This is a genomic window from Streptomyces sp. NPDC091412, assembly GCF_044756885.1.
In the GTDB taxonomy this organism is placed as follows: Bacteria; Actinomycetota; Actinomycetes; order Streptomycetales; family Streptomycetaceae; genus Streptomyces.
In genome coordinates this window covers 19,587-75,923 of sequence record NZ_JBIVTV010000025.1, presented here as the reverse complement: position 1 = coordinate 75,923, position 56,337 = coordinate 19,587, and the positions used below count along the sequence as shown (strand labels likewise).

General features: G+C 72.9%; 52 protein-coding genes and 1 riboswitch (1 of these 53 cut by a window edge). Of the genes, 21 read left to right on the top strand and 31 right to left on the bottom strand.

The features are described from left to right. A protein-coding gene (gene ectA, locus ACIQMV_RS35260) for a diaminobutyrate acetyltransferase (RefSeq protein WP_402597215.1) crosses the window boundary here: on the bottom strand, window positions 1-291 show its 5' portion. The gene continues 249 nt to the left of window position 1, outside the view; the window shows 291 of its 540 coding nt (coding positions 1-291); the start codon lies at window positions 289-291; its stop codon lies off the left edge, out of view. 455 nt (window positions 292-746) lie between these two features. Next, window positions 747-1,850 (bottom strand): pyridoxal-phosphate-dependent aminotransferase family protein, encoded by a 1,104-nt coding sequence (locus tag ACIQMV_RS35255; RefSeq protein WP_402597214.1) that lies wholly within the window; start codon window positions 1,848-1,850, stop codon window positions 747-749. A 127-nt stretch (window positions 1,851-1,977) separates the two neighbouring features. On the opposite strand from ACIQMV_RS35255, the gene ACIQMV_RS35250 reads away from it, so the two are divergent. Further along, window positions 1,978-3,075, top strand: coding sequence for an amidohydrolase family protein (locus ACIQMV_RS35250; RefSeq protein ID WP_402597213.1), 1,098 nt, complete (start codon window positions 1,978-1,980; stop codon window positions 3,073-3,075). 395 nt (window positions 3,076-3,470) lie between these two features. Continuing rightward, the gene (locus ACIQMV_RS35245) at window positions 3,471-4,493 is read left to right on the top strand and encodes an SCO1860 family LAETG-anchored protein (protein ID WP_402597212.1); all 1,023 of its coding nucleotides are present in this window, start codon (window positions 3,471-3,473) and stop codon (window positions 4,491-4,493) included. A gap of 63 nt (window positions 4,494-4,556) precedes the next feature. Here ACIQMV_RS35245 and cobC read toward each other — a convergent pair whose 3' ends face one another. From cobC to cobM, 6 genes are read right to left on the bottom strand one after another with little or no spacing between them, the layout of a single operon-like run. Beyond that, window positions 4,557-5,630, bottom strand: coding sequence for an Rv2231c family pyridoxal phosphate-dependent protein CobC (gene cobC, locus ACIQMV_RS35240; RefSeq protein ID WP_402597211.1), 1,074 nt, complete (start codon window positions 5,628-5,630; stop codon window positions 4,557-4,559). After that, complete coding sequence (locus ACIQMV_RS35235) at window positions 5,620-6,537, bottom strand: sirohydrochlorin chelatase (RefSeq protein ID WP_402597210.1); 918 nt, start codon at window positions 6,535-6,537, stop codon at window positions 5,620-5,622. Before ACIQMV_RS35235 ends, cobC begins: the two co-directional genes overlap by 11 nt. Continuing rightward, entirely contained in the window at window positions 6,534-7,121 is a 588-nt protein-coding gene (locus tag ACIQMV_RS35230) for a precorrin-8X methylmutase (RefSeq protein WP_402597209.1), read from the bottom strand. Before ACIQMV_RS35230 ends, ACIQMV_RS35235 begins: the two co-directional genes overlap by 4 nt. Continuing rightward, on the bottom strand, window positions 7,118-8,818 hold the full coding sequence (cobJ, locus tag ACIQMV_RS35225) for a precorrin-3B C(17)-methyltransferase (protein ID WP_402597208.1): 1,701 nt from the start codon (window positions 8,816-8,818) through the stop codon (window positions 7,118-7,120). Before cobJ ends, ACIQMV_RS35230 begins: the two co-directional genes overlap by 4 nt. Then, window positions 8,815-10,059, bottom strand: a complete 1,245-nt coding sequence (gene cbiE, locus ACIQMV_RS35220) for a precorrin-6y C5,15-methyltransferase (decarboxylating) subunit CbiE (protein ID WP_402597207.1) — start codon at window positions 10,057-10,059, stop codon at window positions 8,815-8,817. Before cbiE ends, cobJ begins: the two co-directional genes overlap by 4 nt. Next, window positions 10,056-10,874: a precorrin-4 C(11)-methyltransferase gene (cobM, locus tag ACIQMV_RS35215; protein ID WP_141362170.1), complete on the bottom strand. Its 819-nt coding sequence runs from the start codon at window positions 10,872-10,874 to the stop codon at window positions 10,056-10,058. Before cobM ends, cbiE begins: the two co-directional genes overlap by 4 nt. Window positions 10,875-10,969: 95 nt before the next feature. Here cobM and ACIQMV_RS35210 point away from each other — a divergent pair, with 95 nt between their 5' ends. Next, window positions 10,970-11,701 (top strand): ZIP family metal transporter, encoded by a 732-nt coding sequence (locus ACIQMV_RS35210; RefSeq protein WP_402597206.1) that lies wholly within the window; start codon window positions 10,970-10,972, stop codon window positions 11,699-11,701. 26 nt (window positions 11,702-11,727) lie between these two features. Here ACIQMV_RS35210 and cobI read toward each other — a convergent pair whose 3' ends face one another. From cobI to ACIQMV_RS35165, 9 genes are all read right to left on the bottom strand, one after another. After that, window positions 11,728-12,477: a precorrin-2 C(20)-methyltransferase gene (gene cobI, locus ACIQMV_RS35205; protein WP_141362174.1), complete on the bottom strand. Its 750-nt coding sequence runs from the start codon at window positions 12,475-12,477 to the stop codon at window positions 11,728-11,730. Continuing rightward, window positions 12,474-13,859 carry a cobyrinate a,c-diamide synthase gene (locus ACIQMV_RS35200; RefSeq protein WP_402597205.1) on the bottom strand — a complete coding sequence of 462 codons (1,386 nt, stop codon included), beginning with the start codon at window positions 13,857-13,859 and terminating at the stop codon, window positions 12,474-12,476. Before ACIQMV_RS35200 ends, cobI begins: the two co-directional genes overlap by 4 nt. Beyond that, entirely contained in the window at window positions 13,853-14,461 is a 609-nt protein-coding gene (gene cobO / locus ACIQMV_RS35195) for a cob(I)yrinic acid a,c-diamide adenosyltransferase (RefSeq protein WP_402597204.1), read from the bottom strand. The genes ACIQMV_RS35200 and cobO overlap by 7 nt, the downstream gene beginning before the upstream one ends. Then, the gene (locus ACIQMV_RS35190) at window positions 14,461-16,521 is read right to left on the bottom strand and encodes a putative cobaltochelatase (protein ID WP_402597203.1); all 2,061 of its coding nucleotides are present in this window, start codon (window positions 16,519-16,521) and stop codon (window positions 14,461-14,463) included. The genes cobO and ACIQMV_RS35190 overlap by 1 nt, the downstream gene beginning before the upstream one ends. Then, entirely contained in the window at window positions 16,518-20,171 is a 3,654-nt protein-coding gene (gene cobN, locus ACIQMV_RS35185; RefSeq protein WP_402597202.1) for a cobaltochelatase subunit CobN, read from the bottom strand. The genes ACIQMV_RS35190 and cobN overlap by 4 nt, the downstream gene beginning before the upstream one ends. After that, window positions 20,168-21,676 carry a cobyric acid synthase gene (locus ACIQMV_RS35180; protein WP_402597201.1) on the bottom strand — a complete coding sequence of 503 codons (1,509 nt, stop codon included), beginning with the start codon at window positions 21,674-21,676 and terminating at the stop codon, window positions 20,168-20,170. Before ACIQMV_RS35180 ends, cobN begins: the two co-directional genes overlap by 4 nt. Further along, window positions 21,673-22,614 carry a cobalamin biosynthesis protein gene (locus ACIQMV_RS35175; RefSeq protein ID WP_141362186.1) on the bottom strand — a complete coding sequence of 314 codons (942 nt, stop codon included), beginning with the start codon at window positions 22,612-22,614 and terminating at the stop codon, window positions 21,673-21,675. Before ACIQMV_RS35175 ends, ACIQMV_RS35180 begins: the two co-directional genes overlap by 4 nt. A 99-nt stretch (window positions 22,615-22,713) precedes the next feature. Continuing rightward, window positions 22,714-22,851, bottom strand: a riboswitch (cobalamin riboswitch). A 342-nt stretch (window positions 22,852-23,193) separates the two neighbouring features. Next, window positions 23,194-23,418: a hypothetical protein gene (locus ACIQMV_RS35170; protein WP_402597200.1), complete on the bottom strand. Its 225-nt coding sequence runs from the start codon at window positions 23,416-23,418 to the stop codon at window positions 23,194-23,196. Between the two features lie 33 nt (window positions 23,419-23,451). After that, a complete protein-coding gene (locus ACIQMV_RS35165) occupies window positions 23,452-24,714 on the bottom strand; it encodes an anion permease (RefSeq protein ID WP_402597199.1) in 1,263 nt (420 codons plus the stop codon). A gap of 154 nt (window positions 24,715-24,868) precedes the next feature. Here ACIQMV_RS35165 and ACIQMV_RS35160 point away from each other — a divergent pair, with 154 nt between their 5' ends. The 3 genes from ACIQMV_RS35160 (at window position 24,869) to ACIQMV_RS35150 (ending at window position 28,759) form a co-directional block, all read left to right on the top strand. After that, window positions 24,869-25,582 carry a class II aldolase/adducin family protein gene (locus tag ACIQMV_RS35160; RefSeq protein ID WP_402597198.1) on the top strand — a complete coding sequence of 238 codons (714 nt, stop codon included), beginning with the start codon at window positions 24,869-24,871 and terminating at the stop codon, window positions 25,580-25,582. Between the two features lie 309 nt (window positions 25,583-25,891). Further along, on the top strand, window positions 25,892-27,019 hold the full coding sequence (locus tag ACIQMV_RS35155) for an alpha/beta hydrolase (RefSeq protein ID WP_141362194.1): 1,128 nt from the start codon (window positions 25,892-25,894) through the stop codon (window positions 27,017-27,019). 342 nt (window positions 27,020-27,361) lie between these two features. After that, a complete protein-coding gene (locus tag ACIQMV_RS35150) occupies window positions 27,362-28,759 on the top strand; it encodes a hypothetical protein (protein WP_402597197.1) in 1,398 nt (465 codons plus the stop codon). Window positions 28,760-28,780: 21 nt separating this feature from the next. Here the strand turns inward: ACIQMV_RS35150 and ACIQMV_RS35145 are convergent, their stop codons facing one another. After that, window positions 28,781-29,194, bottom strand: coding sequence for a VOC family protein (locus ACIQMV_RS35145; protein WP_402597196.1), 414 nt, complete (start codon window positions 29,192-29,194; stop codon window positions 28,781-28,783). Window positions 29,195-29,433: 239 nt separating this feature from the next. Here ACIQMV_RS35145 and ACIQMV_RS35140 point away from each other — a divergent pair, with 239 nt between their 5' ends. The 8 genes from ACIQMV_RS35140 to amaP all read left to right on the top strand — a co-directional run bounded on the left by ACIQMV_RS35140 (window position 29,434) and on the right by amaP (window position 35,006). Next, entirely contained in the window at window positions 29,434-31,032 is a 1,599-nt protein-coding gene (locus ACIQMV_RS35140) for an ABC-F family ATP-binding cassette domain-containing protein (protein ID WP_402597195.1), read from the top strand. Between the two features lie 335 nt (window positions 31,033-31,367). Continuing rightward, on the top strand, window positions 31,368-31,589 hold the full coding sequence (locus ACIQMV_RS35135; RefSeq protein ID WP_018567695.1) for a helix-turn-helix domain-containing protein: 222 nt from the start codon (window positions 31,368-31,370) through the stop codon (window positions 31,587-31,589). Window positions 31,590-31,719: 130 nt separating this feature from the next. Further along, window positions 31,720-32,523, top strand: a complete 804-nt coding sequence (locus ACIQMV_RS35130) for an enoyl-CoA hydratase/isomerase family protein (RefSeq protein ID WP_402597194.1) — start codon at window positions 31,720-31,722, stop codon at window positions 32,521-32,523. A 78-nt stretch (window positions 32,524-32,601) separates the two neighbouring features. Further along, on the top strand, window positions 32,602-33,093 hold the full coding sequence (locus ACIQMV_RS35125) for an Asp23/Gls24 family envelope stress response protein (RefSeq protein WP_141362202.1): 492 nt from the start codon (window positions 32,602-32,604) through the stop codon (window positions 33,091-33,093). A gap of 88 nt (window positions 33,094-33,181) precedes the next feature. Continuing rightward, window positions 33,182-33,367 (top strand): hypothetical protein, encoded by a 186-nt coding sequence (locus ACIQMV_RS35120; protein WP_141362204.1) that lies wholly within the window; start codon window positions 33,182-33,184, stop codon window positions 33,365-33,367. Window positions 33,368-33,415: 48 nt separating this feature from the next. Next, on the top strand, window positions 33,416-33,748 hold the full coding sequence (locus tag ACIQMV_RS35115; protein ID WP_402597220.1) for a hypothetical protein: 333 nt from the start codon (window positions 33,416-33,418) through the stop codon (window positions 33,746-33,748). Continuing rightward, the gene (locus ACIQMV_RS35110; protein WP_402597193.1) at window positions 33,745-34,434 is read left to right on the top strand and encodes a DUF6286 domain-containing protein; all 690 of its coding nucleotides are present in this window, start codon (window positions 33,745-33,747) and stop codon (window positions 34,432-34,434) included. The genes ACIQMV_RS35115 and ACIQMV_RS35110 overlap by 4 nt, the downstream gene beginning before the upstream one ends. Further along, a complete protein-coding gene (gene amaP, locus ACIQMV_RS35105) occupies window positions 34,428-35,006 on the top strand; it encodes an alkaline shock response membrane anchor protein AmaP (protein ID WP_141362208.1) in 579 nt (192 codons plus the stop codon). The genes ACIQMV_RS35110 and amaP overlap by 7 nt, the downstream gene beginning before the upstream one ends. Before the next feature lie 36 nt (window positions 35,007-35,042). Here amaP and ACIQMV_RS35100 read toward each other — a convergent pair whose 3' ends face one another. From ACIQMV_RS35100 to ACIQMV_RS35085, 4 genes are all read right to left on the bottom strand, one after another. Beyond that, a complete protein-coding gene (locus tag ACIQMV_RS35100) occupies window positions 35,043-35,798 on the bottom strand; it encodes an SDR family oxidoreductase (RefSeq protein ID WP_401773847.1) in 756 nt (251 codons plus the stop codon). Window positions 35,799-35,856: 58 nt separating this feature from the next. Then, the gene (locus ACIQMV_RS35095; protein WP_402597192.1) at window positions 35,857-36,648 is read right to left on the bottom strand and encodes an SURF1 family protein; all 792 of its coding nucleotides are present in this window, start codon (window positions 36,646-36,648) and stop codon (window positions 35,857-35,859) included. Window positions 36,649-36,697: 49 nt separating this feature from the next. Beyond that, window positions 36,698-36,931, bottom strand: a complete 234-nt coding sequence (locus ACIQMV_RS35090) for a hypothetical protein (RefSeq protein WP_141362214.1) — start codon at window positions 36,929-36,931, stop codon at window positions 36,698-36,700. Window positions 36,932-37,009: 78 nt separating this feature from the next. Then, on the bottom strand, window positions 37,010-37,996 hold the full coding sequence (locus ACIQMV_RS35085) for a DEDDh family exonuclease (protein WP_402597191.1): 987 nt from the start codon (window positions 37,994-37,996) through the stop codon (window positions 37,010-37,012). Between the two features lie 153 nt (window positions 37,997-38,149). Here ACIQMV_RS35085 and ACIQMV_RS35080 point away from each other — a divergent pair, with 153 nt between their 5' ends. Next, the gene (locus tag ACIQMV_RS35080) at window positions 38,150-38,860 is read left to right on the top strand and encodes a VIT family protein (protein WP_401773838.1); all 711 of its coding nucleotides are present in this window, start codon (window positions 38,150-38,152) and stop codon (window positions 38,858-38,860) included. Between the two features lie 34 nt (window positions 38,861-38,894). Here the strand turns inward: ACIQMV_RS35080 and ACIQMV_RS35075 are convergent, their stop codons facing one another. The 4 genes from ACIQMV_RS35075 to ACIQMV_RS35060 form a co-directional block, all read right to left on the bottom strand. Beyond that, window positions 38,895-39,902, bottom strand: coding sequence for a CopD family protein (locus ACIQMV_RS35075; protein WP_402597190.1), 1,008 nt, complete (start codon window positions 39,900-39,902; stop codon window positions 38,895-38,897). A 320-nt stretch (window positions 39,903-40,222) separates the two neighbouring features. Then, window positions 40,223-41,602 (bottom strand): CoA transferase, encoded by a 1,380-nt coding sequence (locus tag ACIQMV_RS35070; RefSeq protein ID WP_402597189.1) that lies wholly within the window; start codon window positions 41,600-41,602, stop codon window positions 40,223-40,225. Window positions 41,603-41,639: 37 nt separating this feature from the next. Then, the gene (locus tag ACIQMV_RS35065) at window positions 41,640-43,175 is read right to left on the bottom strand and encodes a S8 family peptidase (protein WP_402597188.1); all 1,536 of its coding nucleotides are present in this window, start codon (window positions 43,173-43,175) and stop codon (window positions 41,640-41,642) included. Between the two features lie 91 nt (window positions 43,176-43,266). Next, on the bottom strand, window positions 43,267-44,814 hold the full coding sequence (locus ACIQMV_RS35060; protein ID WP_141362226.1) for a S8 family serine peptidase: 1,548 nt from the start codon (window positions 44,812-44,814) through the stop codon (window positions 43,267-43,269). A 259-nt stretch (window positions 44,815-45,073) separates the two neighbouring features. On the opposite strand from ACIQMV_RS35060, the gene ACIQMV_RS35055 reads away from it, so the two are divergent. The 3 genes from ACIQMV_RS35055 to moaA all read left to right on the top strand — a co-directional run bounded on the left by ACIQMV_RS35055 (window position 45,074) and on the right by moaA (window position 48,221). Next, window positions 45,074-45,430, top strand: a complete 357-nt coding sequence (locus ACIQMV_RS35055) for a DUF485 domain-containing protein (RefSeq protein ID WP_141362228.1) — start codon at window positions 45,074-45,076, stop codon at window positions 45,428-45,430. Beyond that, window positions 45,427-47,058, top strand: a complete 1,632-nt coding sequence (locus tag ACIQMV_RS35050) for a cation acetate symporter (protein ID WP_402597187.1) — start codon at window positions 45,427-45,429, stop codon at window positions 47,056-47,058. The genes ACIQMV_RS35055 and ACIQMV_RS35050 overlap by 4 nt, the downstream gene beginning before the upstream one ends. A 173-nt stretch (window positions 47,059-47,231) precedes the next feature. Then, complete coding sequence (gene moaA, locus ACIQMV_RS35045) at window positions 47,232-48,221, top strand: GTP 3',8-cyclase MoaA (RefSeq protein WP_402597186.1); 990 nt, start codon at window positions 47,232-47,234, stop codon at window positions 48,219-48,221. A gap of 7 nt (window positions 48,222-48,228) precedes the next feature. Here the strand turns inward: moaA and ACIQMV_RS35040 are convergent, their stop codons facing one another. Together ACIQMV_RS35040 and ACIQMV_RS35035 are read right to left on the bottom strand one after the other, a co-directional pair. After that, on the bottom strand, window positions 48,229-48,447 hold the full coding sequence (locus ACIQMV_RS35040; RefSeq protein ID WP_225074049.1) for a hypothetical protein: 219 nt from the start codon (window positions 48,445-48,447) through the stop codon (window positions 48,229-48,231). Window positions 48,448-48,658: 211 nt separating this feature from the next. Next, window positions 48,659-49,057 carry a DUF3099 domain-containing protein gene (locus ACIQMV_RS35035; protein WP_402597185.1) on the bottom strand — a complete coding sequence of 133 codons (399 nt, stop codon included), beginning with the start codon at window positions 49,055-49,057 and terminating at the stop codon, window positions 48,659-48,661. Between the two features lie 269 nt (window positions 49,058-49,326). On the opposite strand from ACIQMV_RS35035, the gene ACIQMV_RS35030 reads away from it, so the two are divergent. Then, the gene (locus ACIQMV_RS35030) at window positions 49,327-49,617 is read left to right on the top strand and encodes a GlsB/YeaQ/YmgE family stress response membrane protein (protein ID WP_141362238.1); all 291 of its coding nucleotides are present in this window, start codon (window positions 49,327-49,329) and stop codon (window positions 49,615-49,617) included. Between the two features lie 103 nt (window positions 49,618-49,720). Here ACIQMV_RS35030 and tyrS read toward each other — a convergent pair whose 3' ends face one another. From tyrS to ACIQMV_RS35015, 3 genes are all read right to left on the bottom strand, one after another. Next, the gene (tyrS, locus tag ACIQMV_RS35025) at window positions 49,721-50,989 is read right to left on the bottom strand and encodes a tyrosine--tRNA ligase (RefSeq protein WP_402597184.1); all 1,269 of its coding nucleotides are present in this window, start codon (window positions 50,987-50,989) and stop codon (window positions 49,721-49,723) included. A 77-nt stretch (window positions 50,990-51,066) separates the two neighbouring features. After that, complete coding sequence (locus tag ACIQMV_RS35020) at window positions 51,067-52,461, bottom strand: metallopeptidase TldD-related protein (protein ID WP_402597183.1); 1,395 nt, start codon at window positions 52,459-52,461, stop codon at window positions 51,067-51,069. Window positions 52,462-52,543: 82 nt separating this feature from the next. Next, entirely contained in the window at window positions 52,544-54,067 is a 1,524-nt protein-coding gene (locus tag ACIQMV_RS35015; RefSeq protein WP_402597182.1) for a TldD/PmbA family protein, read from the bottom strand. Between the two features lie 308 nt (window positions 54,068-54,375). Between ACIQMV_RS35015 and fabG the strand changes: the two genes are divergently transcribed. Together fabG and fabI are read left to right on the top strand one after the other, a co-directional pair. Beyond that, on the top strand, window positions 54,376-55,095 hold the full coding sequence (gene fabG, locus ACIQMV_RS35010) for a 3-oxoacyl-[acyl-carrier-protein] reductase (RefSeq protein WP_402597181.1): 720 nt from the start codon (window positions 54,376-54,378) through the stop codon (window positions 55,093-55,095). A gap of 5 nt (window positions 55,096-55,100) precedes the next feature. Beyond that, window positions 55,101-55,868, top strand: a complete 768-nt coding sequence (gene fabI / locus ACIQMV_RS35005; RefSeq protein ID WP_141362248.1) for an enoyl-ACP reductase FabI — start codon at window positions 55,101-55,103, stop codon at window positions 55,866-55,868. Window positions 55,869-56,337 lie beyond the last annotated feature (469 nt).

Here is a 56,337-nt window from a genome sequence, read left to right as displayed (position 1 = left end):
GCCGGCGTCCACCGCCACCTGCCACACGAGCAGGGTGTGCGGACGGTCGGGCCGCACGTATCCGGTGACGAAACCGACCGGCTCGCCGTCGGCGCCGCGCGCCACCGCGGACGTGGCGGCGAAGTCACGGCACCAGAGGAGATAGCTGTACGAGGAGTTCACATCGAGCGTCCCGGATTCCTTCGCGAGTCGCCAGAGTGCGGCGCCGTCGGCGGGGGAGGGGCGCTCGATACGGAGCGCCTCGGGCAATTCTGTGTGGGGGGAATGCAGGTCTGCTTGGGCGGCAGTCATGTGGAATGAACTTACCGAGCAGAATTCAAAAATGCATCGCCCTCGAGCCTTACGTGAACTGTGCACATGTGTTATCGCGCGGGCGCGTGATCGCGCGAGAGGGCGGCGGTATGGGCAGGTTTGCCCGTTAATAACCGGGCAAAAGGGATGCGTCTGTGGACCGCATCACAGTCACGTAACGCTCCCGGGGGCCTTCGAATTGTGTCGCCGGGCGCTCATGAAATCTCTGCGTTTAGGCCCGAAGAAACGGGGCAGAAGAATGTGGGAAGCTGCCTGGAATTTAATTGCCGAATTATCTCGCGGAGAAACCCCGTCTACCCCGTCCGTCCGATTCTGGAGAATGCGGGCCCGCCGTTGTGCCGGCCGTTGTGCCGGGCATGGTCCGCAATGATGTCGCCATCATGTCCACGAACACCTCGGCATTCCGGCCGCCGGCCGGCCCGCCGCCCGCGCGCCTACCGGCGCCAGGCCTTCGCGACCGCGTTCCTCGCGGCCGCGACGTCCACGGTCGCGCCGAGGCCGGTCAGGGCGGCGCCCAGGGCCGTCAGGGAGGCCTCGACCACGTCCCGGGTCGCGTCGGCCCCGTAGTGGTTGACGCGGATCATCTCCTTGGCGAGCGGGCCGCCGCCCGCGGCCAGCGGGAGGGCGGGGTCGGCCGCGAGGGCGCGGGCCACCAGCTCGGAGGCGTCGATGTCCGACGGGGCCCGCAGAGTGGTGGCGACCGGGGCCGCCTCCAGGGCGATGTGCACGTACGGCTCCAGGCCCCCGCCCAGGGCCGGCGCACCCGCGCGGGTCGCCGCGGCGGCACGGGCGTGGCGGTCCATCACCGCGTCCAGACCGGCCGCCTCGATGCGCTCCAGGCAGGCCTCGAGCGCCAGCATCTCCAACTGCGCGGGCGCGTGCAGCAGCGTCTTGCGGCCGCCGTCGATCCAGCGCTCCTTCCAGTCCAGCAGGGACAGGTAGGAGCGGCGCGGCGCCTGCGGGTTCGCCGCCATCCGGGCCCAGGCGCGCTCGCTGACCGACACCGCCGACACCCCGGCCGGCCCGCCCATCGCCTTCTGTGCCCCGATCACGCACAGGTCCACACCCCACGCGTCCGGCAGCACCGGTTCCGCGCCGACCGAGGCCACGGCGTCCAGGTAGAACAGGGCGCCCTGCTCCGTCACGGCCTTGCCGATCTCCGCGACCGGATTGGTGTTGCCGGTCGCGGCCTCCGCGTGCACCAGCGACACGAAGTCGATCTCCGGGTGCTCGGCGAAAGCCTCCCTGACCTGGTCCGCCGTGACCGCCGTGTGGTACGGCACCGACAGGTCGTACACCGTCGCGCCGCAGTCGCGCAGCCAGTTGCCGAACGTCTGCCCGTACGGCCCGGTGATCACGTTCAGCGCGGTCGTGCCGGGACCGGCAGTCCCCCTGATCGCGCCCTCCAGCGGCAGCAGTGCCTCGCCCTGCATGATCACGACATCCTGCTCGGTGTCCAGCAGCCGTGCCACCCGGTCCTCGATCGAGGCGAATCGGTCGGCGCTCAGCGGAGCGAGGTCCAGGAACGGGTTCGTCACGGCGGTGCTCTCTTCGTACGGGCGAGGGTGAACGCGTCGAGCGTAGTCGGCGGGTCTGCCCCGCTTTCACCCGGCGACCCCGGACCGGGTGGTCCGTTGCGGGCACCGGCTCATTAAGGTGCGGTGCATGAGCGATCGCGCGGTGCTGCACGTGAAGGGTCGGGTGCTCGTCGGCCCGGACGAGGACCAGGTCCGGGACGAGTTGTGGGTGGTCGGCGGCCGGATCTCCTACGACCGTCCCGCCGGCGCCACCGACGTGACGACCGTCGAGGGCTGGGTGCTGCCCGGCCTGGTCGACGCGCACTGCCACGTCGGCCTCGACGAGCACGGACCGGTGCCCGACGACGTCTCGGAGAAGCAGGCTCTCACCGACCGCGAGGCCGGCACCCTCCTCCTCCGGGACGCGGGCTCGCCCTCGGACACCCGCTGGATCGACGAGCGCGAGGACCTGCCGAAGATCATCCGTGCGGGCCGCCACATCGCCCGCACCCGCCGGTACATCCGCAACTACGCCTGGGAGATCGAGCCGGAGGACCTGGTCGCCTACGTCGCCCAGGAGGCCCGGCGCGGCGACGGCTGGGTCAAGCTGGTCGGCGACTGGATCGACCGCGACCTCGGCGACCTGTCGGCCTGCTGGCCGCGCGAGGCGGCCGAGGCGGCGATAGCGGAGGCCCACCGCCTGGGCGCGCGCGTGACGGCCCACTGCTTCGCGGAGGACTCCCTGCGCGACCTGGTCGAGGCGGGCATCGACTGCGTCGAACACGCCACGGGGCTGACCGAGGACCTGATCCCGCTGTTCGCCGAACGCGGCGTCGCGATCGTCCCGACCCTCGTCAACATCGCGACCTTCCCCCGCCTCGCCGACGGCGGCGAGGCCAGGTTCCCGCGCTGGTCGGCCCATATGCGCCGGCTGCACGAACGCCGCTACGACACGGTCCGGGCCGCCTACGACGCCGGCATCCCGGTCTACGTCGGCACCGACGCCGGCGGCTCCCTGCCCCACGGCCTGGCGGCGGCCGAGGTCGCCGAACTGGTCACGGCCGGCATCCCGCCGCTCGAAGCCCTCTCGGCGACGACCTGGGCCGCCCGGACCTGGCTGGGCCGCCCGGGCCTCGACGAGGGCGCCCCCGCCGACCTCGTGGTCTACGCCGAGGACCCGCGCGCGGACGTGCGCGTACTGGCGGCACCGCGGCGGGTGGTGTTGAACGGCAAGGTGGTCGGCTGAGGGGCAGGGGGCGAGTTCCCCTGCTCCGGGCTCCGTCCCTGACCGGGGCGGGGCGCACGACGTTTCAACCGGGCCAGGGACCTCGGCGCAAGGGAGCGTGGGCGCGCGAGCGCGGACAACCGCGGACAACATGGTCGATGCGGAGGGTCAGGCGAACTCGCGGCGCAGGCGGCGAGCCGAAGGCGAGGAGAATCCGGCCATCCGGGTCGGATACGGCAAGCCGGCCCGTCACGGGCGTGGCCGGAACGAACACCTGCACCAGTGAGTGCCAGCAGAATCGAATACATGCGCGGAAACTTCCCGAAGGGGTGAAGTCGCGCTAGATCGCTGACCGTTCACCCTCAGTACGTAATTCTTACCGGGTCCCAAGCATTCCTTTCTGGGGGTCCCACACCTTGAACGGCAACAACTTCCGCATGTCCGCCCGCCGTTGCGCCACCGCCGCCGCGGCCACCGTCCTGGCCGCCGGTCCGGTGACGCTGGCCGGCGCGGGCTCCGCGCACGCGACCGGTGGGCAGGAGGGGCACGCGAGCGCCTCCGTCCTGCGGACCGGGCTGGACGTGTCCCTGCTCAACAAGACGGTGAACGTCCCGCTCGCCGTCTCCCTCAACGAGGTCGAGGCACCGCGGAGCGCGCAGCAGACGGCGCTGACCGCCCGTCTCGACGGCGTCGACGGCGGGAAGCCCTTCAGCGTGATCCGCGCGGACGTCGCGAAGACCGACGCGACCGTCTCCGCCGACAAGGCGGAGGGCATGGTCCAGCTGGCCCACGCCCGCATCCACGTCCCCGGCCTGCCCCTGCTGTCCCTGATCGAGGTCGACCAGGTCACGTCCAAGGCGACCTGCGAGGCCGGCGAGTCCCCGGTCGCGAGCAGCAACGTCCTGGGCTCCGTGAAGGTGCTCGGCAAGAGGGTGACGCTCACCGCCGGCGGTACGACCGACGTCCGTGTCCCCGGCGTCGGCGAGGTCCGCCTGGACCTGTCGAAGCGTGAGACGACCTCCCGCACGGCCGCGGCGACGGCCCTGGAACTCAAGGTCTCCGTCAACCCGCTCAAGCTGAACGTGGCCGAGGTGGAGGGCACGGTCACCCTCGCCAAGGCGACGTGCGAGTCCCCGACGGCGCCGGAGAAGGAGGCGGCCCCACCCGCCGACCAGGGCGGCGACGACAAGTCCCAAGGCACCGACGAGAAGCCCCAGGGCGGCGACGAGAAGCCGCAGGGCACCGACGAGAAGCCGCAGGGCGGTGACGTGAAGCCCCAGAGCGCCGATGTGAAGCCGCAGGCCGCGTCCGAGAAGAAGACCGTCGACCTGGCGGAGACGGGTGGCAGCTCCCTCACCCCCTACCTGGCGGCGGGCTCCGCCGTCCTGCTGGCGGCGGGTGGAGGCGTGCTGGCCGTGGCACGGCGGCGCCGGGGCTGACGGCCCGGACCATGTGGCCCGGCCGGGAAGTCCCGGACCGGCAGGACTTCCCGGCTCGGTGAGTCAGGGGACGGTGGGCGGCGACAGCGCCGAGCCCAGGGCGCGCACGAAGCCGTCCGCCGTCCCCCGGTCCCGTACCGCCAGCCGCAGCCAGTCCGTGCCCAGCCCGGGGAACGTGTCCCCGCGCCGCACCGCGTATCCCAGGGCGCGCAACCGCCGCCGCACCTCCGCCGCCCCCGCCACGCGCGCCAGCACGAAGGGGCCCTCGGCCGGTCGCACCACCCGCACCCCGTGCCCCGCGAAGGAGGCCAGGCCCGCCACCAGGTGGGCCCGGTCCGCGGCGATGCGGCGAGCCGCGTCCTCCGCCTCCGCCAGCGCCCGCGGCTCCACGCACGCGATCGCCGCCGCGAGCGCCGGAGTGGACACGGGCCACAGCGGCTGGGCCCGCTCCAACTCGGCGATCACCTCGGGCGACGACAGCACGTAGCCGATCCGCAGCCCCGCAAGGCCCCACGTCTTGGTCAGGCTGCGCAGCACCACCAGGCCGGGCACGTCCGTCCGCCCCGCCAGCGCCTCCCGTTCGCCCGGCACCGCGTCCATGAAGGCCTCGTCGACCACCAGGATCCGGCCAGGACGCGCCAGTTCCGTGATGACCGAGGCCGGGTGCAGCACCGATGTCGGGTTCGTCGGGTTGCCGACCACCACCAGGTCCGCGTCCTCGGGGACGGCCGCCGGATCGAGCCGGAAGCCGTCCTCCGCCCGCAGCAGCACCCGGTCCACCGTGTGCCCCGCGTCCCGCAGCGCCGCCTCCGGCTCGGTGAACTGCGGGTGCACGACGACCGGTCGCCGCACCTTCAACGCCCGCGCCAGCAGCACGAACGCCTCCGCGGCGCCCGCCGTCAGCAGCACCCGCTCCACCGGCAGCCCGTGCCGCGCCGCCACCGCCGCCCGCGCGGCCCGCCCGTCCGGGTAGGCGGCGAGGCCGGTCAAGGAGGCGGCGATCCGCTCCCGCAGCCACGCCGGCGGCGTGTCCGCCCGTACGTTCACGGCCAGATCGACCAGTGCCGCCCCGCCGTTGCGCACCTCGGCGTCCCCGTGGTGCCGCAGATCGTGCCCGGCCGTGTCCTCAGTGCGCATGGGAGTGAGCGTGCCCTCCATGGTGGTGGTGTCCGTGCCCGTCGTCGTCCGGGTGGAAGTGCGGCTGCTGCGGCAGCCCCACCTTGTCCTCGAAGCCCGGCAGAGCGATCCGGTACACGCACGAGTCGCAGTTCATCCGCAGATCGCCCTTCACCGCCTCCTCGTACCGCTCCAGCACGAGGTCCAGCAGCTCCGGCTCCGGCCCGATCACGTCCGCCGAGCGCACGTCGGTCTCCGGGTGCGTCGCCGCCCAGTCCGCCGTCTGCCGCCGTACCCGTTCCGGCAGGATGCCCGTGAACAGGAAGTACGGCAGCACCACGATCCGCCGCGCGCCCAGCTTCGCGCACCGGTCGAGCCCGCTCGGCACGTCCGGCGCCGCCAGCGACACGAACGCCGTCTCCACGCCCGCGTACCCGCGCCCCTCCCACAGCAGCCGCGCCGCCTTGTGCACCTCGGCGTTGGCGTCCGGGTCGGTCGAGCCGCGCCCCACCAGCAGCACCGTCACGTCCGACCGTTCCCCGGCCGCATCCTCCAGCGCCTCCTCGAGCCGCCGCTCCAGCACCCGCAGCAGCGCGGGGTGCGGGCCCAGCGGCCGGCCGTAGGTGTACGAGATCCCCGGATGCCGTTCCTTCTCGCGGGCCAGCGCTGCCGGGATGTCGCCCTTGGCGTGCCCGGCGGACACCAGCATGAGCGGTACGGCGGCGAAGCGCCGCACGCCCCGCTCCACCAGCTCGGCGACGGCTTCACCCAGCGGCGGCGGGGACAGCTCGATGAAGCCGCCCGCGACGGGCAGTTCGGGCCGACGACGCCCCAACTCCCTCACGAAATCACGGAACGCCTCGGCTCCGGCGTCGTCCCGGGTGCCGTGACCGGCGATGAGCAGGGCGGGCGGCGGCGGGGTGGTCACAGGGTCTCCTCAAGCGAAGTGGGGTGGTACAGCAGGGCGTTGAGCGCGGCTGCGGCGACCGCCGAACCGCCCTTCTCGGACACGTTGCTCACGGCGGGCAGCCCGCTCTCGCGCAACGCGGCCTTGGACTCGGCCGCCCCGACGAAACCGACGGGCAGACCGATGACGAGCGCGGGGGAGGCGTCCAGCTTCAGCAGCTCCTCCAGGGCGGTCGGGGCGCAGCCGATCACCCACAGGGCGCCCGGGCCGACGTCCTCGTACGCCAGCCGGATCGCGTGCGCCGAGCGGGTCATCCCGGGACCGGACCTGGCGTCCCTCAGCCGGCAGACGCTGTCGCGCCGGGTGATCCCGGCGGCCACCATCTCCACGTCCGCGACCACCGCAGCCCCCGCGTGCAGCGCGGCGTGCGCCGTCACCAGCTCGCCCTCGTCCATGACGAGGTCGGAGCCGTACTCCAGGTCGGCGGAGGAGTGGACGACCCGCTCCACCACCGCCCGCGTCAGCGGCGCGAGGCGCGAGGTGTCCAGGCGGGTGCGCAGCCGCCGGAACGACTCCTGCTCGATCGGGTGGACGACGCGGTTCACTCGGACTCCTCCCGGGGTGCCTGCCAGCGGTATCCGCGCGGCGTGACCATGCGCCCCGCGATCTCGCGGGTCGCGGTGTTGCCCACGGTCACGACCGTCATCATGTCGACCGTCTCCGGGGCGAGACCGGCCAGCGTGGTGACCCGGCTGGACTCGCCGGGCCGTGAGGCGTTGCGCACGACGCCGACCGGCGTCGTCGGCTCCCGGTGCCCGGCGAGGATCGCCAGCGCCTTCGGCAACTGCCAGTCCCGGCCCCGGGAGCGGGGGTTGTAGAACGTCACGACGAGATCCGCCTCGGCCGCCGCCCGCACCCGCCGCTCGATGACCTCCCACGGCGTGTGCAGGTCGGAGAGGCTGATCGACACATGGTCGTGCCCGAGCGGCGCGCCGAGGACCGCCCCGGCCGCGAGCGCCGCCGTGACCCCCGGGACGCCGGTCACGTCGATGTCGTCGGACGCCTCGGCGAGCGCGGGGGAGGCCATGGCGTACACCCCGGCGTCCCCGCTGCCGATCAGCGCGACGGCGTGCCCGCGCCGGGCCTCGGCGACCGCCGTGCGCGCCCGTTCCTCCTCCGCGCCCAGCCCCGACTGGAGGATCCGCGTCCCCGGCCGCAGCAGGTCGCGGATCTGGTCGACGTACTGGTCGAGCCCCACGAGCACGGAAGCACGCCGCAACTCCGCCCGCGCGCGCGGCGTGAGCAGGTCCCGCGCGCCCGGCCCCAGCCCGACGACCGCGAGCCGCCCGCGGCCCGGCCGCCGTACGACCGCGCAGGTGGCCATCGCGGGCGTCCCGTCGGGGCGCTCCGACTTCCGCTTGGGCACGAGGAGTTCACCCCCACGCACGAGCGCGGCGGCCTCCGCGACCGACGGGGTGCCGACGGCGGCGAGCGGCGCCCGCGACGGGTTGGGCACGTCGACCGCCGCCAACTCATCGGCGGAGTACGTCACCAGGGGCACCCCGAGCCGCCGGGCCGCCTCGACGACGCCGGGCTCCTCCGCCTTGGCGTCGACCGTGGCCAGTTCGGCGAGCGACGCCGCGGACAGCCCGGCCTCCGCGAGCGCGCCCTCGACCAGGCCCGCCACCTCATCGGCGGGTGCGCCCCGGGACGCGCCGACGCCCACCACCAGGGTCGGCGGCCGCAGGACCACCTCCCGCTCGGCGGGAACGGCGGCACGGTCGGTGACCCGGATCGTGTACGCGCCCTCGGCGGCGACCGGCAGCGGCGGCAGCGGCCAGCGCACCTCCGCGTCCAGCACGACCGGCTCCCCGTCGAGCAGCGCCCGCGAGACCCCGGCGACGTCGCCCTCCACCGGAAGCCCGAGCGTGTCCAGGCCGGGCAGTCCCACGGCGTCCGTCGCGGTCGTCACGACCGGCTCCGCGCCCAGCACCTCGCCCACCGCGCGGGCCAGTTCGTTCGCTCCGCCCGCGTGCCCGCCCACCAGGGACACCGCGAACCGGCCGCCCTCGTCGACGCACACCACACCCGGATCGGAGGCCTTGTCGCCCAGCAGCGGCGCGATCAGCCGGACGACCGCCCCCGTCGCCAGGAAGCACACCAGCTGACGGCACTCGGCGAAGGCGGCCCGCACGGCGTCCCCGACGGGCCCTTCGTACACCCGGGTGCGGTCCGGCCAGGCCGCGGCCAGCCGGTCCCGCGCAGCCGCGCCCGCCGCCGTGGCGGAAATGAGGCCGATCACTCAGCGACTCCTTCATGAAGCACCGGGGGCCGCGTGCCCCACAGCAGGAAAACAGGGTTGGTGGCCGCGAGCCGGGTCACGTCGCCCGGCAGCGGCGCCAGCCGCGAGGACTGGAGCAGCACGCCGTCGCAGGCGAACCCGGCGGCGACCAGCGCCTCGCGCACGGCCGGCACCCGGTCGAGCGCCGCCACGGCGACCACAACGGTCCGCCGGGCCCGCCGCGCGCACGCGGTCACGACGGCGGGCACCGCGCGCCCGCCGCCACCGACGAATACCGCGTCCGGGTCGGCGAGTCGGGCCAGCGCCTCCGGCGCGACTCCGTGCACCACCGACACGTCCACGCCGTGCGCCGCCGCGTTGGCGCGGATCCGCTCCACGCCGTCGGCCGTCTTCTCGACGGCGGTGACGGCGGCGCCCAGCCGGGCGCACTCGACGGCGACCGACCCGGAGCCCGCGCCCACGTCCCAGACCAGGTCGCCGAGGCGCGGCCCGAGCCGGGCCAGCGCCAGGGCGCGCACCTCGAACTTGGTGATCATCGAGTCGCGGTGGGCGAACTCGCCCTCCTCCAGGGCCCATCGGGACGGGCCGGCCGGTGGCCCCGCGACTGTGCGCAACGGCCCCGGTGTCCTCGTCCCGGCCAGGCACAGCACCACGTTCACCGCCGTGCCCCAGTCGCGGGCGGCGGCCTCGGCCGGGGTGAGCCGCTCCACGCGCTCGCCCGCCGGGTCGCCCAGCGCGGAGGCGACGACCAGCACCCGGTCGTCGCCGCAGGTGCCGGCCAGCGCGGCGCCCAGCTCGGCGGGCCCGGCCCCCGGCCCGGTCAGCACGGCGACCTTCGCCCGCGCCCGGCACACGTTCACGGCCGTACGCAGATCCCGTCCGTGCGCGCTGACCACCACGGCGTCGTCCCAGGGCAGCCCGATCCGCGCGAAGGCGGCGGCGACCGAGGAGACCCCGGGACGGACGTCCAGCAGCTCGGGCCCGAACCGCTCGGCGAGCGCCCGTACGATCCCGAAGAAACCGGGGTCCCCGGAGGCCAGCACGAGCACGGGCCGCTCCTTGCCGACGTACTCCGCGATGGTGTCGAGCGCGGGCGCCAGCGGACCCAGGACGACCCGCTCGGCGCCCTCCGGCAGCCGTACGGCGTCCAGATGCCGCCGCGCGCCCACGACGAGCCCGGCGCCGGGCGGCACGCGAGTGCCGTGCGACGTCCCGGTGCCCGTGCCGACGACCGTGATCACGTGCCCGCACCCCGCGCGCGCAGGGCCCTGCGGGCCTCGGGGTCGGCCTTGCGATGGCCGTGGAAGTGGCCGGGGTGGTACAGGTGCGAGCGGGTGCCGTGCGCGTCGAGGGCCGGTCCGACCAGGAACAGCGTGTGCTTCCAGAGCTTGTGCTCCTTGACCGTCTCCTCCAGCGTGCCGACCGTGCACCTGACGATCAGCTCCTCCGGCCAGGTCGCCTGGTACGCCACCACGACCGGCGTGGACGTCGGGTAGCCGCCCTCCAGCAGCTCCCGCACCAGCTGGCCGCTGCGGGCCGCCGACAGGAACACCGCCATGGTGGTGCCGTGCCGGGCGAACTCGCGCACCTCCTCGCCGGGCGGCATCGGCGTCTTCCCGCCACCGAGCCGGGTCAGCACGACCGACTGCGCGACCTCCGGAATCGTCAGCTCGCGCCGGGCCAGCGCGGCCACGGCCGAGAAGGACGAGACACCGGGCACGACCTCCGTCCCGATCCCGATGTCCGCGCACCGGTCGAGCTGCTCCTGCGTGCCGCCCCACAGCGCCGGGTCGCCGGAGTGGATACGGGCCACTTTCAGCCCCTCCGCGTGCGCCCGCTCGTACACGGCGACGACGTCCTCCAGGGACATGGCCGCCGAGTCCAGGATCTCCGCGTCCTGCCGCGCGTGCTGGAGCACCTCGGCCTGCACCAGGCTGGCCGCCCAGATCACCACGTCGGCCTCGGCGATCGCGCGGGCCGCGCGGAACGTCAGCAGGTCGGCGGCGCCGGGGCCGGCACCGACGAAGGTCACCTTGCCGGTCGGGGCATCGGCCATGGGTTCGGGTCCTCTCGTACGAAATGTCCTGGTATGCACTGATGTAGCAGTGGCTGGATGTGCGCGATCGGGGCCTGATCGGATAGCAAGGGCACATGGCGGTCTTCGTCGCGCTCGGCGCGTTCCTGATGACGCTGGCCGGCGGCTGGACGGCACAGCGGGTGACCGACCGCCGCCACCTGGTCCTGGGACTGGCGGGCGGCCTGATGCTGGGCGTGGTCGGCCTGGACCTGCTGCCGGAGGCGCTGCACGCGGCCGGCCAGGAGGTGTTCGGCGTACCGGCGGCCCTGCTGCTGTTCGTGGCCGGGTTCCTGGCGGCCCACTTGGTGGAACGCCTGCTGGCCGCGCGCCAGGCCGCGCACGGCGGCGACGAGCGGCACAACCACCGCGCCCCCGAGGTGGGCCTGACGGCGGCGGCCGCCATGGTCGGTCACAGCGCCATGGACGGCGTGGCCATAGGGGCCGCCTTCCAGGTGAACGACGGCATGGGCGCCGCGGTCGCGGTCGCCGTCATCGCCCACGACTTCGCCGACGGCTTCAACACGTTCACCATCACCAGCCTGTACGGCAACGCGCGCCGCAAGGCCGTCGCCATGCTCGTCGCGGACGCCCTGGCCCCCATGGCGGGCGCCGCCGCGACCACGCTCGTCACCATCCCGGAGTGGTTCCTCGGCGGCTATCTCGGCCTCTTCGGCGGGGCCCTGCTCTACCTCGCCGCGGCCGAGATCCTCCCCGAGGCCCACCACGAGCACCCGGCCCGCTCGACCCTGCTGTGCACGGTCGCGGGCGTGGCCTTCATCTGGGTGGTGGTCGGCCTGGCGGCATGACCGGTCCCCCCGCGCGCGGGTACGGCTCACAGCTTGCCGCCCCGTCCGCCCTCGCGCCGCGCGGGCGCGATGAGCGTCGACAGGTACGGCAGCGGAGCCCCGTCCAGCCCCGACGCCGGCCGGATCGACTCCTCCGGCAGCCCCAGCGCCGACCCCCACACCGCGTCGTCGATCCGCCCGCTGTCCCGCAGCGCCTCGGCCACCTCACGCGCCTGCCGTCCGAACTTGTACGCCACGACGGTCCCGGGCCCGTTCAGCGCCTCCTTGAGCACGGCGGCCCCCGCGGTGACCGGCACCAGGGTCAGCGGCTCGGTGCCCTCGGTCAGCACGGCTCCCGAACGCGCCGCCAGATCCTGCATCGCGGTGATCCCGGGCACGGTCTCCACCACGGTTCCCGGCACCAGGGCTGCGACGGTCTGCGCGAGATACGTGAAGGTCGAATAGACGTTGGGATCGCCGATGGTGGCGAAGGCGACCGTGCCGCGGGCCTGGAGCAGCCCGGCGACCCGCTCCCCGGCCGCGTCCCACGCGGCCTCCCGCCGCGCCCGGTCCGACCGCTCGTTCAGCGCGAACACCACCCGGACGACCTTCTCCGCGGGCACGTAGTGCAGCACGGTCGCCTCGGCACGCCCCCTCTCCCCGCCGTCCGTTCCGTCGGACGCGCCCATGACGGGCACCACGACGACGTCCGCGGCACGCAGGGCGTTGACGCCCTTGACGGTCACCAGCTCCGGATCGCCGGGCCCCACTCCGACTCCGATCAGCCTGCTGCTCATGACGTCCGGCACCTCTCGACGAACCGACGGGCGACACCGGGCGCGGCGGCCCAGTGCGTGTGCAGATAACTCGCGTGCACGTTCCGCTGTACGAAGCCTTCGACCCGCCGCTCGGGGACGCGCACACCCCAGGCGGGGGCCGCAGCCCCCGTCCCCGAGCCGGGCTCGACGACGGTCCGGTGGAACTCGTGCCCCCGCATCCGCTCCCCGGCCCCGGCGAGCACGCTGTCGCTCACGGCCACGGCGTCCCGGTAGCCGAGCGCGAGCCGCCCGGTCATCCGCGCCGAGGCGTCCAGCACCCCGCACATGGGCTGCCCGTCCAGCTCCCGGCACAGATACAGCAGCCCGGCGCACTCGGCGGCGACGGGAGCACCGCCGAGCGCGAACGCGGCGACGGCCCCGCGCAACGGCTCGTTGGCGGACAGCTCCGCCGCGTACACCTCGGGAAACCCGCCCCCGACGACCAGCCCGCGGGTCCCCTCGGGCAGTCGCTCGTCCCGCAGCGGGTCGAACGGCACGACCTCGGCCCCGGCGGCACTCAGCAACTCGGCGTGCTCCGCGTAGGAGAAGGTGAAGGCGGATCCACCGGCGACGGCGACTCGCGGCCTCTCCGGGGAGCACTCCCCGCCGGAGGAGAGCAGGACCTCGGCCGCGTCCCAGGCCGCACACGACAACGGTCCCGCGCTGTGCGCCAGCGCGACCAGCGCCTTCAGATCGCACCCGTCGGAGATCTGCGCCGCCATCGCCGCCACCGCGTCCACGGCCGCCGCCCGCCGTTCGGCGACCGGCACCAGGCCGAGATGACGAGAGGGCGTGCCGACCTGCTCGACCCGCCGGAGGACTCCCAGCACGGGCACCCCGACCGAGTCCAGCGCCTCGCGCAGCAGCGCCTCGTGCCGGTCGGAGGCCACCTTGTTGAGGATCACGCCCCCGATCCGCACCTCCGGATCCCACGTCACGAACCCGTGCACCAGCGCCGCCACCGACCGGGACTGCGACGACGCGTCGACGACCAGCACCACCGGCGCCCGCAACAGCTTCGCCACCTGCGCGGTGGACGCCAGTTCACCCTCCCCGGCGGCCCCGTCGTACAGCCCCATCACCCCCTCGACGACGGCGACGGCACACCCGCGCGCCCCGCGCAGGAACAGCGGTCCGATCAGCTCCGGCCCGCACAGGTACGCGTCGAGGTTCCGCCCCGCACGCCCGGTGGCGAGCGCGTGGTACCCGGGATCGATGTAGTCCGGGCCGACCTTGTGCGGCGACACCGAAAGGCCCCGCCGGGTCAGCGCGGCCATCAGCCCCGTGGCGACCGTGGTCTTGCCGCTGCCCGAGGAGGGCGCGGCGACGACCAGCCGGGGCACGGACAGGGACGTCACCACTCGATGCCCCTCTGCCCCTTCTGCCCGGCGTCCATCGGATGCTTGACCTTGGACATGTCGGTGACGAGGTCGGCGAAGTCCACCAGTTCCCCGGGCGCGTTCCGCCCGGTGATCACCACATGCTGGGTTCCGGGCCGGTTCCGCAGCACCTCCACGACCTCGTCGGTGCCGATCCAGCCCCAGTGCATCGGATACGCGAACTCGTCGAGCACGTACAGCCGGTACGTCTCGGCGGCCAGGTCCCGCTTGACCTGCTCCCAGCCCTCACGCGCCTTCTGCTCGTTGGTCGCGTTGTCACCCTGTGTGTCCCGCTGCACCCAGGACCAGCCCTCGCCCATCTTGTGCCAGTCGACGGTGCCGCCCTGCCCGGAGGCACCCAGCACCCGCAGCGCGTTCTCCTCGCCGACCTTCCACTTGGCCGACTTGACGAACTGGAACACCCCGATCGGCCAGCCCTGGTTCCAGGCGCGCAGCGCCAGCCCGAAGGCGGCGGTGGATTTGCCCTTGCCGACTCCGGTGTGCACGACGACCAGCGGACGGTTGCGCCGCTGACGGGTCGTCAGTCCATCCTCCGGTACGACGCTCGGCTGCCCCTGAGGCATTACGCGGCCCTCCTCGAAGTCCCCTGCACGTCCCTGACAAGACCGGCGATGCTGTCCGCCCGCAGCTCGTCCAACGTCACGGCCGTACCGCCCAGTTCACTCGCGAGCTGCCCGGCGAGCCCCAGCCGCACCGGCCCCGACTCGCAGTCCACGACCACCGACGCGACCCCCTCGGCCGCGAACAGCCGCGCCGCACGCCCGGCCAGGGCCACCGGCTCCGTCCCACCCGTCGCCCGACCACCACCCGGGCCTGAGGCGTTTCGCGCCGCCCCCTTGCCGGTGGCCCGCCCGTCGGTCACCACCACGACCAGCGCCCGCCGCGCGGGATCACGCAGCCGCTCGACCCGCAGCACTTCATGTGCCTTGAGCAGCCCGGCGGCGAGCGGAGTCCGCCCACCGGTCGGCAGCGACTCCAGACGGGCCGCGGCGGCGTCCACGGACGAGGTCGGCGGCAGCGCGACCTGGGCGTCCCTGCCGCGGAAGGTCACCAGCCCCACCTTGTCCCGCCGCTGGTAGGCGTCGAGCAGCAGGGACAGCACGGCCCCCTTCACGGCGCTCATCCGCTGCCGCGCGGCCATCGAGCCGGAGGCGTCGACGACGAACAGCACGAGGTTCCCCTCACGCCCCTCGCGGGCCGCCTGGCGCAGATCGTCCCGGCGGACCACCAGTCCCGGCCCGGACCGTCCACGCGCCCGCTGGTGCGGGGCGGCGGCCTGCACGGTGGCCGCCAAGTGCAGCTTGGTCAGGGCGCCTCGGGGCCGCCGCGCCCCGATCGTGCGCCCGTGCTCGGTCCGCGCCCGCGAACGCCGCCCGGCGGCGCCCTCGCCGAGGCCGGGCACGCTCAGCACCTTGGTACGGAACGGCTCGGAGGCGCGTACGGCGGACTGCTCACCGGCGCCGGCACCGGAGGGCTGCGGTTCGCCGCTGTCGCCGGCCTCGGGCTGCGCGGCCGAGCCGCCGTCCTGCGGGGCGTCGTCGTCGGGCGCCGGCTGTCCGCCGCCACCGCCGGGGCCGCCGTCCGGATCGGGGTCGGGGTCGTCCTCCTCCGGGCCCGCGAACTCCTGAAGGGTCTCGTCGAGCTTGTCCTCGTCGAGTCCCGGCGCGTCGAAGGGGTTGCGCCGCCGCCGGTGGGGGAGGGCCAGCAGCGCGGCCTGCCGTACGTCCTCGGCGAGCACGTCGGTCCGCCCGGCCCAGGCGGCCAGCGCGGTGGCGGTCCGGGCCATCACGATGTCGGCGCGCATCCCGTCCACCTCGAAGGCGGCACAGGTCGCCGCGATCTGCCGCAGCGCCCCGTCACCGAGTCGCACCGACGGCAGCAGCTCACGCGCGGCCACGATCCGCTGCCGTACGGCGGCCTCCTCCTCCGTCCACCGGGCGGCGAAGGCGGCGGGATCGTCGTCGTGGGCGAGCCGCCTGCGCACGACCTCCACCCGCTGGCCGGGCTCCCGCGAGGCCGCGACCTCGACCGTGAGCCCGAACCGGTCGAGGAGCTGCGGCCGCAGCTCGCCCTCCTCCGGGTTCATGGTGCCGACGAGCAGGAAGCGCGCCGCATGCCGAACGGAGACGCCCTCGCGCTCGACGTAGGAGGCCCCCATGGCGGCGGCGTCCAGCAGGAGGTCCACGAGGTGGTCGTGCAGAAGGTTGACCTCGTCGACGTAGAGGATCCCGCGGTGCGCGTCGGCGAGCAGGCCGGGCTCGAACGCCTTCACGCCCTCGGCGAGCGCCCGCTCGATGTCGAGCGCGCCCACGAGCCGGTCCTCGGAGGCGCCGACGGGGAGTTCGACCATCCGGGCGGGCCGCGCCGTACCGGATCCCGGCTCGTGCGGCCCGTCCGGGCAGGCGGGATCGGGCGATCCGGGGTCACAGGAGAAACGGCACCCGGGGACGACGTCCACCTGGGGCAGCAGCGCCGAAAGAGCACGCACAGCGGTGCTCTTGGCGGTGCCCTTCTCGCCGCGCACGAGAACGCCGCCCACGGCCGGGCTCACCGCGTTCAACAGCAGCGCCAGGCGCAGGTCGTCCTGTCCGACGACAGCCGTGAACGGAAACGGGGTGGTCACTTGTCCTCGCCCTCCAAGTCGCCCTCCAGCTCGAGGTAGGTGGCCCGCAGCCGCTCCAGCGTGTCCGCGTCCGGCTCCGCCCACAGCCCCCGGTCGGCCGCCTCCAGCAGCCGCTCGGTGATGCCGCGCAGCGCCCAGGGGTTGGACTTCTTCATGAAGTCCCGGTTCTCGGCGTCGAAGACGTACTCGGCGCTGAGCTTCTCGTACATCCAGTCGTCGACCACGCCCGCCGTGGCGTCGTACCCGAACAGGTAGTCCACGGTCGCCGCCATCTCGAAGGCACCCTTGTAGCCGTGCCTCCGCATCGCGCTCATCCAGCGCGGGTTGACCACCCGCGCGCGGAAGACCCGGTGCGTCTCCTCGCCCAGGGTGCGGGTCTTCACCTGGTCCGGTACGGCGGAGTCCCCGACGTACGCCTCCGGGCTCGCCCCCGTCAGATGCCGCACCATGGCGACCATGCCGCCGTGGTACTGGAAGTAGTCGTCGGCGTCGACCAGGTCGTGCTCTCTGGTGTCGACGTTCTTCGCCGCCACCGCGATCCGCCGGAACGCCGTCTCCATGTCCCCGCGCGCCGCTCGCCCGTCGAGCCCGCGTCCGTAGGCGTAGCCGCCCCAGACCGCGTACACCTCGGCCAAATCGGCGTCACTGCGCCAGTTGCGCGCGTCGATCAGCGGCAGCAGACCCGCGCCGTACGCGCCCGGCTTGGAGCCGAAGATACGGGCCGTGGCGCGGCGCCGGTCGCCGTGCTCGGCGGTGTCCTCGTCGGCATGGGCCTTCACGAAGTTCCGCTCGGCGGGCTCGTCCAGCTCCGCCACCGCCCGTACCGCGTCGTCGATCAGCCCGACGACGTGCGGGAACGCGTCCCGGAAGAAGCCCGAGATACGGACCGTCACGTCGATGCGCGGCCGGCCCAGCTCCGCGAGGGAGACCACCTCGAAGCCGGTCACCCGGCGGGAGGCGTCGTCCCACACCGGGCGGCAGCCCAGCAGCGCCAGGATCTCGGCGATGTCGTCGCCCTGGGTGCGCATCGCGGACGTGCCCCAGACCGTCAGGCCGACCGACTTCGGGTACGCGCCCGTGTCCTGGAGATAGCGGGTCACCAGCGAGTCCGCGAGGGACTGGCCGACCTCCCAACTCAGCCGCGACGGGATCGCCTTGGGGTCGACCGAGTAGAAGTTGCGCCCGGTCGGCAGCACGTTGACCAGGCCACGGGTCGGCGAGCCGGACGGGCCCGCGGGGACGTAACCGCCGTTCAGCGCCCGCAGGATGTGCCCGATCTCGTCCGTCGTACGGGCGAGCCGCGGCACGACCTCGGTGCAGGCGAACTCCAGCACGGCCGTCGCGTCCGGGAGTTCGCCGCCCAGTACCTCCCGGACGAGCGCCGGCCCCGCGTCGGCCGCCCAGCCGCGCTCCTCCATGCCCTCGGCGATCCGCCGGCACAGCTGCTCCAGCAGGTCGATGGCGTCCGCCGCCGTGCGCGAGGGACCCTCGACCAGGTCCGTCAGCTCCACCGGCACCTTCACCGGAGTGCCCGGCTCGGCCAGCAACTCCTTCTCCACCAGACCGAAGTGCTCCGCGAGACAGGCCCGCAGCCCCGGCAGCGCGTTCGCCTGCCCGCCCCACACCTGTGAGGCGCGCAGCACGGCCAGCACCAGGTTCACGCGCGGCTCACCGACCGGGCCGCCGCCGAGGATGTGCAGACCGTCCCTGATCTGCACGTCCTTGATCTCGCACAGATAGCCGTCGATGTGCATGACGAACTCGTCGAAGTCGCCGTCGTCCGGCTGCTCGTCCACATGCAGGTCGTGGTGGAGCTCGGCGGCCTTGACCAGGGTCCAGATCTGGGCCCGCACGGCGGGAGCCTTCGCCGGGTCCAGATCGGAGACCAGCGCGTACTCGTCGAGGAGTTGCTCCAGTTTGGCCAGATCGCCATAGGTGTCCGCGCGCGCCATCGGCGGGACGAGGTGGTCGACGACCGTGGCGTGCCCGCGCCGCTTGGCCTGGGTGCCCTCACCGGGGTCGTTGACGATGAAGGGGTAGATCAGCGGAAGATCGCCGAGGACCGCGTCCGGGGCGCACCCCCCGCTCAGCCCCAGGCCCTTGCCCGGCAGCCACTCCATCGTGCCGTGCTTGCCCATGTGCACGATCGCGTCGGCGCCGAACGAGTATTCCAGCCACCGGTAGGCCGCCATGTAGTGGTGGGACGGCGGCATGTCGGGGTCGTGGTAGATCGCGATCGGGTTCTCCCCGAAGCCGCGCGGCGGCTGGATCATCACCACGACGTTCCCGAACCGGAGGGAGGCGAGGACGATGTCGTCGCCGTCGACATACAGGCTGCCCGGCGGTTCGCCCCAGGCTTCCAGCATGGCGTTCCGCAGCTCGGGGTCCAGGGTGCCGAACCACGCCCGGTAGTCCGCGAGCGGCACCCGTGCGGGCGCCGCGGCCAGCTGGTCCTCGGTCAGCCACTCCACGTCATGGCCGCCGGCCTCGATGAGCCGGTGGATCAACTCGTCGCCGCCCGCGGGGTATTCCGTGAGGGAGTACCCGGCGTCCCGGAGCGCGTCGAGCACCCGCACCGCCGAGGCGGGAGTGTCAAGACCGACGGCGTTGCCGACCCGGGAGTGCTTGGTCGGATAGGCGGTGAAGACCAGTCCGAGCTTCTTCTCGGCGTTCGGCTTGTGCCTGAGCCGCGCGTGCCGTACGGCGATCCCGGCGACCCGGGCGGCCCGCTCGGGGTCGGCCGCGTACACCGGCACGTCGTCCGGGCCCTGCTCCTTGAAGGAGAACGGGACGGTGATCAGCCGCCCGTCGAACTCCGGGATCGCGACCTGCATGGCCGCGTCCATGGGGGACAGCGCGGCGTCGGACTCGTCCCAGGCGGCGCGCGAGGAGGTCAGGCAGAGCCCTTGCAGCACGGGGATGTTCAGGTCCGCGAGCGCCCCGATGTCCCAGGCCTCCTCGTCCCCGCCCGCCGAGGCCTGCGAGGCGTGCGTGCCGCCGGCCGCGAGGACGGTGGCGACCAGGGCGTCGGCGCGCCCGAGGATCTCGTACAGCCCGGCGTCCGCGCCGCGCAGCGAACCGCAGTAGACGGGAAGGGCGTTGGCGCCGTGCGCCTCGATCGCGTCGCACAGGGTGTCGACGAACGCGCTGTTGCCGCTCAGTTCGTGGGCGCGGTAGAAGAGCACGCCGACGGTCGGCCGGCCGGCGGCCAGGGCACGTTCGCCGTGGACGCCGTACTCCGGCATCCGCCGCGGCTCCTCGAAGCCCTCGCCGGTCAGCAGCACCGTGTCGGAGAGGAACCGGGCGAGTTCCGCCAGGTTCTCCGGGCCGCCCTCGACGAGGTACTTCAGCGCCTCCGCCACGACTCCGGCCGGCACCGACGACTCGGCCATCAACTCGGCGTCCGGTACGGCCTCTCCGCCCAGCAGCACCGTCGGGACGCCGGAGGCCTTCAGCGCGGCGAGCCCCTCCTCCCAGGCGCGCTTGCCGCCGAGCAGCCGTACGACGGCGATGTCCGCGCCGTCCAGCAGCCCCGGAAGCTCCTCGTCGACGTCCACGCGGGTCGGGTTGCCGATCCGGTAGGAGGCGGCCGAGGCTCGGGCGGCGAGCAGATCGGTGTCGGCGGTCGACAACAACAACACTGTGCTCATGCGGGCGCTCCCGGTGGAATGAAAGGCAGTCCTTGCGGCGCGCCCGACTCGATGAGCCGCCAGAGCGCGTCCGTGTCCGCGTGCTGTTCGATCAGGTCGCCGAGCCGGTCGAGCTGCTCCTCGCGCAGCGCGGCGAACGAGGTGTCGGGCGCCGGCACGAAACGGCGGCCGGCGGCGGCCGCCACCTCGCGCAGGAACGCGCGCCGGAAGCCGTCCGACTCCAGTGAGCCGTGCCAGTGCGTGCCCCAGACGGCCCCGACCCGGCAGCCGTCCAAGAAGGGCTCTCCGCCGGTGACTTCGGCGACCCCGTGGTGGATCTCGTATCCCTCGACCCGTTCGCCGAGGGCTTCGCCCCGCGGCCGGGTGAGGGTCTTCTCGCGGGCGAACCTGACCCGTACGGGCAGCAGGCCCAGCCCGTCGACGTGGCCGCGCCGGCTCTCCACGTCGTCCTCGATGTGCTCGCCGAGGAGCTGGAAGCCGCCGCAGATGCCCAGCACCGGCCGCCCCTGGGCGGCCCTGCTCGCCAGGGCCCGCGCGAGCCCCCGCTCCCGCAGCCATTCCAGTGCCCTGACCGTGCCGCGTGTGCCGGGCACGACGACGAGGTCGGCGTCGGTCAGTTCCTCGGGCCGGTCCACGAACCGCACGACGACGCCCGGTTCGGCGGCGAGCGCGTCCACGTCGGTGAAGTTGGACATCAGCGGCACGGCGCAGACGGCGACCCGCAGCACGTCCTCGCCGACCGGCGGCGCCACGGTGGACTCCCGCACCGCGCCCCGCAGCGACACCCTCAGTCCGTCCTCCTCGTCGATGCCGAGCCCGTGCCGGAACGGCAGCACGCCGTACGTACTCCGGCCGGTGAGCCCGTGCAGCATGTCGAGCCCGGGTTCGAGCAGCGAGACGTCCCCGCGGAACTTGTTGACGAGGAACCCGGCGACGAGTTCCTGGTCCTCCGGCGACAGCAGGGCGAGCGTGCCGAAGAAGGAGGCGAAGACGCCGCCGCGGTCGATGTCGCCGACGACGAGCACGGGCAGCCGCGCGCCGCGCGCGATCCCCATGTTGACGATGTCGGTCCGGCGCAGGTTGATCTCCGCCGGGCTGCCCGCCCCCTCGCAGATCACCGCGTCGTACGTGCTGCGCAACTCGGCGAGGCAGTCCAGCACGGTGCCGAGGAGCTTCTGCTGCCGGCCGCCGTGGTAGCCGCGTGCGCTCAACTCGCCCACCGGCCTGCCCAGCAGCACGACCTGGCTGCTCTGCTCGCCGCCCGGCTTGAGCAGCACCGGGTTCATCAGCGCGGTCGGCTCGACCCGGCACGCCTGGGCCTGCATGGCCTGCGCCCGCCCGATCTCGGCGCCCTCCCGGGTGACGAACGAGTTGAGGGACATGTTCTGCGCCTTGAAGGGGGCGACCTTCACGCCCTGGCGCACCAGCCACCGGCAGATCCCGGCGGTGACGACGCTCTTCCCGGCGTCGGAGGTGGTGCCGGCGACGAGCAGACCGCCACTCATGACGTCCGTCCTCTCTTCAGCAGCCGTACGCCCGCGCACACGCCGAGCGCGAGCCAGCCCACGCGGCGGGAGAGCCGTACCGCGCGCCCGATGTCACCCGGCCGGACGGCTCGTCCGGTGCCGTTGAGCTCCGGGCGGTGCTCCACGCGCCCGGCGTACGAGAGCGTGCCGCCCAGCCGCACCCCGAGCGCCCCCGCGAACGCGGCTTCCACCGGACCGGCGTTGGGGCTCGGGTGCCGGCCGGCGTCGGCGCGCCAGGCCCGTACGGCACCGCGCGGGTCGTCGCCCGCGACGGCCGCCAGGGCGGCGGTGAGCCGTGCCCCCGGCCATCCGGCGAGGTCGTCGAGCCGGGCCGAGGCCCAGCCGTAGCGGCGGTACCGGGGGGACTTGTGCCCGACCATGGCGTCCAGGGTGTTGACCGCGCGGAAGCCGAGGAGGCCCGGCACACCGGCGGCGGCGCCCCACACCAGCGCGCCCACCACCGCGTCGGAGGTGTTCTCGGCGACGGACTCGACGACGGCCCGGGCGATCCCGTCGGCGTCCAGCGCCTGCGGATCGCGCCCGCACAGATGCGGCAGCCGCGCCCGGGCGCCCTCGACGTCCCCGGCGTCCAGCGCGCGCCCGATCTCCCGCGCCTCACGGGCGAGGGAGGTCCCGCCGACGACGGCCCAGGTGGCGGCGGCGGTCAGCGCGACGGACGCGGTACGCGAGGAACGCGCGGCGGACGCGGCCAGTGCGGCCGACCCCAGGACACCGCCCACGCACACGGCGGTGTGCAGGGCGCCCCAGCCGCGGTGGTCCCGCCACAGCGCGCGTTCCACGGCACCCGCGGCCCGTCCGAACACGGCGACGGGGTGCCCGCGGCGTGGATCGCCGAGGAGCAGGTCACCGAGGAGGCCGGCGGCGGCGCCGTACGCGAAGTCGCGATCGGCACCCATCGGGTCAGCCGGTCGTGCGGTCGGTCGGACAGACGGTGGTGAACCTTGTTCGGCAGCCGCGCATGGCGATATGTGTCCTCACTCAGGGTGTCCACGCCCTGGTTCGACGAGACCGGCGGCGAGAGTTCCTGGCTCCCGGGGAAGTTCTTCCCCGGTCACAGTGGCGGGACCGCGCCGGATTCGCACCGGACTTCCTCTCCTGCCGCCGTACTTGGCTCCGGCAGTCCACCACGCACCGCGAACACCCGTCAACCTGCCGTTGACCTGCGCAGGGGTACTGAGATGAGGCCCACACCGCGGGCGCCGGGAACCAGAAGACCCGCCCTTCCCGGGCCGTCGTGGGGACGGTCCGCGAAGGGCGGGTGACGTGAGGGGCGGGACCCGGTTGTCCGGGTCCCGCGCCGGGCTGGGCCAGGGCTAGGGTCTTTCGTTTGGATCAGGCCGGATCAGGGAGCGGGGTCTGGTGCCATGCATCGCAAGGCGGAGGAGGGCGGCAGGGCGGAGCCCTGCCAACCGACGACAACGCGGCGAGGCGCGGCACCAGGGCCCGCGAGCCCGGCATGATCCAAACGAGAGGCCCTAGGCCACGATCAGGTAGATCCCGTAGGCCACGGCGGCGGCGCACGCGGCGAAGCAGGCGTAGGCGCCGGTGACCGCGAGGCTTCCGCCGCCGTGGCCCTCGGCGACGGCCCGCTCGCGGCGGGAGAGACCGGCGATGCCGAGGGTGAACAGGGCCACGAGGCCCACCGCGACGCCGAGGCTGACGCCGAAGACGGAGCCGAGGGCCACCCAGTCGATCTTCATGGTGTTTCTCTTCCTTCTGCCTGTGGCGCGGGCTCAGACGGCGGCGGCCGGCGGGGTCGCCACGGACGCGGGATCACCGACGGGCGCGGAGGCCTGGGCGGGGATCGTGGCCGTGAGCTGCTCGGTCACCGGGGAGGCCGGGGGCGGGGTGACGGCGGCGATGGCCTGGGTGACCACGCCGGCCGGCTCCTCGGTCTCGTTGACGTTGGTGTGGTCGACGACCTCGCGGCGGGAGATCTTCCAGATCACGGCGCTGGAGGCCACCAGGAACGCGGCGACGAGCCAGGTGCCCCAGTGGCCGAGGCGCGTCACCGCCTCCGCGCCGGCCGCGACCAGGGCCGCGGCGGGCAGCGTGAGGGCCCAGGCGACGGCCATGCGGGTCGCGGTGGACCAGCGGACCACGCCGCCCTTGCGGCCCAGGCCCGCGCCCATCACCGAACCGGAGACGACGTGCGTGGTGGAGAGGGAGAAGCCGAGGTGGGAGGAGGCCAGGATGGCGGTGGCCGCGCTGGTCTGGGCGGCGAAGCCCTGCTGCGGCTGAAGGTCGGTCAGGCCCTTGCCCATGGTGCGGATGATGCGCCAGCCGCCGATGTAGGTGCCGAGCGCGATGGCCAGGCCCGCCGAGAGGATGACCCAGGTGGGAGGGTTGGAACCGGGGGCGAGGGCGCCGCCGGCGATCAGGGCGAGGGTGATGACGCCCATCGTCTTCTGCGCGTCGTTGGTGCCGTGGGCCAGCGAGACCAGGCCCGCGGAGGCGATCTGCCCGGCGCGGTGGCCCTTCTCGGCCGCCTTGCCGTGCGAGTTCGACCTGCTGCCGATGCCGTACGACAGACGGGTCGAGACCAGCGCGGCGAGACCCGCGACGACCGGGGCGGCGACCGCCGGGATGAGGACCTTGGTGAGCAGGACACCGCCGTGCACGGCGCTGAAGCCGGCCGAGGCGATGGTGGCGCCGATCAGACCGCCCATGAGGGCGTGCGAGGAACTGGAGGGGAGTCCGACCAGCCAGGTCAGCAGGTTCCAGAGGATCGCGCCCACCAGGGCGGCGAAGATGACTTCGGGACGGATGCCGTTCTCGTCGACGAGACCCTTGGAGATCGTGTTGGCGACCTCCACGGACAGGAAGGCGCCCACCAGGTTCAGCACGGCGGACATGGCCACCGCGACCTTGGGCTTGAGTGCACCGGTGGAGATGGTTGTGGCCATCGCGTTTGCGGTGTCGTGGAAACCGTTCGTGAAATCGAACGCGAGTGCGGTGATCACCACCATCGCGAGGATCAGCGAGAAGCTTTCCATTTACCCAGGCAATCGTTCGAGCGTCATTGGCGCGTTGAACGTAGGTAACCCGGGTGAACGGAAGATGAACTGAGTCGGTCATCGCGGTGTCCGTTCCCGTGGTCCGATGGGGAGAGAGCGATCGCTCGCGGAGGTGTCCTGGCAGGATCGGCGCATGACCGAACTCGGAGAGACGGCCCGCGCCTGGCGGGCGCTGGTCGCGACGGCCCGCCGCACAGTGTCCGACGGACTGGTCGTCGGCACCTCCGGCAACGTGTCCGTACGCGTGGGCGACACCGTGCTGGTCACCCCCTCGGGCGTCCCCTACGACCGGCTCACGGACGACGACGTCACCGGCGTCGGCCTGGACGGCCGGCAGGTGCTCGGCACACTGGTGCCGACCAGCGAACTGCCCATGCATCTCGCGGTCTACCGCAGCACCGAAGCGGGCGCCGTCGTCCACACCCACGCCGTGCACGCGACGGCCGTCTCGACCCTCGTCACCGAGCTCCCGCTGATCCACTACATGGCCGGCGCGCTCGGCGGGCCCGTCCGCGTGGCCCCGTACGCCACGTACGGCACCGAGGAGCTGGCCGGGAACATGCTGCGTGCCCTCGACGGCCGCACCGGCTGCCTGCTGCGCAACCACGGCACCGTCACTTACGGCACCACCCTCGACCAGGCCTACGACCGTACGGCCCAGCTGGAGTGGATGTGCCGTGTGTGGCTGGCGGCGTCCAGCGTCCCCGGCCTGACACCGGCTCTGCTGACGCCGGAGCAACTGGCCCGGGCGGGGGAGCGGCTGCGGGCGTACGGACAGCCTGGGCAGGGGCAGGGGCAGGGGCAGGGGCAGGGGCAGGGGCAGGGGCAGGGGCAGGGGCAGGGGTAGCGGTCGGGGCCGGGGCGGGAGCCGGGGCAGGGGTAGCGGTCGGGGCCGGGACAGGGGCGGGAGCCGGGGCCGGGGCAGCGGTCGGGGCCGGGGCCGGGGCCGGGGCGGGAGCCGGGGGAGGGACAGGGACGGGAGCCGGGTCAGGGAGTCGGGAACGGCGCGGGACGGTAGCCCCGTCTGCGGGCGGCGCCGGACCCGTGTGCGGGCGCCGCCGGAATGAACGCCGCTCTCCATGGAACTCGCGCGGACATGTCATCCCGACCCTTCGTCCCACTGGCCGGTGACCGGGTGCGCCAGGACACTGGAGCCGTGCCCACAGTCAAAGCGACGGCCGTGGCCGTCACCGCAGCCCTGGCGGCCGGCGCGGCGAGCGTCGCCGCTGGCCGGCTCGCCAGTGACGCCGCGCTCAAGGCGCTTCCGGGCCGGCCCCTGCCCACCGAACCCCGGCTCAGCGTGCACGGCACGGCCGCCGGCCAGATCAGCCTCACCCGGGACCTGGCCTCCCTGCGCCCGGGCACCTACGGCCTGGCCGGCGACGGCTCCCACGCGGTGGTCGGCCCCGTCCTGCCCACCGCCCCGCACCGGCCCGACACCGTCGTACGCCGGCTGGAGCGCGTCACCCACGGCGCCCTGAACCGCGGCGACAAGGTGTGGCTCACCCCGAACCTGCACGTCGGCGACCCGCGCTCCGCCCTCGGCATCGAGCACGCCGACGTCGACATACCGGGCGAACTGGGCCCCCTGCCCGCGTGGTTCGTGCCCGGAGTGCGCGAGGCCTGGGTGATCGCGGTGCACGGCCTGGGCGCCACCCGCGAACTCCCCATGAACATCATGGGGTTCCTGCACCGCCGGCACTTCCCGGTGCTGGCCCTCGCCTACCGCGGCGACCTCGGCGCGCCCCGTCCGCCGGACGGCCTGAACCACCTCGGCGAGACCGAGTGGCGGGACCTGGACGCGGCGATCCGCTACGCCGTGCGGTACGGCGCCGAGCGGATCGTTCTGCACGGCTGGTCCACCGGCGCCACGATGGCGCTGCGCGCCGCCACCCGCTCGGCGGTGCGCGAGCGGATCTCCGGACTGGTGCTGGACTCCCCGGTCCTCAACTGGGAGGTGACGCTGCGGGCTCTGGCCCGGGCGCGGCATACCCCGGGCCCGCTGCTGCCGCTCGCGGTGCGCGCCGCGCAGGGGCGCACCGGTCTGTACGGCGACCGCCCGGCCGACGCGACGGACCCGGAGGGACTCACGGTACCGACGCTGATCTTCCACGGCCCGGGCGACCAGGTGGCCCCCTGGCAGCTCTCCCGCCGCCTCGCCGAACGCCGTCCCAACCTGGTCGCGCTGCACACGGTGCCGAACGCTCCGCACGGGGCGATGTGGAACGCCGACCCCGAAGGGTACGAGGAAGCCCTGCGGCGCTTCCTGACGCCGTTGATGTGAGGCGGGGCCCGGTTCCGTTTCGTCCCGTGCCACCTGCCTCGGGGCCGGCGTGCGGGCGGGGCTTCGGACCCCTTTCGGAACCGGCCGAAATGGTGCCCTGCCGGAGCCCTCTTTACCCTCCCTTGGTCTTCTCCATCGCCTGCCGTGACATTCCGTTTGGGTTTTCGGACCGTCAACCGGAAGACTGCACCCGTGACGTCCCGTATCCCGCGCGACTCCAGGCTTCGCATCGTCCGCCCACGACCCCTGGCCGCCGCCCCCACAGCCGTGAACCAGCGGCACACGCGCCGCCCCGCCCCGCGCCCCCCGGAGGGCACTCCGGCACCCGCGGAGCTGGCCAGAATGGCGCGCTCCCGTCTGGCCGGGGCGGCCCGCCTCGCCCGCTGGGCGGACGCCGCCCTCGGGCCCGGCCGCGGGGGGCCGACCACCGACGACAAGGCCACCCTCTCCGACGCGACCGCCGAACGGGCGGCCGACGATCTGGGCCTGACCGCCGCTCAGGTCCGTGCCGACTGGGACACCGCCCGGCTCGCCGGCCTCATCGAGGTGCACGGCGACAACGCCCGGCCCGGCTGGCGGCTGCGCGCCTGGAACCGCGACGACAGCGCCGTCCTGCGCGGCTGGGTGGCCCTCTTCGACGCCTGGTCGCTCGCCTGCCCGGAACCCGAGGGCCACGAGGCGGCCGCCGTCGCCGAGGTCGTCTCGGCCATGCCGCAGGTCCTGTCCTTCCTCCAGCTCTCCGCCGGACCCGTCCCCGTCGAGCAGCTCCTCGACCTCCTCCGCCAGCGCGTCACGGAACTGCGCACCGACCGCTGCGAGGTCCCCTACGACCCCGCCGCCGGTCCGGCAGCCCCGGCCGAGGACGGCCACCCGACCGCTGGCACCACGACCGCCGCCGCCCTCGGCCGGGAGACCGCCCTCCGGCCGGCCCCTGCCACCCGGGCCACGGTCTCCGACCCCGACAGTGCGGCGATCACGGCGCCGGAAGGCCCACTGGCCGATGCCCTCGGTGAACGCACCTCGCTCGCGCCGCTCCTCGGCTGGGCCCTCCGGGCTCTCGCCGCGGTGGGGGCGCTGACCGACGGGGACGGGCAGGCCACACTCACCCCGCTCGGGAACTGGGCGGTGTGGGTGAAGCTGGAGCAGATCTGCGTGGCCGCGCAGAGCCCCGCCGGGAACATCGAGCAGTCGGCCGAGGACATGCTCCGCGGCTGCGCGCAACTGCGGCCCAACGCGGCCCGCGCCGAGTACCGCGCCTGGCTCGCCGCCCGCCCCGTCGGCAGCGCCGTCACCGAGCTGCTCGGCGCCGCCCGCGGGGAGGACGCCCTGCTGCGCGGACTCGCCTTCGAGGCGCTGCGGGTCGTCGGCGCGCCCGCCGAGCCCGACGTGCACGCCGTGCTCGACGAGCCGGCGCTCAGGCCGTACGCCCTGCTGTGGCTCGCCGAGCACGACGGCGTCGACGCGGAGGACGCCCACGAGGTGCTCACCCGCGACGAGGCCACATGGCTGTGGGTCGACACCGCCGCCGCCGTCACCGACCACGGCGAGGCCTCGATGCTCGTACGGCATCTGGAGGCCGCGGTGCAGCCCACCGTCCCGATGCTGCTCGACGAGGTGCGCACCGTGGGCCACCCCCGCACCGTGCAGGTGCTGGTCGCGCTCGCCGCCGCGCACCCCGACCCGGCGCTGGCCAAGGCCGTCCGCCGGGCGGCCTTCCAGGTGCACACCGGAGGCAGCTGACCCCCGGGACCGCGGGGCCGGTCAGCCCTCGACGCGGGGGGCGTAGGTGCCGAAGCTCCAGATGTTGCCCTCGGCGTCCCGGGCCATGTAGTCCCGGGAGCCGTAGTCCTGGTCGGTCGGGGGCATCAGGATCTCCGCGCCGTGGTCCGCCGCACGCCGGTGGTGGGCGTCCACGTCGTCCACCACGACGTACACCCCCGTGGGCCCCGCGCCGCGCATCGCCTCGTCGAAGCGGCCGCCGCGGCCCTTCGAGCCCAGCATCACCGCGCCGTTGCCCTGCACCAGCTCGGCGTGGTGCACGAGGCCGTCCTCGCCCTCGTACACCGCCAGTTCCGTGAAGCCGAAGGCCTCCGTCAGCTGCTTGACGGCCGCCTTGGCGTCCGCGTACAGCAGCGTCGGGTAGATGCTCGGGCGTTCGCCGGCCGTGTCCGCCATGCCGATCACTTCCCTGTGAGTCGGTTCGCACCGAGGTGTCCGGTGCGCCGCCCAGTCTGGCACCGGCCACTGACAGCGCCCCGGCGCAAACACCCGGAAAAGCGCTTGCCCGCCCCCGTTAGACTGTCCCCCATGGCCATTCTCCTCGTGCATTAGACGGCGGGTACGTCCTCAGCCGCCCACCCGCCACCCTTCCCCCCAGCTCTTCGAGCAGGGGTCCCCAGCCCTGGAGTCTGTCCGTGATCTCCGCTTCCGGCATCGAGCTGCGCGCCGGTGCCCGCGTCCTCATCGAGTCCGCCACCTTCCGCGTCGCCAAGGGCGACCGCATCGGACTGGTCGGCCGCAACGGCGCCGGCAAGACCACCCTCACCAAGGTCCTGGCCGGCGAGGGCATCCCCGCCGGCGGCACCGTCACCCGGTCCGGTGAGGTCGGCTACCTCCCGCAGGACCCGCGCACCGGCGACCTCGACGTACTCGCCCGCGACCGCGTCCTCTCCGCGCGCGGCCTGGACGTGCTGATCCGCAGGATGCGCGAGAACGAGCAGCGCATCGCCATCGGCAAGGGCTCCACCCGTGAGAAGGCGCTCAAGCAGTACGAGCGCCAGGAGACCGAGTTCCTCACCAAGGGCGGGTACGCCGCCGAGGCCGAGGCCGCCACCATCGCCGCCGCGCTCAACCTGCCCGACCGGGTGCTCGGCCAGCCCCTGCACACCCTCTCCGGCGGTCAGCGCCGCCGCATCGAGCTGGCCCGGATCCTGTTCTCCGACGCCGACACCCTGCTCCTCGACGAGCCCACCAACCACCTCGACGCCGACTCGATCATCTGGCTGCGCGACTACCTGAAGACCTACCGCGGCGGCTTCATCGTCATCTCCCACGACGTCGACCTGGTCGAGACGGTCGTCAACAAGGTGTTCTACCTGGACGCCAACCGCGCCCAGATCGACGTCTACAACATGGGCTGGAAGCTCTACCAGCAGCAGCGCGAGGCCGACGAGAAGCGCCGCAAGCGCGAGCGGGCCAACGCCGAGAAGAAGGCCGCCGCGCTCAACGCGCAGGCCGACAAGATGCGCGCCAAGGCCACCAAGACGGTCGCCGCGCAGAACATGGCCCGCCGCGCGGACAAGCTGCTCAGCGGCCTGGAAGCGGTCCGCCAGTCCGACAAGGTCGCCAAGCTCCGCTTCCCGGAGCCGGCGCCCTGCGGCAAGACGCCGCTGACCGCCGAGGGCCTGTCGAAGTCGTACGGCTCCCTGGAGATCTTCACCGACGTCGACCTGGCCATCGACAAGGGCTCCCGAGTCGTCATCCTCGGCCTGAACGGCGCGGGCAAGACGACACTGCTGCGCCTGCTGGGCGGGGTGGAGACACCCGACACCGGCCGGGTCGTCGAGGGCCACGGCCTCAAGCTCGGCTACTACGCCCAGGAGCACGAGACCCTGGACCCGGACCGCACGGTGCTGGAGAACATGCGCTCGGCCGCTCCCGACATGGACCTGGTCGAGGTCCGCAAGGTGCTGGGCTCGTTCCTGTTCTCCGGCGAGGACGTCGACAAGCCGGCCGGGGTCCTCTCGGGCGGCGAGAAGACCCGCCTGGCGCTGGCGACCCTGGTCGTCTCCTCCGCCAACGTCCTGCTGCTCGACGAGCCCACCAACAACCTCGACCCGGCCAGCCGTGAGGAGATCCTCGGCGCGCTGCGCACCTACAAGGGCGCCGTCGTCCTCGTCACGCACGACGAGGGCGCGGTCGAGGCGCTGCAACCGGAGCGGATCATCCTGCTGCCCGACGGTGTCGAGGACCTGTGGGGCGCGGACTACGCGGATCTCGTCGCCCTCGCTTGACCGAACAGCTGATCAACGGAGTATGGATCATTCGGCCCATCGGTGATCCATCATCTGCGTGAGATCTCCTCGTATCGAGGTGTGTCCTTCATCGATTTCGCGGCCGAGCCCTTATGTGCCAAGGGCTCGGCCGCAGTGCGTCGCTGACCAGGTACTTCGCGGAAGAACCCGATCAGCGGTACGGACGCCGAGGCGCGGAATCATGGATTCCGCTTGTGGGGATGTGCTCCTGTCGTCACGGGCGGGTCTCACGGACCTTGCCGAATGGGTGGCCATCGGGCCCCGGAGGGGTGATCATGAGGGGACCAGAGCGCACTTCCCATGAGGAGGCACGGGTGGCCGAGACTCTGAAGAAGGGCAGCCGGGTGACCGGCGCCGCGCGCGACAAGCTCGCGGCAGACCTGAAGAAGAAGTACGACGCCGGTGCGAGCATTCGGGCGTTGGCCGAGGAAACCGGCCGCTCGTATGGCTTCGTCCATCGGATGCTCAGCGAGTCCGGCGTCACGCTCCGTGGGCGTGGCGGGGCGACGCGGGGCAAGAAGGCCGCCTCGGCCTGAAACCGCGGGCGGCCCATCGGCTTTCGGCGGTGACCACCCGGTCGGTTCTCCGATCGGCCGGGTGGTTACTGTGCAGTCACTTATGATGCCCGCAGGGCATCCACGATGACCGCACCCGTCGGAGGCGCACATGGCTTCGCCCGAGCACGACCTCGATCCGGTACTCGACAAGGACGGCGTACGGCTCACCGTCGACGACGCGATCGCCACGGTGACGCTGACCAACCCGGCCAAGCGCAACGCGCAGAGCCCGGCTCTGTGGCGGGCGCTCACCGAGGCCGGTCGGCTGCTGCCGGGTTCCGTCCGCGTCGTGCTGCTGCGCGGCGAGGGCAAGTCCTTCTCCGCGGGGCTGGACCGGCAGGCGTTCACGCCCGAGGGCTTCGACGGCGAGCCGTCGTTCATCGACCTCGCGCGTGGCTCCGACGCCGAGCTGGACGCGACCATCGCCGAATACCAGGAGGCGTTCACCTGGTGGCGCCGCAACGACATCGTGTCCGTCGCGGCGGTCCAGGGGCACGCCATCGGGGCGGGCTTCCAGCTGGCGCTGGCCTGTGATCTGCGCGTCGTCGCGGACGACGTGCAGTTCGCCATGCGCGAGACCAGCCTCGGGCTGGTGCCTGACCTCACCGGCACGCATCCGCTGGTGGGACTGGTCGGCTACGCCCGCGCGCTGGAGATCTGCCTCACCGGCCGGTACGTGGGCGCCGCCGAGGCGGTGAACAGCGGGCTGGCGAACCTCGCCGTGCCCGCGGACCAGCTCGACGAGACGGTACGGGACCTGTCCGCGGCGCTCCTGGCCGCGCCCCGTGACGCCGTGGTCGAGACCAAGGCGCTGCTGCGCGGTGCCCGGGAACGGTCGTACGAGGAGCAGCGCGCCGCCGAGCGCGAGGCGCAGGCCCGGCGCCTGCGGGACCTGGCCGGCGCCGGCGACTGACGGCGCTCCGCATCGGGCGCGCGATCGTGCCGGTACGCCTACCGTGGTTCGGGACGGCGACCGAGAGGACGTACGGCGATGACCACGGAACAGGACCGGACGAGGACCCCCGAGGGCGAGCGGGAAGTACCGGAGACCACCGCGACCCGCAGGGCACAGGCCACCCGGCGCGGCCTGGGAGATCCCGCCACCCGGGGACGGACCACCATCGCCGACGGGGTCGTGGAGAAGATCGCCGGGATGGCCGCTCGCGACGTGGTCGGGGTGAGCGCCATGGGCAGCGGGTTCTCCCGGACCTTCGGGGCCGTCCGGGACCGCGTCCCGGGCGGTGCGAAGTCCGTGACCCGGGGTGTGAAGGCCGAGGTCGGCGAGGTGCAGACCGCACTCGACCTGGAGATCGTCGTCGACTACGGCGTGTCGATCACCGAGGTGGCGCGGGCGGTCCGGGAGAACGTGATCGCGTCGGTGGAGCGGATGACCGGTCTCGAGGTCGTCGAGGTCAACATCGCCGTCAGCGACGTACAGCTGCCGGAGGAAGAGGAGGAGGAGATCGAGCCCCGCATCCAGTGACGCACCGGCCACCACGCCGGCGAAGGACCGATGACGAGGGGCGACCGGAAGACGGCCCGGCGACGGCCGAGGAGTTGAGGAGCGCGCAATGAGCATGGCCGTGGCCGGCATGATCGCCGGTATGGCGCTGGGCTTCGCCGGGTACTTCGGCGGCTTCGGTGCCTTCCTGCTGGTGGCGGCCCTGGGCGCCGTCGGCTTCGTCGTCGGCCGGTTCCTGGAGGGGGACCTGGAACTCGGCGACTTTTTCCGCCCCCGTGACCACCGCCGGAGGTGACCCGCGGTGAGCGGTGGGAACGGCGAGCCGGGCGCCACCCCGGCCGACATGCCGCCCGGCGAGCGCGGCGCGACGACGATCGCCGACCGCGTCGTCGCCAAGATCGCCGCACGGGCGGCCCGCGAGGCGCTCGGCGACCTGCCGCCGGACGCCGCGCCACCGCACGCCACGGTGGTGGTGCGCCACGACGTCGCACGCGTCTGGATCGTCCTCGACCTCGCCTACCCGAGCGACATCGGCGCGTCCTGCCATGAGGTGCGTCGCCAAGTGGTCGAGCGGGTAGGCGCGTTGGTGGGAATGCAGGTGCCGGAGGTCGCGGTCCGCGTGGAGCGGCTGCATCTGGCACCCGCCTACGGCGCGGCACAGGGGAGGACGCGATGAGCGAGCCTCAGGGCTCCGACGGCACCACGCAGCGCCTGCCGGTCCTCGAGAAGGACGACACCCTCGGGCGGCCCGCCGCCCCGGACACCGACGGCTCTCCGCCCGTCCAGGAGGGCGCGGACGGCCGCGGCGGCCGTTTCTGGTCGGTGCGCCGGGTGCCCGCGGGCATCGTCGCGCTGCTGCTCCTGATCGTGGCGGGCGCCTTCCTGTACGACATCGCCGCCGTCCGCGCCGGCCGGCCCGGCCTGCGCTGGCGCCGGGAGCTGACCCGGCAACTGGCCGAGCGGCCGCTGGACGACACCTGGGTGCTCGTCGGCGCGAGTGTCGCCGCGGTCCTCGGCCTGTGGCTGATCGTGCTGGCCGCCACTCCGGGGCTGCGCCGCCTGCTGCCCATGCGGCGCACCCACCCCGACGTACGGGCCGGGCTGCACCGGGAGGCCGCGGCGCTGGTGCTGCGCGACCGGGCCATGGAGATCGCCGGTGTGCGGTCGGTGCGCGTACGGCTGCGCCGCCGCAGGGCCGACGTGCGCGTCGTCTCGCACTTCCGGGCGCTGGAGGAGGTGCGCGCCGACCTGGACAGCGTGCTCGCCGAGGCGGTCCGGGGGCTGGGCCTGACCCGGCCGCCCGCCCTGACGGTGCGCGTCGCGCGGCCCGGGCGGAAGGGGCAAGGGGTGAGGACGTGCTGAGGATCGTCAACCGGGTGCTGACCGGGCTCGCCGGGCTGGTGCTGCTGGTGGTGGGCGGTTCGGTGCTCGCCGTCGCGCTGGGCGTACGGCCGCCCTCCTGGTGGATCCACCGCGGCCGGCACGACGTCCTGCTGAGCACCGCCGAGCGGACACGGTGGCGGGAGGCCGGCTGGTGGTGGCCCGCCGTTCTCGCCGCCCTGGCGGTCCTGGTGCTGCTGGCTCTGTGGTGGCTGGTCGCGGTGGTGCGCCGGCGGCGGCTCGGGGAAGTGGTCGTCGACACCGGGGACGGCGAGGCGGCCCTGCTGCGGGGTCGGGCCCTGGAGGGCGTCCTGGCCGCGGACGCCGAGCAGCCGGACGGTGTCGCCCGAGCCCAGGTCCGTCTGACCGGCCGCCGCGGCGCCCCCAGGACCCATGTGCAGCTCCTCCTGGAACCCCACGTGGATCCGGGAGCGGCCCTGGACCACCTCACCGGCCAGGCCCTCGCCCACGCCCGGGACTCCGCCCGCCTCGCGGCGCTTCCGGCGGAGGTGCGGCTGAGGGCGGTCGGGCACCGTGCGGAACGGGTGAGCTGACCCGTCCGCGGCCCCGGCGTCCCGGCCGCGCCGCGCTCAGAACCCGTGCCGGGCCCCGCCGTCCACCGGCAGCATCACACCGGTGACGTAGGACGCCGCGGGCGACAGCAGGAAGGCCGCCGTCCGGCCGAACTCCTCCGGCCTCCCGTACCTGCGCAGCGGCACCCGCGACTCGGCGGCCGCCCGTGTCGCCCCCGGATCCGCGGACAGCGCGTCCAGCTCGCGCACGCGGTCCGTGTCGATGCGGCCCGGCAGCACACCCACGACCCGGATGCCCCGGGGTCCCAGCTCGTCGGCGAGGGACTTGGCGAACCCGGCCAGGCCGGGCCGCAGCCCGTTGGAGATGGTCAGCCCCGGAATCGGCTCGTACACGGACCCGGACAGCACGAACCCGACGACCCCGCCCGGCTCCAGCTCGGCCGCCGCCGCGCGGGCGAGCCGCACCGCGCCGAGGAACACCGACTCGAACGCGGCCTGCCACTGCTCGTCGGTGTTGTCGGCGACGAAGCCGGCCGGCGGCCCGCCGACGCTCACGAGCACGCCGTGGAAGCCGCCGAAGTGCTCCCGCGCCGTCGCGATCAGCCGCGCCGGCGCCTCGGCGTCCGCGTTGTCCATGGCCACCCCGACCGCGTTCGGCCCCAGCTCGGCCGCCGCCTCCGCGACCCGCTCGCCGTCCCGTCCGGTGATGACCACCTTCGCGCCGTCGGCGACGAGCTCGCGCGCGGTGGCGTTGCCCAGTCCGCGCGTGGCGCCGGTGACGACGTACACCCGGTCCTTCAGTCCAAGATCCATGGCCCCTATCCTGCCCGGTCGCCGCGGCGCGGGGCGAGGCCGGTGGGGACGTCCCGCGCTACACCGCCGCGGGTTCCGCCTCCGGCGTCGCTTCCTTCGCCGCCGCCTGCGCGCGCTCACGCGCCTCGCGGCGCAGCAGGACCACCCAGCCGACCGGGACGCCCGCCGTGAACAGCCACCACTGGATGGCGTACGCCAGGTGCGGGCCGATGTCGCCGTGCTCCGGATCGGGCAGCAGCTGGGGGCTGCCGCCCTGGGGCGCGGGCGAGGTCAGCTGGACGTAGCCGCCGAGGACCTGCTTCCCGAGCCGCTCGGCCTGCTGCGTGCTGCTGATCAGCATCACCTGGCGGTCGGGCAGGCCCTTGACGTCCTTGATGCCGCTCGCCGCGGTCGTCTCGTCGGGCATCAGCCGGCCGGTGACGGTGATCTCTCCGCGCGGGGGCGCCGGGATCGCCGGGAACGCCGTCTGCGAGGCGTCCGCGGGGACCCAGCCCCGGTTGACCAGGAGGATCCTGCCGTCCTCGAGGACGAAGGGGGTCAGCACGTGGTAGCCGACATCGCCGTCGTCGTTGGTGCGGCGGCGCACGACCTCCTCGTCCGCGGTGTCGAAGTGCCCCTTGGCGGTGACCCTGCGGTACAGGTCGGCGTGCTTCACGGTCGCGCCGGGTGAGGTCAGCGACTCGGCCGGCACCGGCTGCGCGGCCAGCGACTCGGCGATCACCTGGTTCAGCGCGACCTTGTGCTCATGGCGGTGCAACTGCCAGAAACCCAGCCGGATCATCGTCGGGATCAGCGCGATCGCGACGATGGTGAGGATCACCCACTGGCGAGTCAACAGGAAGCGGTACACCCCACGACGGTACCTCTGCGGCCGTGGGGTGTTTTCGGCAGGGGTGTCCTCAAACGCGGTCGACGATTCCGACCCTCCCCTCGGCGCGGGCGCAGTGCGCGCCGCAGTACCAGTGGCCCTCGACCTCGACGCCCTGGCCGATGATCTGGACACGACAGTGCTCGCAGATCGGTGCCATGCGGTGGATCGCGCAGGCGAAGCAGTCGAAGACGTGCACCGAGCCCTGGGCGTGCACCTCGAAGGTCATTCCGTAGTCATTGCCGCATACTTCACATCTCGCCATGCGCCACAGGGTGAGCCGTCGCCGCGGCGCGGGCGAGCGGACCGTGGGCGAGTCGCCCGGTAATCACCCGTACGCCCGTCAGCGGCTCTCCGCCGGTTCCACGTCCCTGAGCAACTGCCCGAACGCCGCCTCGTCCACCACCGGAGTGCCGTACTGCCGCGCCTTGACCACCTTCGACGTGCCCGAGTCCGCGTCGTTGGTCACCAGCAGGCTGGTCAGCCGGGACAGGCTGGTGGCCACGTGCAGCCCGGCCTCGGTGGCCCGGTCCTCCAGCAGTTCGCGGTCGGTGGAGGTGTCGCCGGAGAAGGCCACCCGCATGCCCTGCTTGAGGCGCTTGCCGTCCTCGTAGCGACCCGGGTTGGGGTACGGGCACACGGGCCGCTTGCGCGAGGGGCGCCAACTGCCCCCGCGATAGCCGCCGTTGCCGCCCGACTGCTGCCGGGGCACCGGCCGGTCCGACCACTCCGTCAGCGGCCGGCACTCCAGCAGCGGCAGCCGCATGCCGCCCGACGCCGCGGCCCGCAGGCTCGGCCGGAACGCCTCGGCCAGCACGCGCGCGTCGTCCAGCGCGTGGTGCGCCCGCTGCTGCACGACGCCGAAGTGCGCCGCCAGCGACTCCAGCTTGTGGTTGGGCAGGGGCAGGTCCAGCTCCTTGGCGAGCGCGATGGTGCACAGCCGCTGCCGCACCGGCGCCTCACGCTGCGCGCGCGCGTACTCCCGCGCGATCATCTGCCAGTCGAACACCGCGTTGTGCGCGACGAGCACCCGGTCCGCCAGCCGCACGGCGAACTCCTCGGCGATGTCCGCGAACAGCGGCGCGCCCTCCAGGGCGTCGCTCGTCAGTCCGTGGATCCACACCGGCCCCGGGTCCCGCTCGGGGTTGACCAGCGTGTACCAGTGGTCCTCGACCTCGCCGCGCGCGTCCAGCCGGTAGACCGCCGCGGAGATGATGCGGTCGTCCCGGGCCAGGCCGGTGGTCTCCACGTCAACGACCGCGTATCCCTTCGGATACGCGGCCGGCCACGGTGTGGGGGACAAGCCTGCGAACGTGCGGTCTTCGAGCATGGTCACTGAGGATACGGGCCACGACCGACAGCCTCGCCCACCGGTTGCCCCGCGGAGCCGGCGAACCGACTCCCGCGGGAACGGCGGTGTGCCTCACGGGACATCAGGAACCGCGCGGGGACACGAGGGACGAACCGTGCGATCCTCCGTCCTGTGACGGAACCAACGCATGACGAGCCGCACGGCGGCGCGCTCGGCTCGCGGCTCAACTGGCTGCGGGCGGCCGTCCTCGGCGCCAACGACGGCATCGTGTCCACCGCGGGACTCGTCGTCGGCGTGGCCGGTGCGACGGACTCCCGTTCGGCACTGCTGACCGCGGGACTGGCCGGTCTGCTCGCCGGGTCGATGTCGATGGCGGCGGGGGAGTACGTGTCGGTGTCGACGCAGCGGGACTCGGAGATGGCCGCGCTGGCGATGGAGAAACGGGAGCTGCGCGAGCAGCCCGAGGCGGAGCTGCGGGAGCTGACCGACCTGCTCCAGGCGCGCGGACTCTCGCGTGACGTGGCCAGGGAGGCGGCGGAACAGCTCACCGAGCGGGACGCGCTGCGCGCGCACGCCAGCGTGGAGCTCGGGATCAACCCGGACGAGCTGACCAACCCGTGGCACGCGGCCGGGGCGAGCTTCCTGGCGTTCACGGTGGGCGCGCTGCTCCCCCTGCTGGCGATCGTGCTCCCGCCGGCGGCCTGGCGGTTGGGCGTCACCGTGCTGTCCGTCCTGGCGGCCCTCGTCCTCACCGGCTGGAGCAGCGCCCGGCTGGGCGCGGCCAGGCCGGGCCGGGCGGTGCTGCGGAACGCGGCCGGCGGGGCGCTGGCCATGGCGGTGACCTATGCGGCGGGGAGCCTGCTGGGCGCGGTGGGGGTCTGACGCCCCCTTCGCGCACCGGGCCCGCCGGCTCCGCTCACCAGCGGATCGGCAGCGGCAGCGCCGTCAGCAGCCCCGACACCGCGACGACCGCGCCGAGGACGGCGACCTCGGCCCGCGCGGGGACGCAGGCGGTCAGCGGGTCGGGTGCCCGCCGCAGCCGGATCCGGGCCCACAGGGCGAGCAGGGCGACGCCGGCCACGAGGATCATCTTGGCGAGCAGGGTGCGGCCGTAGGCCGTCGCCGTCAGCTGGTGCAGCACCGTGTCCGCCGGCATCCGGCGCAACGTGCTGCACACACCCGTCGCGGTCACCCCGGCGAGCGCGGCGGCCGCCACGCGCGCGTAGCGGCCCAGCAGCGCGGCACCCGCCGCCGCCCCGCGCCACAGCCGCAGCGTGCGCAGCACGTGCAGCAGCCCGCCCGCCCACAGGGCGCCGCAGACCAGGTGCACGACGGTCAGCGCGGAGCCGACGAGCGGGGTGCTCTCGGTCCCGGGGTGCGCGCGCAGCGCCTCGGCCACGACCACCGCGGCGAGCGGCCACAGCTGCGTCGCCGGGCGCCGGGAGAGCGCGCACAGACCGGTGAGGAGGAAGGCGTTGACCTCCAGCAGGGCCAGCGCCCCGTCCCGGGTCCGGTAGAGGCCGCCGACGTCGATCTGGGCCGGGCTCTCCGGTACCAGGTTGCCGGTGGCCACCACGGAAGCGAGTCCCAGGGCGGCGAGGAAACCCGCGGCGGCCGCGTGGAGGGCCCAACTGCGCGGACGTTCGACCGGGGCCCTGGGCAGGCGGGCGGCCGGCCGGTTCACGAACAGCTCGCCGACGGGGACGCAGACCGCCGCGAACAGCAACGTCCGCAGCACCGCTATGCCGCCGGTGCCGGGGGCCGCCGCCTCTCCGGTGCCGTGCAGGGCGGCGGACGGACCCAGCAGGGGTATGAGTGCGGCGAGCGCCACCAGAACGAGGACGGCGACGGCCCGGGCCGTCGCACCGCGCCGCCCCGTCCCTCGCGCGTCCCCCGTCCCGGCGGCCGGTCGTATGAGCGTCACCCAAGGATCTTCGCCAGCCACCCCGAACGGGGCAAGCGCGCGAGGCCAAGTGGGGGAGCACGGTTCCGCCCGTACGGTCCTGGTGTCTCGGCACCCCCCGTCCCGGGCGACTCGCGGTGCCGCGCGCTGCCACGTGCCCTGTGCCCCCGGGGTGGCCCCGGACGCGGACCGGGCCGGACGCCGTCGTCGTCACCTCACCCGACGGCACCCCGCGCGGCACCCGACGGCACCCGCGCGGAGATCGCGGCCGACGCGCCCGCCGCCCGGTGTCCCGGTGTGCGGGGAGAAGCCGTCGGCCACCCGGCTGCCGGCCGTTTCGGTCAGGTCCAGTGGGGTGCGTCCGTGCCCCAGGGCCCCGGCGGACGGGACCAGCCGGACGGGGCGCCGGTGAAGGCGACGGGCGGGCGGGCGTGGAGCAGGCGGCCGATCGGGCTGGTCGTCTCGCCGAGCCAGGGGTCGGGGCTGTCGTACGCGGAGCCCCGCACGGCGTCCGTCGCGGGGACCGGTCCGACGCCGGTCCGCGTCAGCCAGGACGCCGTGCGCGCCAGGGCCAGCCGTACGACCCGGGTGCCGCCCTCCCGCGTCTGCTCGGTCAGGGCGCGCAGCACCGCCGCCGCCAGCAGATAGCCCGTGCCGTGGTCCAGGGCCTGCGCGGGCAGGGCACCCGGCTGCTCGGGCGACCCCTCGATCGCGGCGATGCCGGTGGCGACCTGTACGAGGCTGTCGAAGCCCCGGCGTCCGCCCCACGGCCCGTATCCGCCCCACGCCGACAGCTGTGCCACGACCAGGCCGGGCCGCCGCTCGGCCAGCGCCTCGGCGGAAAGCCCGAACCGGTCCAGGGCGCCGGGCCGGTACCCGGTGACCACGACGTCCGCCGCCGCGAGCAGCTCCTCGAAGGCGGCCCGGTCGGCCGCGAGGTCCAGCGCCGCCGACCGCTTCCCGAAACCGGTGTCCGCGTGCAGGCCGGCCTCTTCGGGACGGTCCGGCGCGTCCACGCGCAGCACATCGGCGCCCAGCAGGGCGAGTGTCCGGGTGGCGACGGGGCCCGCGAGCACCCGGGTCAGGTCGAGCACGCGCAGCCCGGCGGCGGGCAGCAGGGGAGCGCTCGGCACGGGCGCGAGCACGCGCGCGTGTGCCTCGTCCGGCCGCTCCCGCTCGACCAGCGGCCGGGCGGCCACCGCGGCACCCTGCTCGTGCGCGGCCCATTCCTCGGAAGTGCGCAGGGCGACGGCGAGGCCTCCGGCCGCGAACACGGCGTCCTCGACCTCGCGCGCGGACCGCTCGGCGAGTACGGACGCGACCCGGTCCACGTCCTCCGGCACGTCCAGCGCCCGGAGCAACCGCTCCCGGTGGTGCGGGTAGTTGGCGTGCGTGCGCACCCAGCCGTCCGCCGTCCGCCAGAACCGCGAGAGCGGCGCGAAGGAGACGGGCGCCTTCCCGTCCACCCGCAGACGCCGCTCGCTCGTGAAGGCGGTGGCCACGGCGCCGTCGTCCCCCCGAACCGCCGGCACCGTGGCGAGCCCCGCCCGCCGCGCTCCCAGTTCGGCGGCGGCCAGGGCGCAGGCACACACGCACGTGCGTGCCAGTTCCCGTACGGGAAGACGCGCCGGGAGCGCGCCTTCCCGTTGCACGGTGGTGACCCGCGACAGCAGGGCCGGATCGCCGCCCAGCGCGGACCACGCGTAGGTGATGTCAGTCATGACCGCACTATGCGGTACCGGCCGACATCCGCCGTGTCTACTTCGTCACGGCGTTGAGGGCGTTGACGACACCCTCGCCGTAGAAGGAGTTCTTGCCCTTGCCGCCCTTGCACTCGGCGTCGATCTTGCCGTCGCCGTTGATGTCGTACGGGGTCGTGCACTCCTTCTTGTCGGCACCCTGGGCCAGCAGCGCCTTCACCTGGTTCGGCTTGGCCTGCGGGTGGGTCGACTTGATGAGCGCGGCGACGGCGGCGACGTGCGGCGAGGCCATCGAGGTGCCGGCCATGTAGCCGTACTGGCCGCCCGGCAGCGTGCCCAGGATCAGGCCGCTGGTGGCGGGGGCGTCGGGCCGCTGGTAGGCGGTCGAGTCGCCACCCGGCGCGGAGACGTCGATGACGCCCTGGCCGTAGTTGGAGAACGAGGACTTGATGCCCTTGGCGCCGATGGAGGAGACCGTGACGGTGCCCGGCAGCATCGCCGGGATGTCCAGGCACTTCTTCGGGTCGATCACCCGGTCACCGGGGGTGGAGTCGTTCGGGCTGCCCGGGTCGAGGATGGTCTTCCCGGCGAGGTCCCAGTTGTCGTTGCCGGCGGCCGCGACGTTGACCGTGCCCTTGCCCTCCGCGTACTTGGTGGCCCGCGACACGGCCTCCACCAGAGCCTTCTGGTCGGGGTCGTCGGCGCAGTTGAAGTTCCACGGGTCGGTGTAGTAGCTGTTGTTGGTGATGTCCACGCCGTGCTCGGCGGCCCAGATGAAGCCGCACACCACGGCCTCGGTGTAGAACCAGCCCTCCGGCGTCGACACCTTGATGCCCGACACCTTCACACCCGGGGCGACACCGACCATGCCGATGCCGTTCTTCGCGGCGGCGATCTCACCGGCGACGTGCGTGCCGTGCGGGCTCTCGCCCTTGTTCGGCCGCCAGGCGCCGTCCGCCGTGTTCGGCTTGCCCGACACGCAGTTCACCGACGCGGCACGGTTGAAGTTGGCGGCGAGGTCCGGGTGGGTGTCGTCCACACCGGTGTCGATCACGCCGACCGTGACCTTGGAGCTGCCCAGGGTGACCTCGTGGGCCTTGTCCGCCTTGATCATCGGCAGGTCCCACTGGAGCCCCTGGAGCGGCTCCTGGTCGGCCGCGGAGGCCTCGGTCGCCGCGGCCAGCTCCGCACCGGTGAGCACCTGCGGCGACCACATCTCGGTGGTCGACTGCGGGGACAGCGGAGCGGTCCGGGTGGAGCCCGCGGATTCGACACCCTTGTCCTTGCGTATCTCCTTGGCGAAGTCGGCGTTCGACGAGTGGACGACGATGACGCCGATCTGGTCGTAGGCGATGACGACCGAGCCGCCGGCCTTGCCGATCGCCTTCTGCACGGCCGCGGAGCTGTGGCCGGGACGGATGTTGACGACGTAGCTCAGCGCGTCCCCGTCGGCGGCGGCGGAGATGCTCTGCGCGGCGGCCACCTGCTGACCGGCCTCGGTGGCGGACGCCACGTTCGGCAGGAACGCGAGAGCGGAGGCGACGGCCATGCCGAGCGGGATGGTGACGGTACGCCGGTTGAGGCGAACGCTCATGTGAACTCCAGTGTTTCGAACCATTGCGGTGCGGCATGCGACAGGCATGCGAAACGTGGGGGGCGTATGTGGAAGTGACGGGCCGTGCCGGTCACTTGACCGCGCGGAGCGCGTTGACGACGCCGGAGCCGTAGAACCCGTTGCGGTTCTTGTTGCCCTTGCAGAACGAGTCGACGACGCCGTTGCCGTCGGGGTCGTAGGGCTCGACCGGGCATCCCGGGTTGTCCGCCTGGGCCTTGAGAAGGGCCAGCAACTGGGCGGGCTTGGCGTTCGGATGGGTCGACTTCAGCAGCGCGGCGACACCGGCGACGTGCGGGGCGGCCATCGACGTGCCCTGGAGGAAGCCGTACTGGCCCTCCGGCATGGTCGACAGGATGCGGCCGTTCTGCGACGGGGTGTCCGGGATCTGGTACTTGTCTCCGCCCGGTCCCGCGACGTCGATGACGCCGTCGCCGTAGTTGGAGTAGTACGACTTGAGGGTCTGCACGCCGGTGGCGCTGACCGTCACCACACCCGGCAGCTGTGCCGGCACGTCCAGGCACTTCTTCGGGTCGATCGTGCGGTCGACCGCGGTCGTGTCGTTCGGGCTGGACGTGTCGAGGATCGACTTGGCGGCCAGATCGTGGTTGGAGTTGCCCGCGGAGGCCACGCTCAGGGTGCCCTTGCGCTGCGCGTACAGCTGGGCCCGGCCGACGGCGTCGAGGACGGCCTTCTGGTCGGCGTCGTCCTTGCAGTTGTACAGCCACGGGTCCACGTAGTAGCTGTTGTTGGTGACCTGCACACCGTGGTCGGCGGCGAACACGAAGGCGCAGACCACGCTCTCCGGGTAGAACAGCTCGGTGTCCGGCTCGGCCACCCGGATGCCGGAGACCTTCACGCCCGGCGCGACGCCCGCGACGCCCGTCCCGTTGCGGGCGGCGGCTATCTCACCCGCGACATGCGTGCCGTGGTAGTGGTCGGGACTGGCGGGCCGCCAGGCGCCCGGCGAGGTGTCCGGCTTGCCGCCGACACAACTGGCCGACTGCTTGGCGGAGAAGTTCGGCGCGAGGTTCGGGTGGGTGTCGTCGACGCCGGTGTCGATCACGGCGACGGTGACCTTCGGGCTGCCCGGGTTGATCGCGGCGGCCTTGTCGGCGCCGATGGCCCGCAGGTCCCACTGCTCGGCCTCGAGGGGCTCCTGGGCGACTGACCCCTTCGGGGTCTTCGACGCCTTGGCCGTCTTCTTCAGCTGTGCGACCTCGGTCTCGGAGAGGTACTGCACCGCGCCCTCGTCCGTCGTCCCGGACGCGCGTAGAGGCGCGGTGCGGGTGGCACCCGCCGAGTCGACTCCATGGGCCTTGCGGACGGTCCTGCCGAAGTCCGGGTTCGCGGAGCGGGCCACGATGACGCCGATCTGGTCGTACGTCATCACGATGGTGCCGCCGGCCGCGGTGATCGACCGTTGCACCTGGGCGATCGTGTGACGGTCCGTCTTGGTGTTGACGACGTAAGCCATAGTCGGCGCGTCCTTCGCCTGCGCCGCCGAGGCCGCTCGGGGCGCCGCCGACGCCGCCGAGGGCAGGAAGCCGAGTGACGCGGTCAGCGACAGCGCGACCGGTACGGCCAGGGCGAGGCGGCGTCTGGAACGCAGATGAGCCATGGGGTCTCCACATCATCCGGGTGCAGACCTGCCCGACCACAGGTGGCAGCGCAGGCAGGTACATGACGGGTGGTGCAGGGTGAAGCTATCTCGCCGCCTCCCCCACCAGCAATGACTTAGCAATGACTTGTTCAGACCGGTTGCGAAACAACCAACGGAACTTGAACCGGTCACCGCGTGGCGCCGTGGACCTTGGGCGGGGAACCCGAGCACGATCGGGCCCCTGTCCCAACCGCATCCGACACGCGAGGAGACCGAAGTGGCCACCGAGACACCGCCACCCTCGAAGACCCAGGCCCCACTCCCGAGCACCGAGGAGTTCGTCGCGGTGCGGGACAGCGCGGAGTTCGTCGAACTGCGCCGTTCCTACCGATCCTTCGCCTTCCCGCTGACCGTCGCCTTCATCGCCTGGTACCTGCTGTACGTGCTGCTCTCCAACTACGCGGGCGGCTTCATGGGCACCAAGCTGTTCGGCAACATCAACGTCGCCCTCGTCCTGGGCCTCGCCCAGTTCCTCACCACGTTCCTCATCGCCTGGTGGTACGCGCGGCACGCCGCCGCCGAGCTCGACCCCAAGGCCGAGGCCATCAAGTCCCGGATGGAGGGCGCCGAATGAGCCCCGCGATCGCACCCACGCTGACCCTCGCGGCCGGTGAGGCGAGCCGGCACCGGCCGCTGATCATCACCCTGTTCGCGGTGTTCGTCCTCGCGACCCTCGTCATCACCGTGTGGGCAGGCCGGCAGACCAAGGACGCCGCGGACTTCTACGCCGGCGGACGGCAGTTCACCGGCTTCCAGAACGGCCTCGCGGTCTCCGGCGACTACATGTCCGCCGCGTCCTTCCTCGGCATCGCCGGCGCCATCGCGCTGTTCGGCTACGACGGCTTCCTGTACTCCATCGGCTTCCTCGTCGCCTGGCTGGTCGCCCTGCTCCTGGTCGCCGAACCACTGCGCAACTCCGGCCGGTACACCATGGGCGACGTACTGGCCTACCGGATGCGCCAGCGCCCGGTCCGCACCGCGGCCGGCACCTCCACCATCGTGGTGTCGATCTTCTACCTGCTGGCCCAGATGGCCGGCGCCGGCGTCCTGGTCTCCCTGCTGCTCGGCATCACCAGCGACGGAGGCAAGATCGCCATCGTCGCGCTGGTCGGCGTGCTGATGATCGTCTACGTCACCATCGGCGGCATGAAGGGCACCACCTGGGTGCAGATGGTCAAGGCCGTGCTGCTCATCGCCGGCGCCGTGCTGCTCACCTTCCTGGTCATGCTGAAGTTCAACTTCAACATCTCCGACCTGCTCGGCAAGGCCGCCGCCAACAGCGGCAAGGGCAGCGCCTTCCTGGAGCCCGGACTGAAGTACGGCGCCACGGGCACCACCAAGCTCGACTTCCTCTCGCTCGGCATCGCCCTGGTCCTCGGCACCGCCGGTCTGCCGCACATCCTGATCCGCTTCTACACCGTTCCCACGGCCAAGGCCGCCCGCAAGTCCGTGATCTGGGCGATCGGGCTGATCGGCGCCTTCTACCTGATGACCCTCGCGCTCGGCTTCGGCGCCGCCGCGCTCATCAAGTCCGACGAGATCATCGCCTCCAACAAGGCGGGCAACACCGCAGCGCCACTGCTCGCCCTGCATCTCGGCGGAGTCGATTCCAACTGGGGCGCCATCCTGCTGGCCTCCATCTCCGCCGTCGCCTTCGCCACGATCCTCGCCGTCGTCGCCGGCCTGACCCTGGCCTCGTCCTCCTCCTTCGCCCACGACATCTACGCCAACGTCATCAAGAAGGGCACCGCCACCGAGAAGCAGGAGCTGAACGCGGCCCGCTGGGCGACCGTCGGCATCGGCGCGGTCTCGATCGTCCTGGGCGCCCTCGCCCGCGACCTGAACGTCGCCGGCCTGGTCGCGCTCGCCTTCGCCGTCGCCGCCTCCGCCAACCTGCCCACGATCCTCTACAGCCTGTTCTGGAAGCGGTTCACCACCTCCGGCGCCCTGTGGTCGATCTACGGCGGCCTGGTCACCGCGGTCGGCCTGGTGCTGTTCTCGCCGGTGGTCTCGGGCAAGCCGACGTCGATGTTCCCCGACGTCGACTTCCACTGGTTCCCGCTGGAGAACCCCGGCCTCATCTCGATCCCGGTCGGCTTCCTGCTCGGCGTCGTGGGCACCCTCCTGTCCAAGGAGACCCCGGACGACGCCAAGTACGCCGAACTGGAGGTGCGCTCCATGACGGGCACCGGAGCGCACTGAAAGCCCACCCGTCCAAGGCGGCCGCGTCGCGGGGATCGTAGATCCCTACGACGCGGCCGCGCCGTATCTCGTGACTTCCGGCGCTGTCGTTGTCAGTGGTGTCACGTAGGCTCGCAGATGACGACAACTTCGAGTGGTGCGCCACATGAATCCGGGACGAGGGAGGGGGCCACATGCTCATCGACACCTACGGCCGGGTGGCCACCGACCTGAGAGTCTCACTGACCGACCGGTGCAACCTGCGCTGTACGTACTGCATGCCCGAGGAAGGGCTGCAGTGGCTGGCCAAGCCGACCCTGCTCACCGACGACGAGATCGTCCGCCTGATCGACATCGCCGTCACCTCCCTCGGCATCAGGGAGGTCCGCTTCACCGGCGGCGAACCCCTGCTGCGCCCCGGCCTGGTCGGCATCGTCGAGCGCGTCGCGGCGCTGGACCCCCGCCCGCAGACGTCCCTCACCACCAACGGCATCGGACTGAAGCGCACCGCGACCGCCCTGAGGGCCGCCGGCCTGGACCGGGTCAACGTCTCCCTGGACACCCTGCGCCCGGACGTCTTCAAGGCGCTCACCCGCCGGGACCGGCACAAGGACGTCATCGAGGGCCTCGAAGCCGCCCGGGAGGCCGGCCTGACCCCGGTGAAGGTCAACACCGTCCTGATGCGCGACCTGAACGCGGACGAGGCCCCGGACCTGCTGGCCTGGGCGGTGGAGCACGCCTACGAGCTCCGCTTCATCGAGCAGATGCCCCTGGACGCCCAGCACGGCTGGAAGCGCGAGGGCATGGTGACCGCGGCCGAGATCCTGACCTCGCTGGGCACCCGTTTCGAGCTGACCCCCGAGGACACCGGGGAGCGCGGCTCGGCGCCGGCCGAGCGCTGGATCGTGGACGGCGGCCCGCACCGCGTCGGCGTGATCGCCTCGGTGACCCGCCCGTTCTGCGCGGCCTGCGACCGCACCCGGCTCACGGCCGACGGCCAGATCCGCACCTGCCTGTTCGCCACCGAGGAGACCGACCTGCGCGCCGCCCTGCGCTCCGGCGCCCCCGACGAGGAGATCGCCCGCATATGGCGGGTGGCGATGTGGGGCAAGAAGGCGGGAGCGGGCCTGGACGACCCGTCGTTCGTCCAGCCGGAGCGGCCGATGTCGGCGATCGGCGGCTAGGGCACGGCTAGGGCCTGTCCGGCGCTTCCCACTCGCTGAAGGGGACCACGTCCTTCAGGAAGCCCCGCACACCGAGGAACTGCGACAGGTGCTCCCGGTGCTCCTCGCACGCCAGCCACGTCTTGCGGCGCTCCGGTGTGTGGATCTTCGGGTTGTTCCAGGCCAGCACCCACACCGCGGCGGCATGGCAGCTCTTGGCGGAGCAGATCGGGGTTTCGTCAGTCACGGCTTCGTCTCACAACCACTGCACACAAGGCGACGCCGAGCAGCCACGGGGGGAGCTGCCCGGCGTCGGTCTGTCGCTCCGACGGGGGATGCGGAGCGCGTACGAAGTATGTCACGGGTAACCCGCCGCCCGGCACCGGAACAACATGATTGATCTGAGCGTTTCTTGAGCTTCCCGGAAGGCCACCGTTCGGCCGCGCCGACGGGCCAGGTCAAGCCCTGTCACGCGGCTCGCGCGCCGCGTCGGCCGCGCTGTCGCCCGCGGTGTCGTCCGTGGCGGACCGGGCGAAATCGTCGTCGCTCCGCGGCGGCGTGATCATCGGTTTCGACGGCATGGTGACGAACGTCGACGGCAGTTTGGGCGCGCCCTCCCGCCCCGCGTTCGCGATCACCACGGCGACATAGGGCAGCACCGCCCCGAGCACCAGCGCCACGATCGCCACATACCGCTCGACGTTCCACAGCGCCACCGCGAGGATCACCGACGCCGTACGGATCGACATCGAGATGACGTACCGGCGCTGCCGGCCGCGCACATCCTCCTGAAGGCCCGTCCGGGCTCCCGTGATCCGGAACACCTGGGCGTTGCCCTCGCCGTGCAGTTTCCGCATCACCTGTCCACCATTCGTCCGTATCGGACAACTCCCCGGCCCGCGTCCGGTCCTGGACCGGTCGGGACAACGACCCGCACGAACTACACGTTACGCCGCGTTCCCACCGCCTACGAGACCGGGGCCGCCGTTCTGCCTGCACGAACGGCGCCCGCTCCGTCCCGCGGGCCGCCCAGGACCGTCCGGCGGCCGGCACCCGACGTGCGACGCACGGAAGCCGCCCCGACACTGGGCGTAATGCTCATGTAGAGCCGGACGAGGAGGCAGCCATGGGCTGGTTGTGGGCGATCATCGTGGGTTTCGTGCTGGGGCTGATCGCGAAGGCGATCATCCCGGGCAAGCAGCACAGCCCCATCTGGCTGACCACGATCTTCGGCATGCTCGGCGCGATCGTCGGCAACGCGGTGGCCCGCGCGGCCGGTGTCGCCTCGACCCGCGGCATCGACTGGAGCAGGCACTTCTTCCAGCTCGTGGCCGCGATCATCATCGTCTTCGTCGGCGACATGGCGTACATGGCGCTGTGGGGCAACAAGAAGCGGCAGGACGCCCAGCGGGCATAGCGCGGGCGCACGGGCCGAGAGGCGGTGGAAGGACGGCCGAAGGGGGCGGCCCACCGGAATCCCCGGTGGGCCGCCCCCTTCGCGCCCGGCCGTATGTCCGGGCTCAGCCGCTCGTGACCTCGACCGCCGCCAGATTCCTCTTGCCCCGGCGCAGCACCAGCCAGCGGCCGTGCAGCAGGTCCTCCGTGGCGGGGACCGCGTCCTCGGCGGTGACCTTGACGTTGTTCACGTAGGCGCCGCCCTCCTTCACCGTGCGGCGCGCGGCCGACTTGCTGGGCACCAGGCCGACCTCGGCGAACAGGTCGACCACCGGGCCCAGCTCGGTGACCTCGGCGTGCGGGACCTCCGCCAGGGCCGCGGTCAGGGTCCGCTCGTCCAGCCCGGTCAGCTCGCCCTGCCCGAACAGCGCCCTGGACGCGGCGATCACGGCGGCCGTCTGCTCGGCGCCGTGCACCAGCGTCGTCAGCTCCTCGGCCAGCGCGCGCTGCGCGGCCCGGGCCTGCGGACGCTCCTCGGTCTGCCGCTCCAGCTCCTCCAGTTCCTCGCGGGACTTGAAGGACAGGATGCGCATGTAGCGGGAGATGTCCCGGTCGTCCACGTTCAGCCAGAACTGGTAGAACGCGTACGGCGTCGTCATCTCCGCGTCGAGCCAGACAGCGCCGCCCTCGGTCTTGCCGAACTTGGTGCCGTCCGCCTTCGTCATCAGCGGCGTCGCGAGCGCGTGCACCGCCGCGTCCGGCTCCAGGCGGTGGATCAGGTCGAGGCCCGCCGTGAGGTTGCCCCACTGGTCGCTGCCGCCCTGCTGGAGCGCGCAGCCGTACCTCCGGTAGAGCTGGAGGAAGTCCATGCCCTGGAGGATCTGGTAGCTGAACTCGGTGTAGCTGATGCCCTGGTCGGACTCCAGACGGCGGGCGACGGAGTCCTTCGTCAGCATCTTGTTGACCCGGAAGTGCTTGCCGATGTCCCGCAGGAACTCGATCGCGGACAGGCCCTGCGTCCAGTCGAGGTTGTTCACCATCACGGCGGCGTTCTCGCCCTCGAAGGACAGGAACGGCTCGATCTGGCCGCGCAGCCGGTCCACCCAGCCGGCCACCGTCTCCGGGTCGTTCAGCGTGCGCTCGGCGGTCGGACGGGGATCGCCGATCAGGCCCGTGGCCCCGCCGACCAGCGCCAGCGGCCGGTGCCCGGCCTGCTGGAGCCGGCGCACGGTGAGCACCTGCACCAGGTGCCCCACGTGCAGTGACGGCGCCGTCGGGTCGAAGCCGCAATAGAACGTGACGGGACCGTCCGCGAGCGTCTTGCGCAAAGCGTTCTCGTCGGTGGACAGGGCGAACAGCCCACGCCACTTCAGCTCGTCGACGATGTCCGTCACGGTTCTCGTGTCTCCTAGATGAAGCTCGGTGCGAGCTCGGTGCTCTTCGGGCAGTCGGGTGACAGCCGACTACGAGGTTATACGCCCTGGCTGACAGAGCTCATGTTGAATTCCGGGACGCGCAGCGCCGGCATCGCGGCCCGGGTGAAGTAGTCGCTCCACTCCCTGGGCAGCGTCTTCTCGGTCCGCCCGGCCTCGGTCGCCCTTCCCAGCAGGTCCACCGGCGACTCGTTGAACCGGAAGTTGTTGACCCCGCCGGTCACCTCGCCGTTCTCCACGAGGTACACGCCGTCCCGGGTCAGGCCCGTGAGCAGCAGCGTCGCGGGGTCCACCTCGCGGATGTACCACAGACAGGTGAGCAGCAGCCCGCGCTCGGTGCCCGCGACCATCTCCTCCAGGGAGCGATCGCCGCCCCCGTCGAGGATCAGGTTCCCGGCCGACGGGGCGAGCGGCAGCCCGGTCAGGCCCGCGCTGTGCCGGGTGGTCAGCAGATGCCGCAGCTCGCCGCCGCCGATCCACTCGGTGGCGTGCACGGGCAGACCGTTGTCGAACACCGACCTGTCGTCCCCGGAGGAGTGCGCGACCACGAACGGCGCGCACTCCAGGCCGGGCTCCTCCGGATCACTGCGCAGCGTCAGCGGAAGCTCGGTCAGCTTCTCGCCGACGCGGGTGCCGCCGCCCGGCTTGGAGAACACCGTGCGCCCCTCGGCGGCGTCCCGGCCCGAGGACGACCAGATCTGGTAGATCAGCAGATCGGCGACCGCCGTCGGCGGCAGCAGCGTCTCGTACCGCCCCGCGGGCAGCTCGATCCGGCGCTCCGCCCAGCCGAGCCGTACGGCCAGCTCCGCGTCCAGCGCCGCCGGGTCGACGTCCTTGAAGTCCCGCGTGGACCGTCCGGTCCACGCCGAGCGGGTGCGGTCCGGGGACTTGGCGTTCAGCTCCAGCGTCCCGGCCGGCTGGTCGTGGCGCAGCCGCAGGCCCGTCGACGTTCCCAGGTACGTCGACACCATCTCGTGGTTGGCGAAGCCGTACAGTTCGCGGCCACCGGCACGCGCGCGTGCGAACGACTCGCCGAGCGCCGGCGCGAAGTCCGCGAACACCGCGGAGGAGGTCTCGGCGGGCGCGTCGGTGAAGTCCGGGGACTGCGGTACGTCCGTCACCAGCGGCTGGGCGTCCTCGGCGGGCCCGGCCCCGCGCGCGGCGGCCTCCGCGGCCCGCACCAGCGGCTCCAGCTCGTCGTCGGTCACGGCGGCCCTCGACACCACGCCCGAGGCGGTGCCCTCCCGGCCGTCGACGGTCGCGATCACGGTGAGGGTGCGCCCGCGTGTGACACCGTTCGTGGTCAGCGCGTTGCCCGCCCAGCGCAGATTGGCGGTGGACTGCTCGTCGGCGATCACGACGCACCCGTCGGCCCGGGACAGTGCGAGGGCGCGCTCGACGACCTCGTGCGGCTTGCTGGTACGCGGGCTCATCGACCGGCCTCCTGCGTGGTGTTGAGACTGTGTTTTCCCGGGGGACAACCCCTGGACCCCCGGCCGGCTCCGACGCTGACGCTCATCGACCGGCCTCCTGCGAGGTGTTCAGGATGTTGACGCCCTTGAAGAGTGCCGACGGGCAGCCGTGCGAGACCGCCGCGATCTGGCCCGGCTGGGCCTTGCCGCAGTTGAAGGCGCCGCCCAGGACATACGTCTGCGGTCCGCCCACGGCCGCCATGGAGCCCCAGAACTGGGGCGTGATCCCCTGGTAGGCGAAGTCGCGGACCTGCCCGTCGAGGCGGCCGTCGCGGATCCGGTACGCCCGCTGACCCGTGAACTGGAAGTTGTAGCGCTGCATGTCGATCGACCAGGACCGGTCCCCGACGACGTAGATCCCGCGGTCGACGCTCCCGATGAGATCCTCGGTCGACAGCCCGGCCGGGTCGGGCTGGAGCGACACGTTCGCCATGCGCTGCACGGGCACATGGCCGGGGGAGTCGGCGAAGGCGCACCCGTTGGACCGCTCGAACCCGGTCAGCCGCGCGATCCTGCGGTCCAGCTGGTAGCCGACCAGCGTGCCGTCCCTGACCAGGTCCCAGGACTGCGCCTCGACGCCCTCGTCGTCGTAGCCGACGGTGGCCAGGCCGTGCTCGGCGGTGCGGTCGCCGGTGACGTTCATCAGCTCGGAGCCGTACTTCAGCTTGCCCAGCTGGTCGAAGGCGGCGAAGGAGGTGCCGGCGTAGGCGGCCTCGTAGCCGAGGGCCCGGTCCAGCTCGGTGGCGTGGCCGATGGACTCGTGGATGGTCAGCCACAGGTTGGAGGGGTCGACGACCAGGTCGTGGACGCCCGCCTCGACGCTCGGCGCGCGCATCTTTTCGGCGAGCAGCCCGGGAATCCGCTCCAGCTCGTCCTCCCAGTCCCAGCCGGTCCCGGTGAGGTACTCCCAGCCGCGCCCGACGGGCGGGGCGAGGGTGCGCATCGAGTCGAACTCGCCGCTGGAGTCGTCCACCGACACGGCGGTCAGCTGCGGATGCAGCCGCACCCGCTGCTGCGTGGTCACGGTCCCGGCGGTGTCGGCGTAGAACTTGTTCTCGTGCACGGTCAGCAGCGAGGCGTCGACGTGGTCGACGCCGTCGGCCGCGAGCAGCCGCGCGCTCCACTCGGCGAGCAGCCCCGCCTTCTCCTCGTCGGGCACGGTGAAGGGGTCGATCCCGTACGAGGACACCCAGGTCCTCTCCCCGTGCACCGGCTCGTCCGCCAGCTTCACATACTCGTCGGACCCCGCGGCCTTGATGACCTGCGCCGACAGCTTGGCCATCGCGACCGCCCGTGAGGCGACCTTGGCGGCCGCGTCCGGCGTCAGGTCCACCCCGGAGGCGAACCCCCAGGTCCCGCCGTGCACGACGCGCACCGCGTATCCCAGGTCGGTGGTGTCCGACGACCCGGCGAGCCGGGCGTCCCTGAGCCGCCAGGACGCACCGCGCACCCGCTCGAACCGGAAGTCCGCGTGCTCGGCCCCCAGTGAGCGCGCGCGTGCCAGGGCGGCGTCGGCGAGAGGGCGTAGGGGCAGGGCGAGGAACGACTGATCGACTTCGTGGGGCACGGGCGGGCTTCCCTTCGAGGCGCTCTCCTGTGATGGCCGTCGCGGGCAGTGAATCACGTCCCATGCGTCGTGCTCCTCCGAGTAAGTGACACGGGGACGAGCGGACCCTTCGGCGAACGTCCCGGCACGGCGGACGGACCACGACGTTCCGACTGTAGGAACCCGACAGGAGCCGGGGAGAGCCACTGTCGGTGCCCGATTGCCCGGTGGCGTGGCCGGACCGATAGGTTTTCGGTGAAGCCGCCTGTCATCTTGGTGTTCGGGCGGGTTGTCGGAATGCTTCAGACCGCTATCGAAAGGGTGATCCGTTGAGCCGCTCGGTTCTCGTCACCGGAGGCAACCGGGGGATCGGCCTCGCCATCGCCCGCGCGTTCGCCGACGCCGGCGACAAGGTCGCCATCACCTACCGTTCGGGGGAGCCGCCGGCCGCCCTCAAGGAAATGGGCTGCCTCGCCGTCAGGTGCGACATCACCGACCCCGAGCAGGTGGAGCAGGCCTACAAGGAGATCGAGGCCGAGCACGGCCCCGTCGAGATCCTCGTCGCCAACGCCGGCATCACCAAGGACCAGCTCCTGATGCGCATGTCCGAGGAGGACTTCACCTCGGTCCTCGAGACCAACCTCACCGGCACCTTCCGGGTCGTCAAGCGGGCCAACCGCGGCATGCTGCGCGCCAAGAAGGGCCGTGTCGTGCTGATCTCCTCGGTGGTCGGTCTGCTCGGCTCGGCGGGCCAGGCCAACTACGCCGCCTCCAAGGCCGGCCTGGTCGGCTTCGCGCGGTCCCTCGCCCGTGAGCTGGGTTCGCGCAACATCACCTTCAACGTCGTCGCCCCCGGTTTCGTCGACACCGACATGACCCGGGCGCTCTCCGACGAACAGCGCGAGAACATCATGGGGCAGGTGCCGCTCGGCCGGTACGCCCAGCCCGAGGAGATCGCCGCGGCGGTGCGGTTCCTCGCCTCGGACGACGCCTCGTACATCACTGGAGCCGTCATTCCCGTTGACGGCGGACTGGGAATGGGTCACTGATCACCATGAGCGGAATCCTCGAGGGCAAGCGCGTCCTGATCACCGGTGTGCTGATGGAGTCCTCCATCGCCTTCCACGCCGCCAAGCTGGCCCAGGAGCAGGGCGCGGAGATCATCCTCACCGCCTTCCCGCGGCCCACGCTGACCGAGCGCATCGCCAAGAAGCTCCCGAAGCCGACCAAGGTCATCGAGCTCGACGTCACCAACGACGAGCACCTGGGCCGCCTGGCCGACATCGTCGGCGAGGAGCTCGGCGGCCTCGACGGCGTCGTCCACTCCATCGGCTTCGCGCCGCAGGACGCGCTGGGCGGCAACTTCCTCAACACGCCGTTCGAGTCGGTCTCCACCGCCATGCACGTCTCGGCGTTCTCCCTGAAGTCGCTGACCATGGCCTGCCTGCCGCTGATGCAGAACGGCGGCTCGGTCGTCGGCCTCACCTTCGACGCCCAGTACGCCTGGCCGCAGTACGACTGGATGGGCCCGGCCAAGGCCGCCCTGGAGGCGACCAGCCGCTACATGGCGCGCGACCTGGGCAAGCAGAACATCCGCTGCAACCTCATCTCCGCGGGCCCGATCGGCTCCATGGCCGCCAAGTCCATCCCGGGCTTCGGCGAGCTGGCCTCGGTGTGGGACACCCGTGCCCCGCTGGAGTGGGACCTGAAGGACCCCGAGCCGGCCGGCCGGGGCATCGTGGCCCTGCTGAGCGACTGGTTCCCGAAGACCACCGGCGAGATCATCCACGTCGACGGCGGTCTGCACGCCATCGGCGCGTGACGCCGCGCAGCTGAACTTCAGCGACGTTCGAGGGCCCGCACCCCGGGGGTGCGGGCCCTCGGCCGATCCCGCGTCCGCAGTGCAACCCCCACTGACCGTGGCCGTCGCTCTCGCGCTGCCGCTGCCGCCGCTCCTGCCGGACGGGCGTCGCTGCAGTTCGAGGCGTTGCTGCAGTTCGGGGCGACGGCGCACACGCGTGTGCGTGCCCCTGGTTCCGCTTGCCGCGGCCGTGGCCGTGGTCGTCGCGGCGTCGCCGCGTACGTGTGCGCGTGCGCGTGCGTGTGCCGGTCCGCCCGCGGCGCCGGAGCCGTCCGGTGCCGGCCGCCGTGCGGCGTCGCCGCACACGCGTGTGCGTGCCGCTGGTTCCGCTTGCAGTGGCAGTGGCAGTGGCAGTGGCCGTCGCGGCGTCGCCGCGCACGCATGCGCGTGGGTGTGCCGGTCCGCCCGCGGCGCCGGAGCCGTCCGGTGC

Excerpts from the sequence above, each read along its gene's own strand:
- ACIQMV_RS35250 (WP_402597213.1), top strand. The coding sequence starts at position 1,978 with ATGAGCGATCGCGCGGTGCTGCACGTGAAGGGTCGGGTGCTCGTCGGC.
- cobC (WP_402597211.1), bottom strand. The coding sequence starts at position 5,630 with ATGCGCACTGAGGACACGGCCGGGCACGATCTGCGGCACCACGGGGAC.
- cobM (WP_141362170.1), bottom strand. The coding sequence starts at position 10,874 with ATGGCCGATGCCCCGACCGGCAAGGTGACCTTCGTCGGTGCCGGCCCC.
- ACIQMV_RS35210 (WP_402597206.1), top strand. The coding sequence starts at position 10,970 with ATGGCGGTCTTCGTCGCGCTCGGCGCGTTCCTGATGACGCTGGCCGGC.
- cobI (WP_141362174.1), bottom strand. The coding sequence starts at position 12,477 with ATGAGCAGCAGGCTGATCGGAGTCGGAGTGGGGCCCGGCGATCCGGAG.
- cobO (WP_402597204.1), bottom strand. The coding sequence starts at position 14,461 with ATGCCTCAGGGGCAGCCGAGCGTCGTACCGGAGGATGGACTGACGACC.
- cobN (WP_402597202.1), bottom strand. The coding sequence starts at position 20,171 with ATGAGCACAGTGTTGTTGTTGTCGACCGCCGACACCGATCTGCTCGCC.
- ACIQMV_RS35180 (WP_402597201.1), bottom strand. The coding sequence starts at position 21,676 with ATGAGTGGCGGTCTGCTCGTCGCCGGCACCACCTCCGACGCCGGGAAG.
- ACIQMV_RS35175 (WP_141362186.1), bottom strand. The coding sequence starts at position 22,614 with ATGGGTGCCGATCGCGACTTCGCGTACGGCGCCGCCGCCGGCCTCCTC.
- ACIQMV_RS35170 (WP_402597200.1), bottom strand. The coding sequence starts at position 23,418 with ATGAAGATCGACTGGGTGGCCCTCGGCTCCGTCTTCGGCGTCAGCCTC.
- ACIQMV_RS35165 (WP_402597199.1), bottom strand. The coding sequence starts at position 24,714 with ATGGAAAGCTTCTCGCTGATCCTCGCGATGGTGGTGATCACCGCACTC.
- ACIQMV_RS35160 (WP_402597198.1), top strand. The coding sequence starts at position 24,869 with ATGACCGAACTCGGAGAGACGGCCCGCGCCTGGCGGGCGCTGGTCGCG.
- ACIQMV_RS35150 (WP_402597197.1), top strand. The coding sequence starts at position 27,362 with ATGGCGCGCTCCCGTCTGGCCGGGGCGGCCCGCCTCGCCCGCTGGGCG.
- ACIQMV_RS35145 (WP_402597196.1), bottom strand. The coding sequence starts at position 29,194 with ATGGCGGACACGGCCGGCGAACGCCCGAGCATCTACCCGACGCTGCTG.
- ACIQMV_RS35130 (WP_402597194.1), top strand. The coding sequence starts at position 31,720 with ATGGCTTCGCCCGAGCACGACCTCGATCCGGTACTCGACAAGGACGGC.
- ACIQMV_RS35125 (WP_141362202.1), top strand. The coding sequence starts at position 32,602 with ATGACCACGGAACAGGACCGGACGAGGACCCCCGAGGGCGAGCGGGAA.
- ACIQMV_RS35120 (WP_141362204.1), top strand. The coding sequence starts at position 33,182 with ATGAGCATGGCCGTGGCCGGCATGATCGCCGGTATGGCGCTGGGCTTC.
- ACIQMV_RS35115 (WP_402597220.1), top strand. The coding sequence starts at position 33,416 with ATGCCGCCCGGCGAGCGCGGCGCGACGACGATCGCCGACCGCGTCGTC.
- ACIQMV_RS35110 (WP_402597193.1), top strand. The coding sequence starts at position 33,745 with ATGAGCGAGCCTCAGGGCTCCGACGGCACCACGCAGCGCCTGCCGGTC.
- ACIQMV_RS35100 (WP_401773847.1), bottom strand. The coding sequence starts at position 35,798 with ATGGATCTTGGACTGAAGGACCGGGTGTACGTCGTCACCGGCGCCACG.
- ACIQMV_RS35090 (WP_141362214.1), bottom strand. The coding sequence starts at position 36,931 with ATGGCGAGATGTGAAGTATGCGGCAATGACTACGGAATGACCTTCGAG.
- ACIQMV_RS35085 (WP_402597191.1), bottom strand. The coding sequence starts at position 37,996 with ATGCTCGAAGACCGCACGTTCGCAGGCTTGTCCCCCACACCGTGGCCG.
- ACIQMV_RS35070 (WP_402597189.1), bottom strand. The coding sequence starts at position 41,602 with ATGACTGACATCACCTACGCGTGGTCCGCGCTGGGCGGCGATCCGGCC.
- ACIQMV_RS35065 (WP_402597188.1), bottom strand. The coding sequence starts at position 43,175 with ATGAGCGTTCGCCTCAACCGGCGTACCGTCACCATCCCGCTCGGCATG.
- ACIQMV_RS35060 (WP_141362226.1), bottom strand. The coding sequence starts at position 44,814 with ATGGCTCATCTGCGTTCCAGACGCCGCCTCGCCCTGGCCGTACCGGTC.
- ACIQMV_RS35050 (WP_402597187.1), top strand. The coding sequence starts at position 45,427 with ATGAGCCCCGCGATCGCACCCACGCTGACCCTCGCGGCCGGTGAGGCG.
- moaA (WP_402597186.1), top strand. The coding sequence starts at position 47,232 with ATGCTCATCGACACCTACGGCCGGGTGGCCACCGACCTGAGAGTCTCA.
- ACIQMV_RS35035 (WP_402597185.1), bottom strand. The coding sequence starts at position 49,057 with ATGCGGAAACTGCACGGCGAGGGCAACGCCCAGGTGTTCCGGATCACG.
- ACIQMV_RS35030 (WP_141362238.1), top strand. The coding sequence starts at position 49,327 with ATGGGCTGGTTGTGGGCGATCATCGTGGGTTTCGTGCTGGGGCTGATC.
- ACIQMV_RS35020 (WP_402597183.1), bottom strand. The coding sequence starts at position 52,461 with ATGAGCCCGCGTACCAGCAAGCCGCACGAGGTCGTCGAGCGCGCCCTC.
- fabI (WP_141362248.1), top strand. The coding sequence starts at position 55,101 with ATGAGCGGAATCCTCGAGGGCAAGCGCGTCCTGATCACCGGTGTGCTG.